Here is a 53,200-nt window from a genome sequence, read left to right on the forward strand (position 1 = left end):
TCGGCGCCGAAGACGTCGACGGCGAGCGCCCCGAGCTCGTCGGCCGGCATCGCCCGCGGCGAGCCGTTCTGGGTGACGACGAGCTCGGCGCAGATCTCCTCCAGCGCGGCGAGCATCCCGGCGACGTCCTTGCCCTGCACGCAGCCGACGACGCCGACGAGCCGGGTGAAGTCGAAGGACTCCCGGATCGCCTCGGCCGTCGCGCGCATGCCGGCCGGGTTGTGCGCCGCGTCGACCAGCACGGTGGGGCTGGTGCGCACCCGCTCCAGCCGGCCCGGCGACCGGACGGCGGCGAAGGCGGCGCGGACGGTCTCCTGCTCGATCGGCCCGGTCGCCGCGCCCGCGCCGAGGAACGCCTCGACCGCGGCCAGCGCCGTCACCGCGTTCTGCGCCTGGTGGGCGCCGAACAGCGGGAGGAAGACCTCCTCGTACTCCCCGCCCAGCCCCTGCAGCCGCACCTGCTGGCCGCCGACGGCGACGCGGCGCTCCAGCACGCCGAACTCGGTGCCCTCGCGGGCGACCACCGCCTCCACCTCGACGGCGCGGCGGACGAGGGCGTCCAGCGCCCCGGGCTGCTGGTGGGCGAGGACGGCGATCGCGTCGGCCTTGATGATCCCGGCCTTCTCCCCCGCGATCGTCGCGACGTCGGGGCCGAGGTACTCGGCGTGGTCCAGGTCGACCGGCGTGACGACGGCGACGCGGGCGTCGGCCACGCTGGTCGCGTCCCAGGTGCCGCCCATGCCGACCTCGATGACGGCGACGTCGACCGGCGCGTCGGCGAAGAGCGCGTACGCCATGCCGACCATGACCTCGAAGAAGCTCATCGGCGTCTCGCCGGCGGCGTCGACCATCTGCACGTAGGGCGCGATGTCCTGGTAGGTCTCGACGAAGCGCTCGGCGCTCACCGGCTCGCCGTCGAGCACGATGCGCTCCCGGATCGACTCCAGGTGCGGGCTGGTGAACCGGCCCACCCGCAGGCCGAAGCCGCGCAGCAGCTCGTCGATCATCCGGGCCGTCGTCGTCTTGCCGTTGGTGCCCGCCACCTGGACGACAGGCATCGCGCGGTGCGGGGACCCGAGCAGGTCGACCAGCGCCGAGATGCGGGTGAGGGAGGGCTCCAGCCGGCTCTCCGGCCAGCGGGCCAGCAGCTCCTTCTCGACCCGGGCCATGTCACCGGTGCTGCTACTCACCCGGTCAAGGATGCCAGCCGCTCAGTACGCCGCGGCGCGCCGCCGGGGTGCGCCGCCGACCACGCCGCCGCCCGCGTGCATCCAGTCCCTCGGCGGCGCCGTCTCCACCACGCGCTTGCCCAGCGGGAAGAGCCCGACGGCGGCGAGCTTGAACGAGGCGATCCCGAAGGGGATGCCGATGACCGTGAGGCAGAACCCGATGCCCGCGACGACGTGCAGGACCGCGAGCCACCAGCCGGCGACGAGGAACCACAGCAGGTTGCCCACAGCCGACGCCACCCCCGCGCCCGGCGCGCGCACCGTCGTGCGCCCGAACGGCCAGACGACGAAGCCGGCCAGCCGGAACGCGGCGATGCCGAACGGGATGGTGACGACCAGCAGGCAGGCGATGACCCCGGCCAGGAGGTAGGCGAGCGCGAGGATCCAGCCCTGGAGGAGCAGCCAGACGAGGTTCAGCAGGAGGCGAAGCGTGTCCACGTCATGTCCACGGACGACACCGGCGCAGCGTTCCCCGGCGGGGCGGAGCCTCGTTGCCCGCCCTTCCTAGGATGTGCGCATGGTTCCCGACATCGCGACCCCGGACACGACTGCCCCGGCTGCGACCGTCGGCGTACCCGACAAGCCGACCGTCGACGGCCTCGAGGACAAGTGGATCGCCCGCTGGGCGGCCGAGGACACCTACGGCTTCGACCGCGAGGCCGCGCTCGCCGCGCCGCGCGAGCGGATCTGGTCGATCGACACGCCCCCGCCGACCGCCAGCGGCTCGCTGCACGTGGGCCACGTCTTCAGCTACACCCACACCGACATCGTCGCCCGCTACCAGCGGATGCGCGGCAAGCACGTCTACTACCCGATGGGCTGGGACGACAACGGCCTGCCCACCGAGCGGCGGGTGCAGAACTACTACGGCGTGCGCTGCGACCCGGGGCTGCCCTACGACCCGTCGTTCGAGCCGCCCGCGAAGCCCGGCAAGGACCAGGTGCCGATCTCGCGGCGCAACTTCGTCGAGCTGTGCATGCAGCTGACCGAGGACGACGAGGCCGAGTTCGAGAAGCTCTGGCGCCGCGTCGGCCTGTCGGTCGACTGGTCGAACGTCTACCGGACGATCTCCGAGTCCTCCCGCGCCACGGCCCAGCGGATGTTCCTGCGCAACCTCGCCCGCGGTGAGGCCTACGCGCAGGAGGCGCCGACCCTCTGGGACGTCACCTTCCGCACCGCCGTCGCGCAGGCCGAGCTGGAGGACCGCGAGCGCCCCGGCGCCTACCACCGGATCGCGTTCCACTCCCCCGCCGGCCCCGTCTTCATCGAGACCACCCGGCCCGAGCTGATCCCGGCCTGCGTCGCCCTGGTCGCCCACCCCGACGACGAGCGCTACCAGCCGCTGTTCGGGACGACGGTGCGGACGCCGCTGTTCGACGTCGAGGTGCCCGTGGTGGCGCACCGCCTGGCCGAGCCGGACAAGGGCTCGGGCATCGCGATGATCTGCACCTTCGGCGACCTCAACGACGTCACCTGGTGGCGCGAGCTGCAGCTGCCCACGCGCGCGATCGTGGGCTGGGACGGCCGGATCCTGGCCGACCCGCCGGCCGACGTCCCCGCGGAGCCGTACGCCGAGCTGGCCGGCAAGACGGTGTTCAGCGCCCAGCAGCGGATCGTCGAGATGCTGCGCGAGTCCGGCGACCTCGACGGCGAGCCCAAGCCGATCACCCACCCGGTCAAGTTCTTCGAGAAGGGCGAGCGCCCGCTCGAGATCGTCACGACCCGCCAGTGGTACATCCGCAACGGCGGCCGCGACGCCGACCTGCGCGACGCCCTGGTCGCCCGCGGGCGGGAGATCCAGTGGGTGCCCGAGCACATGCGGCACCGCTACGACAACTGGGTCGAGGGCCTCAACGGCGACTGGCTGATCAGCCGCCAGCGGTTCTTCGGGGTCCCCTTCCCGGTCTGGTACCGCCTCGACGAGGCCGGCGAGCCCGACTTCGAGAGCCCGATCCTGGCCGCCGCGGAGTCGCTGCCGGTCGACCCGTCCTCCGACGTCCCGCCGGGCTTCGACGAGTCGCAGCGCGGCAAGCCGGGCGGGTTCATGGCCGACCCCGACGTCATGGACACCTGGGCGACGTCGTCGCTGTCGCCGCAGGTCGCCTCCGGCTGGGACACCGACCCCGAGCTGTTCGCCGCGGTCTTCCCGATGGACCAGCGGCCGCAGGCGCACGACATCATCCGCACCTGGCTGTTCTCGACGGTCGTCCGCGCGCACTTCGAGCACGGCACCGTGCCCTGGACGCACGCCACCATCTCCGGCTTCGTCGTCGACCCCGACCGCAAGAAGATGTCGAAGTCCAAGGGCAACGCGACGACGCCGATCGACGTGCTCGAGCGGTACGGCACCGACGCCGTCCGCTGGCGGGCCGCCGGTGCGCGTCCGGGTGCGGACTCGCCGTTCGACGAGGCGCAGATGAAGGTCGGCCGGCGGCTGGCCATGAAGATCCTCAACGTCGGCAAGTTCGTGCTCGGGCTGGGGGCCTCGGCCTCACTGACCGCCGAGCAGGTGACCCAGCCGATCGACCGGGCGCTGCTGACCGGGCTGGCCGCCGTCGTCGAGGAGGCCACGGCCGCACTGGAGTCCTACAACTACACGCGGGCGCTCGAGGTCGCCGAGGCGTTCTTCTGGTCGTTCTGCGACGACTACGTGGAGCTGGTGAAGTCCCGCGCGTACGGCTCCGGTGATGCCGCCACCTCCGCCCAGGCGGCGCTGGCGATCGCGCTGGACGTGCAGCTGCGGCTGTTCGCGCCGGTGCTGCCGTTCGTTACCGAGGAGGTCTGGTCCTGGTGGCAGACCGGCTCGGTGCACCGCGCCCCGTGGCCGGCCGCCGCGGAGCTGCCGGCCGACGGCGACCCGGCGGTCGTCGCGGTGACGGCGGCGGCGCTGGCCGGGGTGCGCAAGGCGAAGTCCGACGCCAAGCAGTCGATGCGTGCGGAGGTGGAGACGGCGACCGTCACGGCGGCGCCCGACCAGCTGCCCCTGGTCGAGGCCGGGCAGTCGGACCTCGTGGACGCCGGCCGGATCCGCACGCTCGTCGTGCGGCCGGGTGAGGGCGAGCTGACGGTCGACGTCGTCCTGGCCGAGGTCCTCGAGAGCTGACCTCGGGCTGACGGCCCGCGTCGTCGGCCGTCAGCCGGCGTCGGCCCACGCCGGGGCGGGGCCCATGCCGAGCCGCCAGCGCGCCGCCTCCTCCGACGGGCTGAACGGGCCGAGCGCCAGGCGCAGCGCCCGCAGCTGGGCGCGGGTGACGGCGAGCTGCGCCGCGCCGCCACGGCCCCGCCCGGGGACCCCGGCGCACCCGGCGATCGACGGGGACACCACGTACGCCGCCGCACCCGACAGCCCGCGGTAGACGACCCGTTCCGGGGCGCTCAGGCCGGGCGGGGCGGCGAGGAACGCGCGCAGGTGCCCGGGGACGGGCCGCAGCTCGGGGCCGTGCGCGGCGAGGGCCTCGGCCAGCTCGGCCCTCGTGAGCGGCAGGTCGGTGGCGCCCAGCTCCGCCGCGGCGCGGGCCCACTCCCCCACGTAGGTGTCGGGCCAGCCGCGGCCGAAGCGCCGGGTCAGGTCGCTGCCGACCGCCTGCTGGGCGGCGAGGAAGGCGTCGGTGAAGGCCAGGTGCACCCAGCGCAGCAACGCGGGGTCGGACGCCGAGTAGGCGGTGCCTCCGACCCGGCCGCGGACCCGCTCGTGCATGCCCCGGACCCGCGCCGCCTCGCGCTCGGCCAGCTCGACCGAGCCGAACGTGCTGACCACCAGCCAGCGGGCGGTCCCGGCCAGCCGCTTCCACGGGTCCTCGCGGTAGGCCGAGTGCCCCTGGACGCCGGCCAGCGCGAGCGGGTGCGCGCCCTGGCCCAGCAGCGCCGCGACGCCGCCGACCAGCGTGGAGAGGTCGCCGTGCACGCGCCAGACGACGCCGTCGGGCTCGAACCAGCCGGGGCCGGTGCCGACGAGGGCGATGTCGCGGACCCAGTCCGGCGCGCCGGTCGGGTCACCGGAGACGCGGGCCCGGAAGGCCTCCCGCGCCTGCTGCGGCAGGGAGGTCAGGGCGCGCACGCGTCCGAATGTGCCACGCGCCGCCGTGACGAGCCGCCGGGGCGTTCAGCGGGTGAGCTCGACCAGCTTGCGCACCGTGTTCCAGTTGCGGTTCGTGCCCGTGGCGCCGAGCAGCTGCGCCCAGGTCCGCTCGGTCCTGCGGTCGCTCCGCACGCCGTCGGGCAGCCAGACGTACACCTCCCGGCCCCTCGGCGCGTACTCCCACCCCTCGGCCGGCGGGAGCGCCGCGACGCGATCGAAGTCCAGCGGCTCGGCGTAGAAGGTGACCGAGTAGCGGGCGGGATTCGTGGCGACGTGGCCGAGCGGGTCGGCGGCCAGCACGTCGGCCAGCTCGTCCGCCGTCCGGACGACGACGGGCACGTCGAGGGCGAAGTGCTCGGCGATGGCCGCGGTGAGGTCGGCGGCGAGGTCGGCCTCCGGCAGCGGGCTGTCGAGCAGGACGTTGCCGCTCGCGAGGTGGGTGCGCACGGCGCCGTACCCGCGGTCGTCCAGCACCTCGCGCAGCCGCGGCATGGAGACCCGGCGGGTGGCGCCCAGGTTGACCGCCCGCAGCAGGGCCACGTACCGCGTCACCCCGTGGACGCTAGCGCCGGCTCGGCCGATCTCTGCACGTCGCTGTCGTCACGACCCGCGCGACCGCGCTCGGCACTCGCTCAGAGGTTGTCCCTCAGCGCGACATCCGGCCCACCGGAATGTCCGCCGCGGGGAGAACGCCGCGATGGGTTGTCCACAGCCTGAAGCGTTCTGGCGGGACGGAGGCCTGCCGCCCCTCACTCTGTGGCCGTGCACGACGTCCTGGAGCTGCTCGGACCCGCCCGTGCGTCGTCGACGGCGACCCTGTCGCAGTTCGTGGCACCACGCACCGTCGGGCGCTGGCTGGCCGCCGGCCGCCTCGTCCTGCTGCACCCCGGTTGGGTCACCGTCCCTGAGCTCGCCGACGACTGGACGGTGCGTGCTTACGCGGCCGCGTCCTACTGCGGCGGGCCGCTCAGCCACTGGAGCGCGCTGGCCGCCCACGGCCTCGGGGAGGAGTACACCCGGCTGGACGTCACGGTGCCGCCGGGATCGCGGGTGCGGTCGTCACGGTCTCTCAGCGTGCACCGGAGCCGGATGCCGTTCGGGCTGGCCACCGCGCGGGGGCTGGTGGCGACGCCTGTGAGCCGGGCGCTGGTGGACACGTGGGGCGACGCGCACCGCGCGACAGCTATGCGGGCCTCTCCCGGCCTGGCCCGAGCGGCGGTGCTGCGCGCGGTGCAGCGGCGGAGCGTGCAGCCGGACCAGGTAGCGGCCGAGCTGGACCGCCGTCCCAACCTGCCTGGGCGGGCCGCGCTGGACGAACTGCTGCGACTGATAGCCGGCGGGAGCCGCAGCGAGCTGGAGATCTTCGGCCTCCAGCAGATCCTGACCATCCCCGGGCTGCCGGAGTGCCGGCGTCAGCACCGGGTGTTCCTACCCGACGGGCCCGTCCTCCTCGATGCGGCGTGGCCCGACGTGCTGCTGGCGGTCGAACTGGACGGCGCTGCCTTCCACGGCTCGGAGGAGGCACGAGAACGGGATCTTCGCCGGGACGCCGCCCTCGCCGTCCTCGGCTGGCAGACGCTGCGCTTCAGCTACCGACGGGCGACCTCGGACCCGGCAGGCTGCCGCGCCCAGATCGCAGGGATCTACCGCCGTCGCCTGGGCAATGTCCCCCGGGCGGACATCCGATGAGCGAGGATGTCGCGTGCAGGGTCATCGCTCCGCCTGCACCGTGGGAGCGTCCGCCGAGAACGCGGCGAGCCCGCCCCCGAGGTCGGGGACGGGCTCGCCGTGGCCAGCTGCGCGTCGGGTCAGGCCGACTTCTCGCGGGGGGCGCGGGTGGGCTTGCGCGGCACGATCGTCGGGTTGACGTGCTCCAGCACGACCTCCTTGGTGATCACCACGGAGGCGACGTCCTCGCGGCTGGGGATGTCGTACATGACCGACTGGAGCACCTCCTCCATGATCGCCCGGAGCCCGCGGGCACCGGTGCCGCGGAGGATCGCCTGGTCGGCGACGGCCTCGAGCGCGTCCTCGGTGAACTCCAGCTCCACGCCGTCGAGCTCGAACAGCTTCCGGTACTGGCGCACCAGGGCGTTCTTCGGCTGGGTCAGGATGTTGATCAGCGCCTGGCGGTCCAGCTTGCGGACGCTGGTGATGACCGGGAGCCGGCCGATGAACTCGGGGATCATGCCGAACTTCAGCAGGTCCTCGGGCATGACCTCGGCGAAGGCGTTGGCGTCCTCGATCTCCTGCTTGCCGCGGATCTCGCCGGCGAAGCCGATGCCCTGCTTGCCCGCGCGGGCCTCGATGACCTGCTCCAGGCCGGCGAACGCCCCGCCCACGATGAACAGCACGTTCGTCGTGTCGATCTGGATGAACTCCTGGTGCGGGTGCTTGCGGCCACCCTGCGGCGGCACCGACGCCGTCGTCCCCTCGAGGATCTTCAGCAGCGCCTGCTGCACGCCCTCGCCGGAGACGTCGCGGGTGATCGACGGGTTCTCGCTCTTGCGGGCGATCTTGTCGACCTCGTCGATGTAGATGATGCCGGTCTCGGCGCGCTTGACGTCGTAGTCGGCGGCCTGGATCAGCTTCAGCAGGATGTTCTCGACGTCCTCACCGACGTAGCCGGCCTCGGTGAGTGCGGTGGCGTCGGCGATGGCGAACGGCACGTTGAGCATCCGCGCCAGGGTCTGCGCGAGGTGGGTCTTCCCGCAGCCGGTGGGGCCGATCAGCAGGATGTTGGACTTCGCCAGCTCGACGGCGTCTTCGCGGGAGGCGCGGTCACCGCCGGCCTGGATCCGCTTGTAGTGGTTGTAGACCGCGACCGAGAGCGTCTTCTTGGCCTTGTCCTGGCCGATGACGTACTGGTCGAGGAAGTCGTGGATCTCCTTGGGCTTGGGCAGCTCGTCGAACTTGAGGTCCGAGGACTCGGAGAGCTCTTCCTCGATGATCTCGTTGCAGAGGTCGATGCACTCGTCGCAGATGTAGACCCCGGGGCCAGCGATGAGCTTCTTGACCTGCTTCTGGCTCTTCCCGCAGAACGAGCACTTGAGCAGGTCACCGCTCTCACCGATTCGTGCCACCTGCTGACCTCCACCTCGACAGTCGCCGGTCCTGGTGCCAGGTACCCGCGGGTTGGACCCTGCTTGGTTGTCTTGCGCCCCTGCTCGGCTTCGCTGACAGGCTGCCCCGCGAAGCTCTCCTCCCGGCGATGCAGGCCGGGGATCGGGCGTTCGCCGAACGTACCCGCCGCCTCCGATGCGGTCGGGCAATGACGCACCCGGATCGCCGGAGGCCGTTCCACTTCTGTCCCGTCGTGCCCTCGGACCCCCGACGGTACGGGCCGAACACGCGTACCGCGCGTCCCCGGCCCGTACCGGATCACGGAGTCGGCAGGGCGTTGAGCTTGCGGCTCTGGATCACCTGGTCGACGATCCCGTAGTCCTTGGCCTCGGCGGCCGTGAGGATCTTGTCGCGGTCGATGTCCTTGCGGACCTGCTCCTGGCTGCGGCCGGTGTGCCGGGCCAGGATCTCCTCCATCTGCACCCGCACCCGCTCGATCTCGGCGGCGTGGATCTCCAGGTCGGAGACCTGACCGCCGGACTCGCCGGAGGGCTGGTGGATCAGCACGCGGGAGTACGGCAGCGCCAGGCGCTTGCCCGGCGTGCCGGCCGCGAGCAGGACGGCGGCGGCCGAGGCGGCCTGGCCCATGCAGACGGTCTGGATGTCGGGCCGGACGAACATCATCGTGTCGTAGATGGCCATCAGCGAGGTGAACGAGCCACCGGGCGAGTTGATGTAGATCGTGATGTCGCGGTCGGGGTCGGCGGACTCCAGCGTGATCAGCTGGGCCATCACATCGTTCGCCGACGCGTCGTCGACCTGGACCCCGAGGAAGATGATGCGTTCCTCGAAGAGCTTGTTGTACGGGTTCGACTCCTTCATGCCGTAGCTCGTGCGCTCCACGAAGGAGGGCAGGATGTACCGGCTGGAGGGCATCTGGAAGCTCATCTGTGTCTGTCCTCGGGAGCTCAGTTGTCGGAGACCGGGTTGGCGCTGTCGGTCATGGTCGCGCGGCTGACGACGTGGTCGACGAAGCCGTACTCCAGGGCCTCCTGCGCGGTGAACCAGCGGTCGCGGTCGGAGTCCTCGAGGATCCGCTCGACGGTCTGCCCGGTGAGCTGGGCCTGCAACTCCGACAGCTCCTGCTTGGTCCGCCGGAAGAGGTCGGCCTGGATGGCGATGTCGGAAGCCGTGCCGCCGACGCCGGCCGAGGGCTGGTGCATGAGGATCCGCGCGTGCGGCAGGGCGTAGCGCTTGCCCTTGGTGCCGGCGGTCAGCAGGAACTGGCCCATCGAGGCGGCCAGGCCCATGCCGTAGGTGGCGACGTCGCAGTCGATGAACTGCATCGTGTCGTAGATGGCCATGCCGGCGGTGACCGAGCCACCGGGCGAGTTGATGTAGAGGTGGATGTCCTGCTTCGGGTCCTCGGCCGAGAGCAGCAGCATCTGGGCGACGAGCTGGTTGGCGATGACGTCGTCGACCTGGGTGCCCAGGAAGATGATCCGCTCACGCAGCAGGCGCTCGTAGACCGAGTCGCCGAGGTTCATCCCCCCGCCGTTGGCGCGCAGCAGCGGCGCACTGGCCAGGTTCGGGTCGGTGGTGCTCACGGGTGCGGTGACCTCCGTAGGACGCGTGTCGTGGCAGTCGGTCTCGTGTGGTGCGGGGCCCGGAACGGCCCTCCGGGAGGGGCTACCCCCCGGTGATCGCCTGAGTCCTGTCGACCCTAACGCGGACCTGCGACGGGACACTCCCCGTCCGGCCGGTGTTCGCCGTCGGCGCAGCGAGCGCCCCGGAACGGCGACGACGCCGCCCCGCCCGGGTGGGCAGGACGGCGTCGCCGATGCTGTTCAAGCCCCGCCCAGGGCCCCGCGGCGAGCTCGCGAGTCGCGGGGAGGACGTGGGCTTCTCTCAGGCCTTGTTGACGTCCTCGGTGTCCTCGGTCGCCCCTTCGGCGGCCTCGGTGGCGACGGACTGGACGGCGATGTCGTCGCGCTCGGCCACGGCCTCCTCGGACTCCTCGGCGGGGGTCTCCTCGGCGGCCGCCTGCACCGTCTTGGGCCGCAGGGCGTCGAGGTCGACGGTGCGACCGGAGGCGTCGGTGATCGTCGTCTGCTCGAGCAGCTGGGCGAGCGTCTTGGTGCGGCGGACGTCGGCGACGAACTCCGCGATGTTGCCGCTCTGCTGCAGCTGCTGGGCGAACTGCTCCGGGCTCATCCGGTTGCGCTGGGCCTGCGCCATGATCTGCGCCGAGAGGTCGTCGTTGCCGACGGTGACCTCACGGGCGTCCGCGATGGCGTCCAGGATGAACTGGGTCTTGACCGCCTGCTCGACGTTCGTGCGCTGGTCGGCCTCGTACTCCTCGCGGCTGTCGACGCCCGACATCTGCAGGAAGGCGTCCCAGTCCATGCCGGCCTGGGCGAGCTCCCGCTCGAAGGCCTGGTTGCGCCACTGCACCTCGCGCTCGACCAGCGTCTCGGGGATCGGCACCTCGATGGTCTCGATGAGGTGCTCGACCAGCTTGTCGCGCGCCTGGGCGCCCTGCTGGATCACCTTGGTGCGGGCCAGCCGGGTGCGGGCGTCCTCGCGCAGCTCCTCGAGGGTGTCGAACTCGCTCGCGGTCTGGGCGAAGTCGTCGTCCAGCTCCGGCAGCTCCTTCTCCTTCACCGAGCGGACGGTGACGGTGACGTCGGCCACCTTGCCGGCGTCGGGGCCCGAGAGCAGGGCGGTCTGGAAGGTCTTCGACTCGTCGGCGGAGAGCCCGCGGACGGCGTCGTCGAGGCCCTCCATGAGGCTGCCGGAGCCGACCTCGTAGGACATGCCGGTGGTCGAGCCGTCCTCGAGGACCTCGCCGTCGAGCGTGGCCTCGAGGTCGATGGAGACGAAGTCGCCGTCCTGCGCGGCGCGCTCGACGCCGGTGAGCATGGAGAACCGCTCGCGCATGACCGAGATCTGCTGGTCGATCTCCTCGTCGGTGACCTCGACGTCGTCGACGGTCACGGCCAGGGAGTCCAGCTCCGGCAGCTCGAGCTGCGGAGCGACGTCGACCTCGGCGGTGAAGGCGAGGGTGTCGTTGTCGTCGAGGCGGGTCACCTCGATGTCGGGCTGGCCCAGGACGCGGACCTGGTTCTCGCGGATGACCTCGGAGTAGATCTCCGGGACGGCGTGCTGGACGACCTGCTCCAGGACGACGGGGCGGCCGAGGCGCTGGTCGAGCACGCGGTTGGGCACCTTGCCGGGACGGAACCCGGGAACGCGGACCTGCTTGCCCAGCTCCTTGTAGACCTCACCGAAGGCGTGGTCCAGGTCCCCCCACGGCACCTCGATCGCCATCCGGACCCGCGTGGGGCCCAGTTCCTCGATGGTGCTCTTCACAGCGGCAGTGCTCCTCGGTGAGACAGTGGATTGCAGGCGCCCGCTCGATCTCGGTACGCCGGGTCGACCCCCGAGTCTAGAGACGTCGGGGCACGGTCGGGGTGGCGGTGTCCTGGATCAGGACATACCGGACACATGTCTCAAGACATGGCGGACTGAAGTCTCAGGTCATCCCGGACAGCCGGTCGATGAACGACCATGTCCAAAGCCCGGCTGGTCATCACCGCGATCGAGGTCGAGGGCCGCTCACCGGCTGAGGTCATCGCCGCCTACGGCGTCTCCCGCTCCTGGCTGTATGAGCTGCTCGAGCGCTACCGAGCCGAGGGCGACGCCGCCTTCGAGCCGCGCTCGCGGCGGCCACACACCTCACCCCGGGCCACCCCGGCGGCCACGGTGGAACGGGTCCTGGTGCTGCGCAAGCAACTGGCCGAGTCAGGGCTGGACGCCGGCGCGGACACCATCGGGTGGCACCTGACCCAGCACCACCAGACCACCCTGTCCCGGGCCACGATCCACCGGATCCTGAGCGCTCAGGGCGCAGTCACCCCTGATCCGGCGAAGCGGCCGAAGTCCTCCTACATCCGCTTCGCCGCCGAGCAGCCCAACGAGACCTGGCAGTCGGACTTCACCCACTACCGGCTGACCACCGGCGCCGACACGGAGATCATCACCTGGCTCGACGACCACTCCCGGCTGGCCCTGCACGTCTCCGCCCACGCCCGGATCACCGGCCCGATCGTGCTCGCCACCTTCACCAACGCCGCAGCCCAGCACGGCTACCCGGCCTCCACGCTCACCGACAACGGCATGGTCTACACCACCCGCTTCGCCGGCGGCCGCGGCGGACGCAACCACCTCGAGACCGAGCTGCGCCGGCTAGGCATCACGCAGAAGAACTCCCGCCCCAACCACCCCACCACCTGCGGAAAGGTCGAACGCTTCCAGCAGACGCTCAAGAAATGGCTGCGCGCCCAACCCGCCCAACCAGCCACGACCGCTGACCTGCAGGCACTGCTCGACGTCTTCGTCGCCGCCTACAACTCCCACCGCCCGCACCGCTCGCTACCGCAGCGGGCCACCCCCGCGACCGCCTACAGCACCCGCCCCAAAGCCGGCCCCTCGGCCGACCGCAACACCGACACCCACCACCGGGTCCGCACCGACAAGATCGACCAAACCGGCTGCGTCACCCTCCGCCTGGCCGGCCGCCTGCACCACATCGGCGTCGGCCGAACCCACGCCCGAACCCACGTCCTGCTCCTCGTCCAGGACCTGCACGTCCGCGTCATCGACGCCGCCACCGGCGAACTGCTCCGGGAGCTCACCATCGACCCCACCCGCGACTACCAGCCCACCGGCCGACCACCCGGACCCACCCGCAAATGACGGACGCCCGAACCCACGATCCGTGGGTTCGGGCGTCCGGGATGTCCTGAGACATCACACGGTCGGGGTGGCGGGATTTGAACCCACGGCCCCCCGCTCCCAAAGCGGGTGCGCTACCAAGCTGCGCCACACCCCGTGGCCGCCCGAGTCTAGGCGGACCGGCCGGAGGCCGGGTGGGCGCGGTCGGGCGGTCACCCGTCATCGACGACCAGGTCGGGGTCGACCAGCCGCAGGTCCACCCCGACGAGGTCCCACGGCGTGACGGCGGCCGTGCACGCGCCGGAGGTCACCAGCGGGTCCGCCGCGACGACGTCGCGCGCCTCGTCCAGGGAGGCGCAGCGGAGGACGTAGGCGGCGTCCCCCTCCCCGAGCGGGCCACCGAGCAGCACCAGCTGCCGGTCGACGAGCGAGTCGACGAACGCCTCGTGGTCGGGCAGCGGCGCCTCCCCGCCCGGTGCCGCGGTCAGCAGCACCAGGAAGTACGGGCCGCTCACGCCGACACCGGCGGACGGCGGTCCGCCCACGGTGCGGCCTCCTCGAGGGCCGCGGCCACGCGGACCAGCAGGTCTTCCCGGCCGACGGCGGCGACGAGTTGGACTCCCACGGGCAGCCCCTCCGCCGTCCGGTGCAGCGGCAGGCTGACCGCCGGCTGGCCGGTGACGTTGAACTGCGCGGTGTAGGGCATGAGGCTGTTGATCCGCCGCCCCTCCTCCCTGGGCCCGGCCGCGGTCATCCAGCCGAGCTCCGGCGGCGGCGCCGCGATGGTGGGCGTGACCAGCAGGTCGTAGCCCTGACCACCCAGCTCGGCCGGAGCCCACCACCCCGCCATGCGGCCGCTCCACGACCCGAGCCACGTGCGGGCGCCGACGTACTCCTCGGCCGACAGCTTCCGCCCCACGGCGCGGTAGAAGACGTTGCGCGGCTCCAGTTCCCCGTCCTCGATCGGCCGGCCCAGCGACCGCTCGAAGGCAGAGAGGGTCAGCGCCACGTCCGCCGCGATGGTGGTCGTGAACCGGCGCGGGAACTCGGGCTCGAACATCGCGGCCGGCGTCCCGGGCCCGACGTCGCAGCCGAGGTCGGCGAGCAGCCGCCCGGTGCGCTCCACCGCCTCCCGGCACGCGGGGTCGTCGAGGTACTGCTCCCCCGGCTCGGCGTCCAGCAGGCCGACGCGGAGCCGGCCCACCGGCGCCCCGACCTCCTCGGCGAGCGGACGAGCCAGCGGCGGGGCGGCGTACGGGTCGCCGGGCATCGGACCGGCGATGCAGTCGAGGACGGCGGCGGTGTCGCGGACGGTGCGGGTGACGACGCCGTCGATGGTCGCGCCGGCCCAGCTCTCGCCCACCTCGGGGCCCTGGCTGACCCGTGCCCGGGTGGGCTTGAGCCCGACGAGGCCGCACTCCGCCGCCGGGATCCGGATCGAGCCGCCGCCGTCGTTGGCGTGGGCCACCGGGACCAGGCCGGCGGCGACCGCGGCCGCCGATCCTCCGCTGGAGCCACCCGCCGACCGGTTGGTGTCGTACGGGTTGCGGGCCGGCGGGTGCGCGGCCGGTTCCGTGGTGATCGTGGTGCCGAACTCCGGCACGTTGGTGCGGCCGAGGACGACGAAGCCCGCCGCGCGGAACCGCTGCGCGAGGTGGCTGTCGACGGACCAGCGCATGTCGGCGTCCCGCAGGAAGGAGGTGCCGTAGTGCGTCGCCTCCCCGGCGACGTGGCAGCCGAGGTCCTTGAGCAGGATCGGGACGCCGCGGAACGGCCCGGCCGGCAGGTCGCCGGCGGCCTCGGCGCGGGCGGCCTCGAACCGCTCGCGGATCACCGCGTCCAGCCGCGGGTTCACGCGCTCGATCCGCTCGATCGCGGCGTCGACGAGCTCGGCGGGCGTGGCCTGGCCGGTGCGGACCAGCTCGGCCTGCGCGGTGGCGTCCTTCCAGGTGGTCTCGATCACATCGGGCACCGTAGCGGCGGGGGCCGCTAGCCTGCCGGGGAGCCGGCCGGGCCCGCGCACCCGCGGCCCCGACGTACCACCGGCCCGACAGGGAGGCCCCGCTGTGGCGACCGACGACGGCCTCGGCCCGGCCACTCCCCCTCCGCCGCCCCGGTTCGGCCTGCTGCCCGCGACCACGGCGCTGCTCCGCCTGCCGCTCGACCTGGCGGTCCTGGTCGGTTACACGGTGCGCGAGCTCCCGTTGCTGGTGCAGGACGTGCGCAGCACGGTCAACGACGTGGCCCGGCTGGTGCACCACGGTGAACGGGGAGGCGCGCTGCAGGAGCTCCTCGACTCGCTCGCCCGCGCAGCCCGGGCGGACAGCGCGGGGGCGCTCGCCCATGCGCTGCGCTCGGCCGGCGACCTGGCCGCCGTGCGGGCCCAGGTCGAGCGGCAACGCCTCCTGACCGTCGACCTCGACCCCGCGGAGGACCGCGGACCCGGCTGACCGCGCGCCCGGGACCGTCCGACGGCCGGCGGAGGACCCGTCCCTCGTACGGACGCTCGGCTCAGGGCGGCGCGGCGTCCACGGGCTCCCAGTCGACGACGCGGGCGCTCACGGCCTCCAGGAGCGGCCGGTCGTGGGAGACGGCGAGCAGCCCGATCCCGGCCGCCCGGCAGTGCCCGAGCAGGAGGTCCCAGACGCCCACCTGCGTGACGGCGTCCAGGCTGGCGGTGATCTCGTCGGCGACCAGGTAGCGCGGCCGGGCCAGCAGCGCCCGGGCCAGGTTGACCCGCTGCAGCTCGCCGCCGCTGATCTCGTGCGGGTGGCGGTCCAGCCAGCCGGGGGCGACCAGCCGCCGGTCCAGCGCGGCGATGTCGTCGCCGGAGGCGCCGGTGGCGGCGAGCACCTGGCGCACCGTCCAGCGGGGGTCCATCGCGCGCTCGGGGTGCTGGAGCACCAGCTGCACCGGGTGCGGCCCGCGCCCGGCCCTCGGCAGCTGCCCGTCCACGGTGACCCGGCCGCGGACCGGCTCGGCAAAGCCGGCGAGCACCCGGGCGAGGGTGCTCTTGCCCCCGCCGCTCGGCCCGCACAGCCCCACCACCTCACCGGCCCCGACGCGGAGGTCCACCCCGACCAGGACCCATGGCTGCCCGGTGCCGTAGCGGAACCAGACGTCGTCGGCGTGCAGCATCAGGCCTCCACCGCCGCGGGCGACCGGAAGCCGTTGACCGGCAGCGCCTGCCAGAGCGCGCGGGTGTACGGGTGCTGGAGCTGGGAGCCGTCACCGGTGAAGGCCTGCGGGTCGGCGACGTCGACGGTGCGCCCGTCGCGGCAGATGACCACCCGGTCGGCCACCTCCAGGGCGGCCAGCAGCTCGTGGGTGACCAGCACGACCGCGCCGCCGTCGTCGGCCATCGCGCGGAACTCAGCGAGGGTGGACCGGACGGTCGCGGCCGGCAGGCCGCTGGTCGGCTCGTCGGCCAGCAGGAGCCGGGGGCGGCCCATCGTGGCCATGGCGACCAGCACGCGCCGCGCCATGCCGCCGGAGAGCTCGTGCGGGTACCGGCGCAGCACCTCCGGCCCCAGGCCGCGCCGGGCCAGCGCCTCCTCGGCGGCCCGGCGCGCGTCCGGACGGCCGGCCAGCCGTGCCGAGCGCCGCACCTGCCGGCCGACCCGGCTCAGCGGGTCGAGGAAGCTCACCGACTGCGGCAGCAGCGCGATCTCCCGCCCGGCCAGCTCCCTGCGCCCGGCCGGGTCTACCTCCACGCCGTCGTAGGTCACCGTCCCGCGCTCCACCGCGTTCTGCGGCAGCAGGCCGAGGACGGCGTGCGCCAGCAGCGACTTGCCGGCGCCGCTGGCCCCCACCAGCGCGACGACCTCGCCCGGAGCCGCGGTCAGGTCCATGCCGGCCAGCGCGGTCACCGTGCGGCGACGCAGGCCACGCTCGTACTGGACGAAGTCCACCTCGAGGCCGCGCACCTCCAGCAACGTGCTCACAGGTGCGCGCTCCGCGGGTCCAGCAGCGCCCGGGTGTTCTCGCCGATCGTGTCGACGAGCTTGACCACGACCAGCAGGCACAGGCCCGGCAGCACCGCCAGCCACCAGGCGCCGGCGCTGAGGTAACGCATCGCCTCGGCCAGCAGCACGCCGATCGAGGGCTCGCCGGGGTCGACGCCGAGCCCGAGGAAGGAGAGCGCCGCCTCGTGCAGGATTGCGTGCGGGAAGAGCAGGACGGCGCCGACGAGGAAGTGGCCCGTGAGGTGCCCGGCCAGGTGGTGGCGGGCGATCCAGCCGCGGCCGCGCCCGAGCTGCCGGGAGACGGCGACGTAGTCCGACGAGACGATCTCCCGCGCCCGGCCGCGCAGCACCCGGGTGAGCGTCGGCCAGTGGGTGAGGGCGATGGCGAGGACGGCGGCCTCGGTGCCGCCACCGAACACGAACGCCAGCAGGATGAGCAGGACCAGGTGCGGCAGCGCGAGGAAGAGGTCGACCAGCCAGCTCACCGCCCGGTCGACGACGCCGCCGAACACCGCCGCGGCCGAGGCCAGCACCAGCGCGATGACGGCGGAGATCAGCGCCGCCGTCGTCCCGACCACGAGGCTGAGCCGCAACCCCGTCAGGACGCGCGCCAGCAGGTCGCGGCCCAGCGGATCGGTGCCGAACAGGTGCGCCGTCGAGGGGCCGAGGTTGCGGTCCGCCAGCGCCGTGGTGGAGGCGGCGTCGCCCGCGAGGCCGCCGGCGACGAAGACGCCGAGCACGACCAGCGACGAGACCGCGACCCAGGCGAGGGTCCGGCGGCGGCGGTCCCCCAGGAACCGGGGCCGGGCGGCGGGGTCGGCGACGACGGCGCTCATCGCACCCCCTGCCCGACGACGGCGGGCTCGGACGAAGCAGCCGGCCGGAGGTCCCCGACCTCCGGCGGCCCGTACGGCGCGGCCTTGGCACGCCGACCCCGCCGGGCGGCGGCGAGGTCCGTGGTGACCCGCGGGTCGAGCCGGGCGTGGACGAGGTCGCCGAGCTGGTTGCCGACGAAGACGAAGACGGTGGTGAACAGGACGATGCCCAGGAGCAGCGGCACGTCCTGGCCGAGTGCGGCAGCGGTGGTGGCGGCGCCGAGCCCGGGATAGGAGAAGACCTGCTCGGCGAGGACCGCGCCGCCGAAGAGCTCGCCGAGCGAGCTGAACTGCAGCAGCACGGCCGGGGCGGCGGCGTTGCGCAGCACCCGGTGGAGGACGACCCCGGGCACCGACTCCCCCTGCGCGCGGGAGAAGGCGACGTAGTCGCTGGCCAGCGCCTCGACCACGGCGTACCGGGTGTGCAGCACGACCGGGGCGACGCCCACGATCGACAGCGTCAGCGCCGGGAGGACCAGGTGGTGCAGCCGGTCGAGGAGGGTGACGTCCTCGGCGAGCGTGCCGACCGGGACCGCGCAGCACACCGGTGTCCAGCCCAGCTGCACGGAGAAGACGTAGAGCAGCAGCAGGCCCACCCAGAACGTGGGCGCGGAGGCCAGCGTGTAGGCCCACCAGCAGATCGCCCGGTCGGTGAACCGCCCCTGGCGGACGCCGGCGAGCACGCCGAGCGCGAAGCCGAACAGCCCGGAGAGCAGCCACGCGGTCGCCATCAGCGCCAGGCTGGCGAGGAAACGCTCGCCGATGACCTCCGCGACCGGCTGGTTGAAGGTGAGCGAGCGGCCCAGGTCGCCCTGCACGAGGTTGCCCAGCCAGGCTCCGAACCGCTCCAGGGGCGACTCGTCCAGCCCCCAGCGCTCGGCGATGAGCGCGCGCTGCTCGGGGCCGACGGCGGCGATGTCCCCGCCGACGTAGGCGTCCACGGGGTCGACCGGCGAGTTGACCACCAGCGCGAACGAGGCGGTGGCGACCGCGGCGAGCAGCAGGGCCAGCCGCACCAGCCGGCCGGCCACCCCGCGCACGGCCCGGCTCAGCAGCTCCACTGCCAGTCCGCGATCCCCGCGGTGATCGGCCAGCCGTGCCCGTGCGGCTCGATCCGCGGGGTGCCCAGGTCGAGGCACTCGTCGACGAAGTAGGTGTGGTCGAGGTTGACCAGCCATGCCCAGGCGGCGTCCCCGGTCGGCCCGGAACCGGCGCCCTCGCCGTCGTACTGGGCGGCCTTCCAGTGCGAGATCGCGGCGTCCTGGTCGGGCGCGGTCATCGCCGCCTCGAGGTCCGCGTCGACCTCGGGGTTGGCGTAGTAGCCCGGGTTCCAGTACTCGACGCCGGCCTGCGTCGACGAGTAGAGGTTGTACATCTCGGTCGGGTCGAGGCTGCCCCACCCGAAGAGGACGGCGTCGGCGTGCAGCCGCTGGTCGATGACGTCCCAGCTGGCGCCGTCGGCGGTGACGTCGATACCGACCGGGGCGAGCATGTCGACGACGGCGAGGGCGAGCGCCTGCCGCAGCGTGTCGCCGGCCGGGTAGAGCAGGGTGAACGCGGCCGGGACGCCGTCGCGCTCGCGGACGCCGTCGCCGTCGCCGTCCACCCAGCCGGCCTCCTCGAGCAGCTGCGCGGCGCGCGCCGGGTCGGCGTCGGTGATCGCCGCCGCGGGCTCATCCCAGGGCAGCCCGTCCACCGGTCCGGTCGCCGGCGAGCCGTAGCCCTCCAGCACGCCGTCGACGAGGGCCGCCCGGTCGACCGCGTAGTTGATGGCCTGGCGCACGGCCCGGTCGGAGGTGACGTCGTTGCCGATCGGCCGGCCGTCGTCGGTGGTCCGGCCCTCGTCGGGCGGAAACGGGAACATGATGCCGCGGTTGTCGACCGACTGGACGGCGATCAGCTCCATGCCGGGGACCTGGGTGGTGGCCAGCTGCGCGGGGACGGCGGCCATGTCGACCTGGCCCGCGGTCGCGGCGGCCAGCGAGGTGTCCTCGCCGGTGAACTGGAAGACGAGGCGCTCGAAGGCCGGCTGCTCCCCGTAGTAGTCGTCGTTGCGCTCGACGATGAGCTGCTGGCCCTCGTCCCACTGCACGAGGGTGTAGGGGCCCGAGCCGACCGGGTTGCGCGCGTAGTCCGGGCCGTGCGCGTGCTCGGGCACGATGCCCAGCGAGACCAGCCGGTTGACGAAGGTGCTCTGCGGCCGCTCCAGGCGGAGCTCGACGGTGTCCTCGTCCACGGCGACGGCCTCGGCCAGCGCGGTGACGTCGGTCAGGCCGCCGCTCTCGCTCGCGGTGGTGAAGGTGTAGGCGACGTCGTCGGCGGTGACGGGCTCGCCGTCGGTGAAGCGGGCGTCCGTGCGGAGGTCGACGGTCCACACCAGGCCGTCGCCGCTCACCGACCAGCCGGTGGCCAGGTCGGGGACGACGTCGAGGTCCGCGTCGCGGGTCAGCAGCGTGGAGTGGAACAGCGGCGAGCCGTACCGGCCCCAGCCGAGCGTGGGGTCGTAGCCGTCGTCGGGCTCCCCGCCGATCGCCAGCCGGAGTTCGGTGGGCGCATCCTGGCTGCCGGCCGCGCCCTGACCGCCGCCGGCAGCGCCGCCGCAGCCGGCGAGCAGCATCGCTGATGCGCCGACGGCCACCGCGTTCCGGACCGCTCCCCGCCGTGCGCGCACGCGACGTCCTCCCGCTCCGACGGCGAGCCGCGCCGGGTGCGCGTCCTGCCGCAGCCGAGGTTATTGCAAACTGCTCGCAAGAGGCCATCCAGGGTTGCGGACCGCAACGGATGGCTGAGCTGGGGCCGCTTGCCGACGGCGGAGCGAGGCGGCGTACCGGAAGCCGCCAGGCTCCATCAGGCCGGAGCAGCGGCGGCTCCGGAGCCGAGCGGACTGCCGACCTCTTCGGCTGGCGTGCATCGCGGGCCGCCGCGACGGCTCCGGGGATGGGCGCGCTACGCTTGTCACAGCTCGGAAGCCCGGTGGATCTCGATCCCCGCGGTTCCGATGTCGAGGGAGCAACTCCCCTCGCGCCACCACGCGGGTGGACTGTGTGAGAGAACGACGGCCGCCCAGGTGAGCGAGGCGTTCTCTCACACGCGCAGAACGCGAAGCGCCCCAAGCCGGAACGCGTAAGGCCTCTGAGCCGGTCGAGCGTCGAACGCGTAGCGCCACCACGGTCATGCGGCGGCTCCTGTCGGTGCGTTCGACTACAACTGAAGTCGTCGTCGAGCACGTGCACGGGGCGGACGCTCCTCGGCAGTACACGGCCGCTTGAGCAACGGGCGACGGAGGTAGGCGATGGGGCTGCGACCGACGCACCTCGGCTACGCCTACCAGGACCTGCTCACGGCGCTCTGTCTCGTCGACCTGATGCTTGGCCAGGCGACGACGGTGGTTGTGGACACGAAGGCGTTCAAGGGCGATCTGTTCGACGACGTCACGTCGGAACGGGGGTCCGGAGGCCGCCAGCGCCTCCAGATCAAGCACACCACCCATGAGCGTCAGCTGACGTCCGGCAGCTTCACGGGCGACCGCCGCGGCCTGCAGTTGGACGAGATCGTCACCTCGATCGACAAGGATCTGCAGGACCACCCCGGTACGTCCTACCGAATCGTGCTGCGCGACAAGGAGCCGCAGGAGCCGGACCTGACCGCGGTGCTCATGCGGGTGGACCCGGGCGCCGACCCAGGCCCGGTCCTGTACGGCCTGACCAGCACCCGCATGCGGTTCGATGCGGAAGCCCTGCTGGCAACAGACCCGTGGCGATCCACCCTCGCCGACATCGACCACGACGTCCTGCGACGCGCCTGCGACGCGCTGGTCGTCGACGTCGGACTGCCCCCCTGCTCGCTCGACATCCGCAACCCAGGCCCGGCAGAACAGGCACTGCTCCGCCGGGTCGCGGACGAGCTTGGGGCCGGTCGTCCGCCCAACCGGCACCGGACGCCGGAGGACGTGGTGCTCTCTCTCATCGAGGCGGCGAAGGCGGCGCGCAGCATCAACGGCACGGTTATCGCGCGCGACCTAGCTCCGCGGCTTGACCTGGCAGTGGACTTCGGCGCCGTCCACGAGGGCCACCCGGTGGACAGGACCGTCGCCATCGCCCGGCCGTCTGTACTCGACATGGTGGTCGCGTACGTCGACGAGGTGGCGAAGGAGGGTGGGTTCGTCGTCGTCACCGGCGCCCCCGGCGCCGGGAAGTCGTGGCTGTGCGAGCAGCTCGCCGACCGGCTCGGCGATGAGGAATGGCTCGTCGCCCGACACCACTGCTGGCTCGGCGCGGCCGACGCGCAGCGCGGCCAGCGAGTCCTGACCGACGTCGTGATCGGCAGCCTGATCCACCAGCTCGAGACACTGGCACCGGCCGCAGTCGCAGAGGTGCGCCCCCGCTTCGCCGCGACTCGGGAGACGCTCGCCGCCGCCGTCGCCGCAGTACGACATACCTCTCCGGAACGCCCAGTCGTCTTGATGGTGGACGGGCTAGACCACGTCACGCGTGTCCTCGGCCGCACCGACGGGGCAGCCTTCCGAACCCCAGAAGATCCGGCGCGCCTGCTGGTGCACGAACTGGCGGAGCTCGAACTCCCCGCCGGTGCCGTGCTGCTGCTCGCCAGCCAGCCGGGTGAGCACCTCACCCCAATCAAGGGCACACCCCTGACCGTCCCCCCGCTGAACCACAGTGAGACGCGATCCCTCGCGGAGCGGCTCGGCCTCCTGGCGGCCTTCGGCCCGGCCTCGGTTGGACGTGAGGACGTCGGTCGCAGGGACGCTGCCGTCGACCTGATCTACGCCCGCTCCAGGGGAAACGCCCTGTACGCCACCTACCTGTGCCGCCAGGCCATGGGGCCGGCCCCCGGCCTCGACGGCGGAGCGCCGCAGGCAGCCTCGACCGTCGACCCGCTGGACCGGCTGCGGGAGGTGCCAGCCACCGCGGACCATCTCGATGACTACTACCGATACCTCGTGCGGGGGCTCACCGACGGTCAGCGCGCCGCCGTCAGCCTGCTAGCCGTCTGCGACTTCGCTGTCACGCCGGACGAAATGCGGGAGATCTTCCCTCAGTTCGCGCTGGTCCCATCGGCTCTGTCGACCGTTGCGCCCATCGTCACCCAGCAGCCCGGCGTCGGCGGTCTGCGCATCCACCACGAGAGCTTCAGCCGCTTCCTCCGAGCGGAGGCCGATGCGGCCGGTGTCGCCGAGGTCCGCGCGGCGGCTGCCGCCTGGCTCATGGGCCGCGGGTTCTTCGTGGACGCCCGGGCGTTCCGCCATCTACCCGAGCTCCTCGTCGAACTCGACCGCGACGACGACCTGATGGCCCTGATCGGACCGGACTTTCTGTCCCGCGCGATCGCCGGACTGCAGCCGCCCACGGCCATCACGCATGTCCTCGACCTCGCGGCGCGGCGCAGCGCAGCCCGCCGCGACTGGCCGGCCCTGGTCCGTCTCGTCGAGCTCCGAGGCGCCGCCGACACCTACGAGGCCGACGGGATCCCCGAAACCATCGTCGACTACGCCGATGTACTCGTCGCGCTCCTGGGCCCCGAGACCGTGGCCGCCAGGCTGCTCTACGAGGGCGTCCCGACCGTGCCTGCTCGGTGGGGCCTGCAGCTGTGCGCCGCGGTTGACGCCGCCGGCGCCGCTGCCCCGTGGGACACGTACCTGACCGCCTGGGAGGAGACCCAGGACCACGACAACGTCCACTACGGCCGCGACAGCGACCATGACCTGCACCTGGCGGTGCAGCGGGGCCGACTGCGGCTCCCCGGACGCACGGACGACGAGCAAGACACCCACGATGCCGACGAGGTCAGGCCGGAGGGCATCGCGGGGCGCCTCGCGAACCACCTGGCCCAGGACAACCTGCCGCCCCTGCCGCGCCTGCTCGACGTCCTCATCGACGGCCTCGGTACGGCAGCGCTGTTGGACGCCGCCCGGCTCATCGACGACTCGACGCGACGCGCCGAGGTACTTCTCCACCTCGCCGACGTCGCGGCCGCTGGCCAGCACGACCTCCCGTCTCCACGGGCACTCGCCACCGAGGCATGGGACTGCTCCCCCGGCACGGACCCTCTCCGGATGCTGTGGCACGGCGTGCCCGCCCCCGACCTCGCCCCAACCGTCCTCGGATCCGACATTGACGCGACGCTGCGTGACGGCACGGCCGAAGTGTTGCGCGAGAGCAGCGTTGACCGGCCGGCCGTCGTCCGACGATGGCTCACGCAGGTCAGGCTCGCCCGTGAGGTCGACCCGCAGGCGCCCACGCGGCTGCTGCCGGACCTGGAAGGTGTCGGGTTCTACCGCGCGTGGCTGCGCTTCACCGTGAGTACCGTTGGCCTCCGGCGCGATCTGGACGCTGGCACGATCCGTCCGGACGCCGCGTCTGCGGCCGTGCGGGTCGCCCTCGACCGGCTCTCCGAGTCAGCACAACCTTTCACAGGTCGCCCCCGCGCCTCCGACCTGTGGTCCATCCACGGGCCGATGCACGAGGTCCTCGAGGAGGCCGTCGCGCTCCTGGCTGAAGCGGACCTGGAGCCGGCACTCGTGTCGCTGACCGCGATCAGCGACGGCACCACCACGACCACGAACCTGGGAACGAACCCCTCCGGCCCGCTCATCACCACCGACCTGCTCGCGATGCTCAGCCGCACGGTCGACCGGACGGGCGCCGCCGTCGTCCACCGGCTCACGGACCAGATGCGCCGCACCGAGTTATCAGGAGGCACGTACTACCCGCAGCTCGCCGCGTTCGAGCTGGAGATGGCCCGCATCAGTCTGACCGCGGGCGACCGCGATGAAGCACTCCAGTGCTGGCAGCGGGCCTCGCACTACATGGCCTGCTACGGCAGTCACAAGGACGGCACGATCTACGAGCTGCTGAATCCGTTGTCCGACCTCACCGCCGCCGACCCTGAACAGGGGCGCCGCAGGCTGGCCCGCGTACGCCGCCTCACCTACCTGGTCCGGCACCACACCAACGGGCGCGGCACCTCACAGACGCCCATGGACTGGTGGCGTCAACTAGCCGACCTCGATCCCGAGGCCGCGGCGGCGCTCGCCGCGGAGGCTCTCCTCTCCGAACCGGGCCTGGAGGATGCCCGAGCCGACGCCGCACACCGGCAACTGGTGTACAGCCAGGCTGCTGACGCCGATCCGGTCATCCTGGCCGCTCTACGAGTTGCCGCCGGCCCCGGCGGTCGTGACGTCGACGGCGATGTAGCGCTTCTCCACCGGCTCCATGCGCTCCCCACCGACGACCCGGCCCGGGCCGTCGGCGTTCTCCCGCTCCTGGCGAACGCGATCACCGCCACATACGACGACCAGCCGCTGATCCACGCCTCCGAGGCAGAAGGTCCCGAACCCACAGCAGCCCTCCGCGACGCGGCTCACCGGCTGGGCGGTGATGGGCCGTCGCCGGAACCCCGCATGGCCGGGACTACGCGTCGCTCCCCCTGGGACAGCCCTGTCCGCCCCAGCCTCTCCCAGGTCCTGCAGGCCGTCCAACGCCCGCTGCTACCGCCGGGCGCTACGGGCGCGGTTGACGCCATCCGTGATCGCGCGACGAAGCCGTACAACGACGATTCCGCGGCTCCACGCTGGGCGGCCGACGCAGTGGTCAACGCAGTGGGCTGGCGGCTGCTGGAAGTGGCCGCCGACGACGGCCAAGAGGCCGCCATCCGGCTGCTCCACCGGATCACGGAGGAGTTCGGCCCTCTGGCTGACACCAGCGTGCTCGCCGAGATCGCTGCTGGGCTCGATCTGCGGCGCGACCTCACGTCAGATCCGCTCGACCGCCTGGCCAGCGCCGCCTGCTCGCTGGCCTTCACCAAGATCCGGGGTGGCGGCGGTTGGCTCACGTTCGCCGGCCGCGACCGTCCGGATCTCTGGCGGCGCGCCGTCGAGCTGGACGCCGACATGGCGGCCACCATCCTGGCCGACCAGGTCCTCTCCGCCATCGAGGGCAGTCGTTATGGAACCCGAGGCATCACCCAGGCACTCGTCGCGGCGTTCGCCGCCCAGTCCCCCGATCCAGCCAGCCCCGGCCCGCGCAGCGCTTTCGCCTGCTGGGACACCGCCTTCCAGGTCATCGCCCACCGGCTCCCAGGCAGCACCCCCTACGACGACGCCGAGACGTATGAGCCCGCGACGGCTTCTGTCTCCCGATCGACCACGGACGTTGCGCTGGCCCGCCTCGCCCTAGCGATCGTCGCCATGCCGACCCGCGCCGACCGTCGCCGGGCCCTGGTAGCCGCGACCGTGCTGCTCGCCGCCCGCCCGGCCGAGGCACAGGCCGCGACTGCACGCGTCCTCGGCGCTGACCTCGGGGCCGGTCCCCTTACATGGCTGCTCGCCGTCGTCCGCGAGGGTCTTCGAGACGCACCCCTGACCCACGACCTCGCCGCGCAACTGACCGTCCTTGCCGGCGGCGACCAGCTGTCCGTACGGGCACTGGCCGCTGAGATCTTGGCGCGGGCAGGTCGGCCGGTCCCCGCCCCTCCGGCCACGGAGGCTCACCCGACTCTTCGACGGGCGATCGCCGACTCCCTCACCGACAGGCCCCGATGATCGACCACGCGAAGGCCATCGCCGAACAACTCCTGGACGAAATCCTCAGTGACCGGCTCACTACGGCTGGTGCTGCCCCTGGACTGCGTGAGGCTGCCATTGCCTTAGCGGTGGCGGCGCTCGAGACCGACGACTTCGAGCAGTTGATCCGCGAGCAGCTCCAGCAACTTCGCCATCCGAGCAGCACGGCCATCCCAGACGCGTACCTGGCGGACGAGGCCGTCGTCGAGAATGCTCTGCAGCGCGCTGCCGCGGGGATCCGGCTGGCCATGGCACAGGGCGGGCGGATTGTCGATGCCCCGGCGTTCGAGCGCCGCGCCGCCCGCCGCCTAGCCGACGACCCCAGACTGGCCGTCCGCGCCGAGCTCGCCCGGATCCCGCGACCACTGACCAGACCGGAACCGCTGCGGTGGTCGCTTCCCCCCGCGCCGTGGGCGGCCAACGATCGCGACGACACGATGTGGCCACCGCCTGGTTCCGAGGCGGCCGTCGGCCTGCGCCGCCTCCCGGGAGGATCCGCCGCGCTCGCACGCGTCGACGGGGGGCCCCATGCCGGGTGGACCCAGATCGCCCTCATCGAGCGTCACAGCACGCCACCACATCGGTACCCGGACCGACCCGCTCGCACCATGGTGATCATGGCGGGACTGGAAGTAACCGACACGGAGCCGCCTGAAGGCTCGCTGCCGTTCTCGTCGATGCCGTGGCGGTTCTGGACCGTGCCGATTCAGCGCGACGCCAGGATGGACGCAGGCAGGGCGGCCGCGGCTCTTAGGACCGAGGACTGGCCCGTAGCGGCCCTCAGCGAGGAGCCTCGGCGAACGATCGGCCTTGGCGAGCCGCCGTTCCTGTTCGTGCCCGCCCTACCCCTCATCGTGACGCTGGATTTGGAACCGACGCCGGGCATCTGCGGGTTCAGCCTCAGCGATCGTGCCGGTCCGGCCCTCGTCGGCCGCCTGTGGCGCGGGCACCTTGTCCACGACGGCAGCTACCAGCCGGCCTTTCCCGCCGTGGAGGGATCCGACCTGCTCCTGCGCGGGGACCTCTTCGAGCAACTGCGCGACATCGTGGCGGAGACCCGAATGCGAGCCGGCGTGTCGGTCAGCTACCACACCGGACGCGGAGCCACCGACGTCACGGACTAACGCCAGTTCGCAGGCCTCCGCGCCCCGCGAGCCCGCACTGGAAGCGCGCTACCGCAGGTCGTCAACCAGTGATGTCAGCAGCATCTCCTCGTGGACGGCGATCCGCTCGCGACTCATCGCCAGGGCCAGTTGCTCGTCCCACGGGGTCGGCGCAGGCGCCCCGGTCAGCGTCAGTCGCCCGTCGGCCGGCAGGTCGGCGACCGCCGCCCTGTAGTCACCGGCGCACATGCGCCACAGGGCCACACCACGGCGGGCCAGCCGGGCGGCGATTCGGATCCCGGCCCAGTCGAAGTCACCGTGGTAGGTCACGTCCGCGCCTGCGTCGACGAGCTGGGCGAGCAGCAACAGCCCGGCCGAGGCGGGATTGCCGGAGAAGCAGACCAGCGGGCCGGTGGCTCCGGCGCGCGCCGCCGCCTGTAAGACCTGCGGATTCTCGCAGGCGAACACCCGCTCCCCCGCCGTCGCCGGCGCCTCGACGGCCGCGCGCAGCTCGTAGAGGGTCAGATGGGTGGGCAGTCCCTGGTCGGCGCGCTCCCGCATCATCGCCGCCCACCGGCCCGGGCCGGGTGGCTGCAGGCCCCACACGAGCACGGTGCCCGACACCTGGTCGGTGGTGACCCCAACGCGCTCCCACAGCGCGCGGCGCTCCGCCGGGGTGGACGGTGCCGGCTCCCCGGTCGCGGCGGCCACCGCTCGCAGCAGCAGCGCGGCGGCCAGGTGGCCGTCGTCTAGACCGTGCGCGTCTCCGGTGGTCCGGCCGGCGAGCTCGGCCAGTTCCCATCGCGGCTCGACCAGCTCGGCCGCCCCGGTCAGTGGCGTGTCCTCGGCGAGCTCGGCCAGCGTCGCGGTCGCCACGCCGACGGCGGAACGGGCCGCGCCAGCCCCAGCACGGGTGAGCAGCCCGGACCGGCGCACCCCCTCGGTGAACGTCGGCGCCCACCCTGCGGTGATCAGTCCGGCGGCGGCCAGCCCGGCGTCAAGTTCTGCCCACACCGCCGACCAGGCTGCATCGCGCTCCTCGCGCGCCGCCGTCCGGTCGATCAACGGCCCCCCGAGCGCGGAGGCGATGGCGACCAGCCCGGCCGCGGCGGCCGAGGACCGCAGGGCGCCGTCGAGGGTCTCCAACCGGATCCGGACGACACCCGGCGTCACCCGTCGACCGAGCAGCCGCTCCAGTCGACCGGCGCCGTCCGCATCGAGTTCGACGGCGACCGTGCCGGACACGGCCAGCCGGTTGCGCTCCAGCCGGTCCCGGACCCGCTCCCACAGCGGCGCCAGCGCCGGGTGTGCCAGCCAGCTCTGGGTTCGCTCCGGCAGCACCGGCGCCCCCGCGGGCGGCAGAGTCATCGCGCCACCCGCAGGTGCTTTGTGTGCCCGTCCCAGAACACGTGCGTGGTCACCGCCGCGCCGCCCTCCCGGCGGCGGACCTCGTAGATGTCCAGCTCCGGCACCTGCCGGTAGGTGCCCCACAGGTTGTGCCCGGTCATCGCGAAGTCGATGTCGAGGCGGACCAGCAGCCCCATCAGCACCCCGATGGTGCGGTTGTCGACCTTCGCGAACGCGTCGTCGAGCACGATCAGCCGCAGCGCCCGGGAGATGTCGGGCAGTCCGGACAGGTACGCGTCGACCGCGGCAAACAGGGTGATGTAGGAGACGAACCGGGTCTCGCCCTGCGACAGCTTGCTGCGCTTGCTGATGCCGCGGTCCTGCCCCGGGCCCGGGCCGAGGATGCGCACGTCCACCTCGTACCAGGAGCGGTAGTCCAGCGCCGCCTTCAGGTGCGCGGCGTACCCGGCGGTCGCGTCCAGGGTCAGCTGCTCCTCCACCCGGGCGGTGATCAGCGCGATCAGCTCCCCGTCCTGCTCCGGAGTGCGCATCTCCCCGGGCAGCCCGACCAGCTCCCGGATGCGGGCCAGCGGCGACCCGTCGGGCACCGCCAGCGACCAGTTCACCCGCACGCTGATCCCGTGCGACGTGCGGATCGTCGACAGGCTGGCGTTCATCGCGTCGACCAGCTCCTGCGCCTGCTTGATCCGCCGCTGCAGCTCCTCGGCGACCCCGCCGAGCACGAACCGGGTGAACACCTCCCGCTCCCGCTCGGTCAGCGCCGTGCGGCCCTCGGCGACCCGCGCGGTCAGCGTGTCGTGCGCCGCGGCGACCGACCGCGGCCCCGAGGCGTCCACCAGCTCCACCAGTAGCACCCCGTCGGCGACCGTGGTTAGCACGTCGAAGGTGCCGGTCAGGTCCGACTGCAGGGCCTGCACCGCGCGCCCGGCGGCGGTCTGATCGACCGCTCCGCCGCGCCCGACCGCCGCCGCGGTCAGCACGGCCCGCGCCGCGGCCTCCACCGCGGTCGGCTGCACGGCCACCGGATCGGCGGCCGGTAGCTCGGGCAGCTGCACCTCGCCGGGCAGCGCCGCGGCGACCAGGCCGGGCAGGTCGGCGACCCGCCGCAGCCGTAGCAGAGCCGCGGCCAGCGCGGTGCGGACGTCGGCGGCCCGCTGCTCGGCGGCCGACGCCCGGGCCGTGGCCTCCCCGGCCTTGCCGCCCAGGTCACCCTCGGCGTCACGCGCCTTGCCCAGCTTCAGGCGCACCCGGCCCCGCTCGGCTTCGGCGTCGGCCAGCTGCTCGCGGATGGCCGCGACGTCCTCCCCGACGCTGGCCCGCAGCGCGACCAGCTCCGCATCGGCGGTGTGCCAGTTCAGCCAGTCCGCAGCCGCGATCTCCTCCGCCTCGGCGCGGCCGGCCGCGTCCGCGGCCGCCACTTCCAGCGCGGCGGCGTGCCGGGCCAGCTGCGCGGCCAGCTCGGTGAACCGGCCGGCCAGCAGGTCACAGCCGGCCGCGACGTCCCGGGCCTGTCCGGCCACCACGGCCAGCGCGTCGGCGTCGGTCGGCAGCCCGAACGCCCGGCACGCCTCGACGTGCCGCACCGACGCGGCACGCCACTCCGTGCGCAGCCGGTCGGCCTCGGCGCGGGCGGTCCGTGCGGTGCGGTCGGCCCGCTCGGCCTGGCGTGCCGCGACGGCCGCCTGCACCCGGGCCCGGGCCAGCGCCGCGGTCCGCGGCGCGGTCCGCAGCTGCGCGACCAGCCCGGCCGTGGCCGCGGTCAGCGCCTCGGCCTCAGCGGCGCGGACGACGTCCTCGGCATCGAGCTGCTCCAGCCGGGTGGCGATCTCGGCCAGCCGCTGCGCGCGGGCCGCGGCGCGGGCCTGCGCACCGATGTGCCGGGCGACGGGCGCGGTGTGCTTGCCGTGCAGCGGGCCGTTGCCCCAGGCGCCGTCGCGGCCCACCCACACCGGATGTGCCGGGTCGTCCAGGCCGATCCGGGCCAGCACGTCGTTGAGCACGGCCGGGTCCAGCGGGCTCGCCGGGTCGGCGGCCAGCGCGGCAGTCAGCGGCCGGTCCGCCGTTGGGCCGGCCGCGGACAGCAGCACGTGCCCGTCGGTGGCGGTGAGCGTTCCGTCCGGGGTCAAGTGTGCGGTCAGCAGCCCGGCGGCCAGCAGCGCGGCCTCCAGCCCGGCCTTCTCCGTCGCCGGGGCGTCGTCGGCGGCGAGCGGCCCGGTGAACTCCACCGCGTGCCACAGCGGCACGCCACCGGCCGGGGCGGCCGTCTGCCACGGCGGCGCCGCCGGCGCCGGATCCCGCTCGCCGCGCAGCTCCCGGGCCTCGGTGCCAAGCTCCTCCCGTTCGGCGTCGGCGGCCTCCTGCCGGGCGCGCAGTTCGGCCCGGTCGTCAGCGATCCGCTGCCGGGCGGCGGCCGCGGCGTCGTCGGCGGCCCGGTCCAGCTCGGCCAGCTGCTCCTCGTCGTCGGCCTCGCCGGTCAGCGCGCCGGCGTCGGCGAGCAGCGGCCCGACCGCGGTGACCGGCCAGTCCACCGGGCCGAGCGCCGCGGTCGTCGCCGGCGCGCCCACCCAGGTCCGCCAGTCGGCGGCGAGCGCGGTCGCGGCGTCGTCGCGGGCGTCGGCGGCGTCGACCGCGTCGGCCTCGGCGGTCTCGGCCGCGGCCCCGGCTCGCTCGGCGGTCTCCTCGGCGCCCTCCACGCGGCGCAGCTGGCCGGCCAGGCTGCGCGCCGCGGTCAGCCGGTTGCCGGCCTGATCGGCGCGGGTGCGCGCGGCGGCGGCGACGTTGCGCACCGATCGGGACACCTCGGCCGGGTCGGCCGGGGTGACCGTCAGCGTCTGCGGCTGCGGGCGGGGCACCGGGCCGGGATCGGCGTCCGCGGTGGTGCGCACCGTATCGGTCCGCGGCGGCGGCTCGGCGCGGCCGGCGGTGACCGCGGCCGGCAGCACGTCGGCGGACATGCCCGCCTGCGCCATCAGCGCGCCCAGGTCGGCCAGCTGCCGGGCGGTGCCCTCGGCGTAGCCGGCCACCTCCTCGGCCCGGCCGTCGGCGGCGACGACGCTGCGCGCCTCGGCCCGCCGCGCGGTCTCCGCCGCGCCCAGGGACCGTTCGGCGGTGCCGCGGACCGCGGCGACCCGGCCGGCGACCTCGTCGAGCTCGGCGGCGTCGGCGTAGGCCTGCGAGCCGCGGATGCCGGCGATGGTCCCGTCCAGAGCCCGCTCGGTGTCCTCGAGCTCTTCGCGGGCGGTGCGCGCCTCGGCGTGCCGGCGGGTCAGGTCCTCCCGGCGCTGCACCGCGTCCCGGACGTCGCCGTCCCGCTCGCGGACCACCCCGGCCGCGGCGCGGGCGGCCTCCGCGGCGTCGCCGAGCACGCCGGCGGCGTAGCGCCGGTAGGTGCCCAGGAACGTGGCCACGTGCGCCGCGTCGGCCTCCAGCTCCCGCTGCGCGTCGCGGGTCTCCGACAGCCCGTCCAGCTGCTCACCGGCCGCGCCGAGGGCCGCCTCGGCCAGCGGCGGCAGCGAGTCGGAGACGATCGAGGGCAGCAGCCCGGCCTCGATCTTGTTGCCGACGTCGGGGTTGCGCAGCACGTGCAGCAGCCGCAGCAGCCCGGTGAAGCGCTCCTTGCCCAGCTCGCCGGGCAGCCCGAACACCTGCGCGCGGACCCGCTCCCGGTGCTTCTCCGGCGCCTCGGTCAGCGCGTCGGCGCCGATCAGCGCCGACAGCTGGTCGCGGGACAGCGAGTGCCGATTCTGGTCGATCAGCGGCAGGCCGTCCCCGACCCGGCGGTCGGTGAGGAAGTACCAGGCCTTCGCCTCGGCGCTGGCCTTCGAATAGCGGATGAACACCCCGACGGTGAGGTACTCGTCGCCGCCGCCGTCGGCCTCGCCCTTCAGCTCCAGCCAGAGGTAGCCGACCCGGTTGGTGCCCTCCTCCCGGAAGCCGGCGCTCATCAGCTCCTCGAGGCGGACCTTGCCCTGGCCAGTGGCGTCGATGCCGCGGCGGTCGGCGTCGAAGACGAACGGCAGCAGCATCTCCAGGGCTCGGCTCTTCCCGGCGCCGTTCGTGCCGCGCCAGATGACCCGGCCGCCGGAGAAGGTGAACTCCTCGTCGTAGTAGAACCAAACGTTGACGATGCCGCCGCGGTGCAGCCGCCAGCGGCTGGGGAACCGCTTCGGCGGGGTCTGCTCGAGGTCGTCGTACTCGTCGGCAGGTGCGGTCAGCGGCAGGGTCATGACTCGGTCGTCCCGTCGGTGTCGATGTCGGTCTCGGTGCTGTCGTCGGTGCTGTCGGTGCCGTCGGTGCCGTCGGTGCTGTCGGTGAACAGGTCGGGGTTCGGGCCGGCGCCGAGGTCCGAGCCGTCCCGGCCGTCCGGGCCGAGCCGGGTCTGCGCGCGGGTGCGCGCCGGCGGGGTCTCCACCACCGCCCGGTAGCGGGCCGCGGCCGGGTGCAGCACTAGCCCGTCGGGGGTGCCGGTGGCCAGGCTCAGCCCGGCCAGCACGCCGACCGCCTCGGCGCGCAGCCGGTCGGGGTGGGTCACGTACTCCGCGCCCCACGCCCTGCGGTGCCGGCCGGCCAGCGCGGTGACGACCTCGTCGACCTCGTCCCAGTCGCACAGCAGCCCGGGCACGCTCCGCCCGGCCACCTCGGCGGTCCGGCCGCCGGTCGGCGCGTGTACGCGCAGCAGCTCGTCGACCAGCAGCAGGGCGGCCTGCTTCACCGTGCCCGGGCCGGGGAACTCCGTGTCGGTGACCTGCCGGTCGGGGTCGTAGAGCAGCGCGCCCTCGGCGCGGACCTCCAGCAGCAGCCCGAAGTTGTCCTCCAGCAGCCGGGTCAGCTCGGTCCGTTCCCGGCTCAGCGCGTCCCGTTCGGCCTCGGTGAGGTCCTCGCGGCGCACCAGCGGGTTCTCCACCAGCTTGCGGCGCAGGCTGCGCCGGGGCTGCTCGACGAGGTCCGGGCCGGCTGTGAGCAGGTCGGCGGGGCCGGCCAGCGGCGCGAGGCTGCGGGCCAGCAGGTGCGGCAGCAGCTGCCGGTGCACGGTCAGCAGCGCCTCGTCGTGCCGGTCGCCCCACGCGGCGACCGACCCCTCGGTTTCCTCGAGCACGCCCCAGGCGATCAGCTGCCGGAACGCGGCGACCAGGTGCCGCTGGTCGGTGTAGCTGTCCTCCAGCGTCACCCCGGCCCGCGCGGCGTCGGCGCGCAACTGCTCCACCAGCCCGCTGATGAGCACCTGCTCGCCGATGCCCGGCGCGAGCAGCGCCGCGCACAGCAGCGCCACGTGCGCGTACGTGCGGGCGGTGAACTCCCCGCCGGAGGCCCGCCGGGCCGGGCGGGCCGGGGCGTCGTCGGTCAGCGGCGCCTTGATCAGCCGGGCGAAGCTGGCCTCAACGACCAGCGGATAGCCGAGCAGGGTCGCGAAGGTGCTCTTCAGCGCGGTCGCGTGCCGGCGGACCAGGGCGAGGGTCTCCGGGGCGTCGGCGGCGGTGAGGAACGGGGAGCGCAGCAGCGCCCGGGCGGCGTCGCGCCGTTCGGCGTCCACGCCGGCGGTCATCGGGCTGCTCATCGGCTCAGCCCTCCGATCCGGTGCCGCGGGACGCGGCGAGGGGGACGACGGTCAGGGTCAGGCCGTGCACGTGCAGCTCCCCGTCGGGCGCGGCGATGACGGTGGCCTTCCCCGGCGTCGGCTCGGCGCGCAGCACGAACCCCAGGTCGTCGTCGGTCCAGGTCAGCGCCTCGGTGACGTCCTGCCCGGCGGCGAACATCTCCCCGAGCCGGTCCAGGACCAGGTCCCGGGCGGCCGGGGTGAGCTGGGCGCCGACGAGCCGCCCGGCAGCGACCAGCTCGGCGGCCGCGGCGCGGTCCCGGGCGGCGTCGGCTTCGGCCTCGGCGCGCAGCAGCTCCCGCTCCGCGCTGGGATCGGGCACCCGGGAGGTGCGGCCGCGGGCGGCGCGGTCGCCGCGCTCGCGCAGCGACACCGGCACCGGCACCGGGTCGGCGTCGAACCAGGAGGTGGTGGCCTCGCCGGCGCCGCGGCCGGTGATCTCCTCCGGGCCCAGGACGACGTGCCGGGCCGGGTAGGCGCCGAACGCGGCAGCGAACAGCCGGTGCGCCTCCTCCGGGCCGGCCTCGGCGAACCAGCCGGCCAGCCGCAGCAGATCGGTGCGCCGGGAGACACCGGTGCCGGCCGCGGCAAGCATCCGCTTGGCGTTGGCCAGCAGCTGCGCGAGCGCCTGCTCGGCGGCGGTGCGCAGCTGCGCCGGACCGGACCGGCCGGCGTGCCCGGTGTACCAGGCGGCGAACTCCTCCCAGTCGCTGCTCACCCGGCCCGGGGACCGCTCGGCGGCCGACCCGTCGGGATTGGTCATCGTCGGCAGGCTGTCCAGGACGGTCAGCAGGGTGTCCAGGTGTCGCTCGAGCAGCGCGAGCCGGGCGGTGACCACCGGGGCATGCCGGGCGACGTCGGCGGTGATCAGGTCGACGTAGGTCAGCAGCAGGTCCTTGAACCCGGCGTACTCCTCCCCGGCCAGGTCGTAGCGGGACAGTACCTGGTTGAGGTAGGCGTAGAAGTCGGTGACGCTGTCCTTGAACAGCTGCTGGCTGGTGAACACCGAGGTGACGTCGGCGGCGATCGCGTCGGCGTCGGGCCCCACCTCCGACGCGTCGGTGATCTTGTCCAGGATGCGGTCGAGACGCTCCACCATGTCACCGAGCAGCTCCCGGGCGACATCGCGGACGCCGCTGGTCGCGCGCAGCAGGTCGTCGACCTGCCGGTGCACCCGGCCGCCGAGCTTGGACGCCTGGTAGCGGGACCGGGACCGCAGGAAGTCCGCGACCGTAGCGACACGGCTGTCGCGCACCGAGCGGACCAGGTTCCCCCACTCCTCCAGCTGCCCGCAGCGGACCGCGACCTCCTCGGCTCCGACCGGCAGCCCGCGGGCGGTGAGCTGGTCGGCGACCTCGGCCGCGGCCAGGTCGGCCAGCAGCGTCTCGGTGAACAGCCGCATGATCGCCAGGTACTGCTCGCGGACCCGCGGATCATCCGCTGTCGCGTACCGGTACAGATCCAGGCGATCGAGCTGGACCGCGCCACCGAGGACGTCGGCGCCCTGGTCCTCGTTCGTGGTGTCGGTGCCTTCGGTCATCGCTCCTCCGGGTCCAGGACGTGCTGGTTGGACGGCCGGAGCAGTGAAGCACCAGGTGGAGACAGTCCTGGGCGGTCAGACGACGGCATCGAGCCGGTCGACGGCATCGAGTCGCCCTCGGAGGCGCCGCCGGCGCCCTCCCGGCGCGTACGGCGGGGGCACGGGTGAAGTACTCCCCGGTCCCGGGGACATCCGGAGCGTCACCTGGTCGGGTGGGGATGTTGCCGGCGTTGGCCGGGCAACATCGGTGATCTTGATGCGTGCGCCACGGCGCGCGGGCTGCGATCGGGTTCCGCCGCTGAACGACAGCGGCCGACCCGAGAGGACGAACGCAGTGACCGAGGACAACCAGCACCCGCAGGAGAACGACCTCGGCAACGGGGAGACCGGCACCACCGCAGCACCGACGGAAGTCGGCGAGCAGGAGCCTGACGCGATCGGCAGCGAGGATGGCCGGGACGCCGTGGACACGGAAGCACCGGCGAGCCCGAGCTACGACGAGCCCGCCGCTGCGCCGGCGCCGCCAGCTCCTACCGCGCCGCCGTCCCCCACCGCGGCCGGTGAGCCCGGTCAGCGGCGCATCACCCGGCACACCACCACGTCCACCACGCGCACGGAGACGACCGACGAGACGGTGGTGGAGACAATCGCCATCGCCCCGCCGGTGTACGCCGCACCCTCCGGCGAGCACCCGCGGCCGGTGGGCTGATGACCGCCCCGGCGACGACCAGCACAACCGCGCCGTGGTGGCTGGCCTACCCCGACGTTTGGGCGGCGGAGCAGGCCGCGCTCAGCGCGGCGGGCGCCAGCTGGTCTCGGGAGGCCACGCAAGACGCCGTGGATCCCGACGATGGACCCGGCGCTCCCCCGCTGATGGTGCTGAACCTGGACTGGCCGCACCCTGCGGCACAGCCCGGTGACCCGGCCACCCTTCGGCTGAGAGTCGACTACCCGGTGGCGTTCCCGTGGTTCGCCCCGCAGGTCGTGCTACCCGAACCGCTGCCCGGGCTCTCCCGGCACCGCAACCCGGTCACCGGCCAGCTCTGCCTGCTGGCCGACCCCGCCGACTGGCAGGCCGGCAGCACCCTGGCCGCGCTGCTGACCGTCCAGCTGCCGCGGCTGCTGACGGCCGGCCGCGACCCCGGCGCCGCGCCGGCGACGCTGGCGTTGGAGGCCGGCGCGGAAGCGGCCTGGACCCGGGTGCGTCTGTCGCTGGGGGCGCTCCTAGTCGACACCAACTGCATGCCGGCACCGGACGTGCCCGGCGGCTGGGCGGACGTGGTCACGGTGAGCAGGACCGTCGCCCCGGTCTCCGCCCTGATCAGTCTCCTGGACGCCGATCAGAGAGTGCTCTGGGCGGGCGACGTCTTCACCGGGCGCGGCGCCCGCCGCATTCGCTGGGTCCGCCTGCCCGACGCCCCCGAGGAGGGTCTCGACGGCGCCGAGCTGTGGGGGCGGGCGGCCGAGCGGCTGACCGAGCTCCCCGGGGATGACGGCGGCGGAGAGGAGCCGAACGCCGTCGCGGTGCTGGTCGCGAGTGAGGGCCCGGACCGGCGGCCGCGCGAGGAGTGGTTGCTGCTCACCCGCGGCGTGCCCAAGCAGCGGAGCCTGGAGGCGCTGTTCGAGCCGGCCGAACCGTCCACCGACGACGTGCCGCCGACTGAGCTCGGTGGTGGGCAGCTGTCTCTGTTCGACGGCGACGGGGCCACGCTGCCGGCCACCGAGGCGCCGGCGAACACACCGCCGCGCTCGCCCCGGGTCCGGGTGCGGCGCAGGTACGCGATCGACCGGGACGCGATCACCGCCCGGCTGCCCGGTGACACCAGCCGCCTCGCCGATGCCGCGGTGACCGTGGTCGGCGTCGGCGCCCTCGGCGGCCCCGTCGCCCTCGAGCTGGCCCGCGCCGGCGTCGGACGACTCAGGCTCGTCGACGGGGATCGGCACGACCCGGCCACCGGCGCCAGACAGCTCCTGACGCTGCGGGACGCCGGCAGCCCCAAGGCGCTGGCCCTCGCGCTGTCCCTCATCGACGTCAACCCCCATCTGCACCTCACCACGGGGCTGGGCCATCTCGGCGCCGACGACGGTCGGGAGCTGCCCGGGCTGGCCGCCAGCACCCTGGTGATCGACTGCACCGCCAACCCCGCCGCCAACCGCTACCTCGCCGCCCACCTGGGCGTCACCGGAACCCCGCTGCTGATCGCCTCGGCCACCGCCGGCGCCTGGGGAGGCGCGATCACCGCGCTGCCCGCCGCCGGCGGCGGCTGCTGGGAGTGCCTGCAACTGCACCGCGATGCCCGCACCGTGCCGTGGCCACCCGCCCGCCCCGACGCCCAGCTCACCCCCGTCGGATGCTCGCACCCGACCTACGAGGGAGCCTGGACCGACAGCCTCGGCCACGTCGCGCTGCAGACCGCTCGCACCGCCATGGCGCTGCTCACCTCGCCCGCCGGCACAACCCCGGCGTCCGGGAACCCCTACGGGGACCTGCAGGTGGTCACCCTCTACCGGCGCGGTCGCCCGGTGCATCCCCGCTGGCAGACACGCCAGCTGACGGCTCATCCGGCCTGTCCGCTGCACCAGTCCCGTCCCCGCCGGGAATCGCAGTGACCGACCGGGCGGCCGAGCTGTGCGACGTCCTGCAGCTCTGCCTGACCTTCGCCAACTCCGGATCCCCGGAGCGGCATGCAGCGGTCATCCGTGACGGACGGGCCGCCCTCGAGGAACTCCGGCAGCTGCTCGCCTCCCGGCAGTGGCCGCGGGTCGTCCGCGGCGGCCTGCCGCCCGGTCCGCACTTCCTGCAACTCGATGACCGAGCGCTCACCGGCCTGCTCGCCGACATCCAGGACGCGCACGGGGAACTTCAGGAACGCCTGCACACCGCCGAGGCACGCCTGCGGGACTGCCAGGACCGACTGCAGGCCGCACTCTCCGCATCGTCGAACGACACCGACCGGCCCGGGGACAACCCGTGACCGAGCCACCCCGCGACCGGTCCGGACACGGGCGGTCGCACGACGACGGCCAAGCCAGGGAGCCGCAGGTGGTCATCCGGCTCCCCATCCCCGGCCCGGTGACACGGACGGCGCCCCTACCCGGTGCGACCACCATGCGAGTGGTGACCGAAGGCGCCGTCTACCAGCTCGACGCGCGATCGATGACCGCAGTACGGCTCCGCCGCGACGGCAGTCACCTCCGCCGGGACGGTGAACCCCTGGTTCTACTCAGCTGGCCGGAACCGGTCGTCGGGCGCGGCATGGAGCTGCAGCTCCTCGTGCGAGAGGACGGCCTCCCGACAACCAGGTTCACCAGCATCGTGAGACGGGTCGAGCGGTGACCGTGCCCGCGCCGAGCGAGATCACCCGCCGAGGACACGGACGCGGCAGCGAGGCAGGCCCGGAGCCCTGCACCGGACAGTCTGGTTGTCGGTGTCGGGTTGCACGATGCGCGCCGTGGGCAGCGCACCGGAGGCGCGGATGACCGCCGGTGGTCACCGGTGGCGCTGGCAGAAGCGGCCCCACGGTGCCATCGAGTGGGTCGCACCTGCACCGGGACAGTTGGGCGCCGACGGCGGCACGGTCACAGTGAGTCCGCCCAGCCCCTATCCGGGCCGCTGCCCGTCGTGCGGTCGGCGTGCCCACCTCCGGGTCCCTTCCTCGCGCTACCCGTGTGCACGCCGTTCAGCCCGGTGGGAAAGGGCTGCTGCCGACCCCATGCGACCCAGACCATCGCGGCGAGGTGGTCGAGCTGGGCCGACGTCGCCGCCGCACACGCCGACGCGGCCGGCGAGCTCCGCGAGCGGCCGGACAGGACGGAGTGGGACGAGCGGACCGCTGCCTACATCGAACATCGCGGCCAGTACGCCGGCTTCCTGGCCGCCGCACCCAGCGACTCCGCACGCCGCCTCGCACTCCAACTGTGGAGCGGCGACCCGCCCCGTCTCAGCGTTGCCGACACCGCAACGATCGTCGCCGCCGTCCTGACCGAACCACCACCGCAGACCAGCCAACTGCGCTGACCTCAGCCGGCTCTTGCCCGCCGTACGGCCAGCGCCGGGGACCACGGTGAATCCGGCGCAGCCTCGCGTCGGCGCCCCGTGAGCAGTTGCACGGATTTGGCACGGAAGTTGCTCCTGCCGATTGTTGCGTCGCTGCCAACCGTTGCGTGAGCTGCCAGGAGTTGCTCGTGCCAATCGGCAGCGGGCGGTTGATGGCCAGCTGAACACCGGGGAGCGTCGGCGGGCGTCGGTACCGTCATCCAACAGGCGAACAACCCATGGGTGGAGGCGGATGTGGCAGCGGCTGACGTGGGCCGATCGCGGATGAGCACGCCCATCGAGCCGGGGGAGCTCGGCCGGCTCCGCGACGACGGCCTGGCCGCCGCCGGCGAGTACACCGCGCTGGCCGCCGTGGCTTCCCGCCAGGGCGGGGACCGCGCACTGCAGCTGATCGCGGAACGCGCCGACGACGCGACGGCGTTCACCTGGTGGTGGGCCCTCGTGAGCCAGGCCCCTGAGCGGTTCACCAGCGCGCGGCAGCTGGCACCACAGCTGGCAGTGCCGGACGCCCTCACCGGCGCGGTCACCGCACATGTCCTCGAGAAGCTGACGCAGCGCGACCGCCAGCAACCCTCGGGCGCCGCCGTCAGCCGCGCGGAGATCCTGCGCCGCCTCGACGTCACGGCACCCTGGGTGGTGTCCCTGGCGCATGAGGTGGTGCGGGATCCCGCGGATCGCGCTGCCGAGGTGGTCGACGCTGCCCTCGACATCCTCGGCGCGTCACGGCGCCCGGAGGACCGCGTCGCGGTCTTCGACCTCGCGAACCTGCAGCACTACTCCAAGCGTGGCGCGGTCCTCGCCCGGCTCAGAGACCCGGTCGACGCCGAGGAAGCCCGCAAGGTCGTCGAAGCCGTCGCGGACATGCGGGGGCGCGGTGCCGATCGCACCGACTGGGAGCCGGTTGCGGCGCTGCTGAGCCGGCTCCCGGTCCAGATCACGACGGAGTTCCTCGCCGAGCCCTTCCCGCATGGGACGGGCCGACGGACGCTGCTCGAGGCCGGGCTGGTCACCAGGCTCGGCGCCGCACGGCTGCGCGAGGTGCTGACGGGACTCGATCAGCCGGCCGTCGTCGAGGAGCTCCTCCAGCACGCCGCAGGCGAGCTGCCGCAGGCTGATGTCGCCGCCTTCTCGGCATGGGCCCACGACCGCTACCCCGCCGCGGTGTGCGCGGGCTTCCGGCGGCGGCTCGCACAAGGCCTGCAGAGCGCCCACATCCGCGGCGAGGAGCGCCGCCGCCAGGCGCTGGACGGGCTCTGGGCGAGCGCGCTCGCTGGCCAGGACGCCGCCGCCGTCGCCGACGAGCTCGTCGCTGCCACCGAGCCGGCTGACCTTGCGGTTCGTGCTGCTGACGTGGAGACGGAGCGTGCCGCCCGTCAGCTCGGTGCCGCCGCCGCCAAGATGCTCGCCGTGGACCTGCCCCGGCCCGCCGATGAGACGCGCGTCGGTGAGCTCGTCGCTGCCGCGGCGCGCGCAGCCCGCGCGTTGAGGCCCCACCTCGCCCCGGACTTCTTCGCCGGACTCATGCGGGCCGCCACGGACACGCCGGCGATGGCCATGCTGCGTGGCGATCTGCTGGACGCGGTGCTCGAGGACCGGGACGCCATCGCCGCCTTCGCCGCTGAGGGAGGGCTGGCCGTGCTCACCGCTCACGCGGCGCGCACCCCCGACCATGCCGCGGCAGTGCTGCTCGCGGCACGGGCGCACCTCACCGCCCAGGACGCCAGCGCACTGCTCGGCGCTCAGCCCGGCCGGCGGGAGCGGCGGCGCCCGTCGGACCCGCCCGTGGAGACGCCACCGGCGGGCGTCGACTGGACCACAGCAGACCCCGAGACGTTCCTGCAGATCCTCGACGTGGTCAACGCCTGGCCCGAGGCCGTGTTCGGCGTCCTCTCGCGGGCGCTGGCAGCGCTCGACGAGCCGGAGGCGCGACACCCCTCCGCCGTGGTCCTGCGCGCGCTCCTCGGGCACGCGGAGGGTCACGGGCTCGCCGACCAGCTGGGCGAGGACACGACCGAGCACATTCGCCGACTGCTCACAAAGCAGCGCGACATCGAGGTGCTGCGCGCGGCCTGCCGGTGGATTCGCCGGCTGGACCTGGACGCCGACGGCGCGGACCTCGACCGGGCGCAGCTGGTCCTCGCCGCCGACAGCAGCCGCGCCGGCCGTCAGCCCGACCTCCGCGCTCTGCGCGGGGAGCTGGCGGAGCGGCACGCGCAGCTGGCGCAGAACCAGGGGCTCGACACCGAGCAGCGGATCGCGCACCTGCGCACTGCGGCCGACCTCGTCGCGGCCAGTGCTCGCGCAGCCGCCGTGCTCCTGGCGGCGTCCCCGACCACCGACATCCGCCTGGCGGCGGCTCGCGTCCTCGCCGAGACCCCCGGCTCCCCGGAGGAGCACGGAGTCCTGGCCGACCTCACCGCCGCGGAGGACCACGCTGAGGTCGCCGAGCTGCTGCAGGTGGCGCTGCACCGGCTCACCTCCGGCGACGCCGGCGAGGCCCTCCGCAACCTCGCCGAGCTGCTCGACCTGTCAACCACCGGCCTCGACCCGGACGTGCTCATCCCCGACCCGAGGCACCGGGACCGGTTCGCGGAGTGGGTCGACAAGGCGCGGGCACGCTCAGCCAACAGCCATGACCCTGGCGCCTTCATCGAGGCGGCCATCAACGTCGCCGACCAGATGGTCGACCTCGCAGTCATCGCTGGTCACGACGCCGGGCACAACGTCGCTCTCAGGGCTGAGCAGGTCGACGCCCTGCGCTCCAACGCGGCGAACCGCCCCGATGCCGGTGCCCTGGTCACCCAGCAGCAGCGCATCCAGCTGTTCCGGTGGTTCCCGACCGTGGCCGCGCTGCGCGAGAAGCGTGCCGCGCATCCGTCCCGCCTCGGGACCACCGCCCCACCCCGCTTCGTGCCCGACGACCTGGTCGTCGCCCGAGGGCTGCTCCGCGACATCACGGGGGGATGGATCAGGGACATGCACGACAGCGCCCAGCGAGGGGCGGCCTCCGCCAAACCTGCGTAGCGCGCGAGCGGCGATCAAACCCACGCAGCGGACCCGACTAGCTCGCCGTTGCGGAGTGGCGCGACACCGCGGCGCCGGAGCTCCGGCGGCGGACATGGCGTCGGTCGAGGATCTTGCGGACGGCGCTGAAGCTGCGGTCGGTCAGCTCGGCCAGCTCGGCCAGCTGGCGCCGGCTCCGCCCGGCCGCGTACTGCTCGACGATGAATGCCTCAAGGCGCGCCTGCACCGCCGGGTCCGGCCGGAAGCTGGCGGTGCCGGCGAACTCCGGCAGCGGTCGCAGCTGCGGGCGACGGGTAGGGCATCGCCGCACGGTAGCCAGGTCGACCGGTCATCCGCGTCCCCCGGCGAGGTGACCGATCCCCGGGCCTGGTGTCGTGGTACCTACGCGGCGGGCTCGCCGCGCACGCCCGCCGGCCAGCTGGAAAGGCTCTGGTAGTACTGCTCGGCCTCGGGTGTGGCCGCGTACTCCAGAAGGTTGCCGACCTTCTCGGCGAGCACGTCCCGCACCTCCTCCGGCGTGGCGAAGAAGAACTCCCGCCGGGGGTTGGCGTGGTTGAGCCGGCGGGCCGCGAACGCGTTGTGCAGCTCGTTCTCGAGGGTCACCGCGTCGTCGGAGAAGTACAGCGCGTGGATGTCGAACGGGAACGGGACCGATGCGTCGCCCAGCTCGCGGATGCGGTCCAACGGCTCCAGCCGCCGAGTCATGCCGATCTTCACCACCGTCTTCCCGAACGCGCCGATGTTGCTGATCACGTACACGTAGCCGGCGCGGATGTTGGCCGCGCGGTAATCGTTGAGCTCGATCGCGGCATCGATCTCGGCCAGCCGGTTCTCGATGTCGGCGACGTCGGCCACGCCACCCTGCGCGCGCAGGGTGGCGAGGGTGTTCAGGTAGTGCGCGCGCTCCTTGTCCAGCTTCTCCCGCTGGGCGGCCAGCTCCTGCTCGGCCTTGCGCTCCTCGCGGAGGCGCTCGCGTTCCTCGCGGGCGGCCTCGCGCTCCTCCTGCTGCTTGAACAGGCAGTCCGCGGTCAGCTCCAGCTCGGTGATGCGCAGCGCGTGGTACTCCGGCGAGACGCGCATCTCCATCATCTTGCCGAGCCGGGCGATGGTGGCTGCCGCCGTCTCCAGCCGCTTCGTGGCCGCGGGCAGGGCCCCGGCGCGCAGGGAGCGGACGCAGTTGTCCGCCTCGGCGTTGTATGCCCGGAGCATGAGCTTGGAGAAGTCGGCGGTCATCCGCCGGCCGGCGGCCAGGGAGTTGTTGTAGGAGAAGCGGTCGGAGGCCTCGATGGCCTTGCCCGCCTTGACGAGGTCCTTGATCTGCTCGCGCAGCTCGGTGAGTCGCTCCCGGTACAGCTCCGCGTTCTCCAGCGGGTGGTGGTAGTGGTAGATGCCCACCTGCTGCAGCAGCCGGGCGTCGTCGAGCTCGACGAAGTCGTCATCGCCGGCCGGGCGCTCCTGGGCCGCCCGGCTGTTCGCCTCGGCCAGCTGCCGGCGAAGCACCTCCAGCTCGGCCTCGAGCTCGCGCACCCGGGCGTCCCGGGCCGGCGGCAGCGGCGCGGTGGCGGGCGCTGGCTCGCCGACCGGCTCGGCAGTGTCGCTCGCCGGGGACGGTGAGGGGGTGGCGGGCTCAGCCAGCTTCGCAGTCGAAGGGGCAACGGCGGCCGCGGCGGGCGCGACCACGTGCTCTGGCTCCGGCGGCGCGGCGACCGCCGCAGGGTCGACAGGCGGCGACGGCGCCTCGTCGGGCACCCAGAACGCCCATCCCGGGGGCGCCGGGGGCCAGCTGGGCTCGGGGGTCCAGCCCTCGGGCGGGACCCAGCCCGGCGGCGGCGTGGGCCACCCCGGCGGGGCGTTGAAGCGGAATCCGTGCATGGTGAGGCCCTCGCTCCGTGGGTCGGTCAGTGCGCCCGGACGCCGGGGGCGAGCTTGATCGGCGTGAGCGCGTGCGGGTTCTTCGACACCACCGCGCCCAGGTGGCGCAGGGTCTCGGCCGGAGCGACCCTGCGCAGGTCGATTTCCTCGAACGTGGCCCGGTCGACGGCGACGGCGACCAGCGGCGTCATCGTGTCCTTGCCCGTGGCCGGATCGACATGGGCGACCGAGCCGACCAGGGAGATGCTGGTGACGTTGCCGCCGCGGTCGGCCTCCCACACCTCGTGCAGGGTCCGCAGGGTCATGTTGTTGACCAGGGCGGCGTAGCGCTCCTTCTGCTCCTTCTGCGTCTGCGAGCTGGATGTGATCTCGTCGCTGGCGCGGACGTACTTGTAGGCACGCACGGTCGGCAGGTCTGTCGGCGCGGGGAACTGCAGCTGGATCGACAGCTCCTGGGTGTCGGCGTCGTAGCTGTACTCCGGCGGCCACGGCCACTCGGCCGGGTAGATGGAGTTGCCGAACACGATGCCGAGGTACTCCTCGACCGCCGCCGGCGTGCCCTGCGCGAGGTCGCGGATGAGCTCGTCGAGCTCGGCGTTGGACTCGTCGACCTCCCGCTGGCGCTGGGCGCACTCGTCCTCGTACCGGGCCCGGTCGGCGGCCAGGTTCGCCTGGCGGGCGTCCTCGGCCTGCTTGTGCTCCGACAGCTGGGTGAGCTGCTGCATCGGGACCGCGGCCGCGGCCTGCTGCCACTGCTGGTACGCCTGGGCGTGTGCGGCTTGCGCGGCGGCAACGGCCTCGGCGTGCTTCTTCTTGCCGCCGAAGACTGCACCGACACCGCGGGGCGGCTCGGGCTCGACGTACACCGGCTCCGGCGGGACCTGGGTCGGCGCCGGCGGCGGGATGGGGGTGCTGTGCCGGGACTCGAACGGCGGGTGCTCGGCGACCTTGCGGAGCTTCTCGAGGTCAACGTAGTCGTCGACCTCGAGGGTGGCGGTCAGGATGTTGTCGATGTCGGCCAGCTGCAGCGCGAGTTCGCCGTTGAGCCGCTCGACCTCGGCCTCCTGGGCCTTCTTGTGAAGCAGCTGCCGCTCGAACTCGGCCACCTTCGCCTCGTGGTCTGACTGCGCACGCAGCGCCTGTTCAACGTGCCGCTGCGCCCTCTCGGCCTCCCGCTGTAGCAGGGCCTGGGCACGCACGGCGGCAGCCTGATCGCGCTGCCGTTTCTTCTCGGCCACCGCTGCCTGGTGGGCCATTTCGGCGAAGAAACCGCGCCTGCGTGCCATGAACTACCTCCGACGATCCCCGTGTCGATGTGCAGTACTCGGCAGGGCAAAACGCCCACGTGCCGGAACTGCCCCGCAGCGTAGGCGACGACTACGACGGTCTGTAGCCGCACGACGACATCGCGCACCAAGTAGTCGCACCGTTCCTTGCTCCTACCCGGTGCCGTCCTCCACCCGCGCCTTTCGGCCAGGTGCCGACAGCCGCCGCGGTACGGGTTTCCGGGCCTTCGGCCGGGCCGGTCCCGGTGGACGTCGACCAACCGGCGGCTCGCCGGCCCGCACCAGCACCTCAACTGCGCTCGCAGCCGCGCGGCCCTGGTGTGGGTAGGCAGCACGGTCTCGGGGCTCCCGGAGGGCGCGACGACAGGGTGGCCGCTGATGGGCGGCCGAACACCCCGCAGAGGCCCGGGCTTCCAGCGGGTCGACTCCGGTCGGTCAAGGCGGCGCGACGCCCCACGGCGCTGAGCCCCCGTTCGCGAACGGCCCGGTGAACTTGCCCCTCCCGCGCACAAACCGGACGCGGGCACCGGCGTCAGTGATGTGGGTGGTGAACCACCGGTGGTCACGCTGGCGGGCACCGGGCCGATCACTGGGCTGCCTGCGCCGCCGTCGCAGCCGTCTTGGCCAGCATGCCGGACAGCAGTGGGATGGGCAGGTAGGACGGGGTGCGGTACGTCCATCCGGAGGGGCCCCGGCGCCGGGCTCACTCCAGCCAGGTCGCAGTCCGGTGCAAGACGGCGGCCATGACGGTCTCTCCCAGCCACCGCTCCCCCAACACGCTGCGGCTCCAGGTCGACGGGGAGACGCCGAAGGCACGGGCGTCCTGGCTGCCGGAACCGGCAGGCCGGGCGGACCGCCACGCCAGCACGAGCGCGTGTTGCACTCTGGCGATCTCCGCGGAGATGCGGTCACCACCGGGGGGCACGAGGACCTGCGCTTGGGGATCTCGGCCGAAGCCGTGCGGGTTCATCAGGTACTCGCGCGGGGTGAGCTTCCGCCGACGGTCGACGTGGTTGCCTCCGGGTCTGATCACGGCACCGGAGGTGCCGGTACGTCGACGCCCGGCATTCGACCATCCCTGTCACTCGGTCAGGTCCAGTGCAGTCGTCGTTGCCCAGCAACGGCTGGGCAAGATCGTTGATCTTGATCTCCTGCCCAGCAGACCGAGGTGCGATCTCCGTTGACCCGCTGAATCGCAGCGGCCGACTGAGAGGACCTCGACGTGCCTGACGGCGTCCCGGCCACCCAGGCCGGCATCACGCCGTTGACCCCACCTGACTGGTGCAAGGCGACGCTCGTCCCGTACGCACGCCGTCCTGGCGCCTGCTTGACAAGCCGCGCGCTGTGGCGACTGCCCAACCCGATCACCCCCGAACGGTCCGCGCCGTCAACAGGACGGCAACACCGGGGTGGACGAGATGGACAAGCAGTCGGACACGGCGATCGCGCGCCGGGCCAGTGGTCGCGCGGCGGCTGTAGAGGCCGAGCTGCGACGGATGCGCAACCAGGAGCGCAGCCGGGAGTGCGGCTATCACGCTCACGGCGATTGCCCGGCACAGCGGCCCCGCACCGACTGTGGATGCGAGCACGCGCCCCGCAACCGACTCGGGCGCCGCACAGGTCCCGGGCCGCTCGACCCGAACTGCCAGCACCCCCGCGCCGTCACCTCCGAACTGGTCACCGGTTCCTGCCCGGCGGAGATCGGAGCGCGAGTCGTCCACGCCGGCTACTACGACTGGGCCTGGGAGCAGTGGCCGCACCTCGAAGCGAACGAGGTGTTCGTCTGGCGGGCGATCGTGGCTGACCCGACGCTCGAGGAGGGTCTGGCGCTCGTCACCAGCCAGTGGCGCCGGCTCAGCGAGCTGCGCGACCTCAGTGAGCTAACCCTTGCCAAGCTCGCCGGCAACGCCGCCCAGTTCATCGCCTACTCCCGCGCCACCGGCTGCCACACGCTGCGCGAGGCTGACGACGCCGAACTGGCGCGCGACTGGATCTACGCCGACATCCGCACGGCCGACGGATACGGCCCTCCGCAGCTGCCCACCCTGCACAACCGCCGCGCCGCCCTTCGGCAGCTTTATCGCACCGCCCGCAGCCTCGACCTGGCGGACGGAGAGCCGACTCTGGACCTCGAGCTGCCCAAGCGTGAGTACAACGGTCTGCGAGCACTCCTGGACGAGGAGATCGCCGACTGCCGGTCAGCGTCGATCGAGACCCCCTGGGAGACCGCGCAGCCGGCTGCATGGGCGTTGGCCGAACTCGGCGCGCCGACCGCCGAGATCGCCGCCTTCCGCCCCTGCGACCTGCGCACGGGACGACGCGTCCACCTGCACGGCGGCCCGCACACCCGCCCACGGACCCTCGGGACGTCCGAATGGCAGTGGGAGCAGCTGACCGGTCGTCTCAACGCCCTCCGCCAGCGGGCCGACTTCGACCCGACCCGGCCGCTCGTCTACGGCGGCGACCGCGACGGGCGCACCGACACCAGCCCGGTCTCCGCCGTCGGCCAGCTGCTGCGCGCCGTCCTCGACCGCGCCGGCCTGACCAAGACCGACGGCTGCACGCAGCGCTCGATCACCGCCTGGGTCGGCCGCCGCGCCTATGAGCAGCACGGTCGCATCGAGCACGCGGCCAACTACCTCGGCCTGTCCAGCCTCGACCGCGCTGCCCAGCTCATCGGCCACGACTGGATCGCGGACGCCGAGCCGACCGGGGACGACGCCACGGAGCCCACGCCGTGACCACCCGACACGCCGCGGTCGTGAAGCGGTCGCGCAAGCCCCGCGGCCTGCTGGAGTACTCCGACCTCGAGGCGATGGACGCTGCCCTGACCGCTCCTCATGCCGTGGCCATGTTCGCCCGGTTGCCCGGCGCCAAGGACACCGGCCGCAGCCGCGACTACCCCGAACCCGTCTACCTGGGCTTCGAGCTGGTCAAGGCTGTCTTCAGAAGCGCGCGGCGCACCGAGCACAACCTAGGCGACGAGCAGATCTGGCACCGGTTCCTCGACGCGCTCATCAAGGCCGTGCCCAGCGACCGACGGCTAAAAGCGCTCCGGAACTCCGAGCAGGAACCCATCCGCGCCTTCCACTACCGCTACGCGGCCAGAACCTGGCTCAAGGAGGTGCTGGAGGACCTCAAGGAGGCGTTCCGCGACGCAGCAGCCGAGCTCGCCCAGCAGCTCGGACAGTGCACCGTGGATGGGCCCAGCACGCCGAACCGGCCGCAGCTGTGCGGAGCGACGAAGTGGGACGGGCACGTGATGAAGCCGCTGCACACCCGCCGCAAGCTCGTCGATAAGGAGACCGGCGAGGTCACCGACGTCAAGGGCGACGCCGACGCCGACGACTTCAAGACCGGCACCGGGTGGAAGCACGGCCTCGAGTTCGTCTACGGCCTCACCGGCGGCAACGGCAACGAGTGGAGCCAGGTCGTCGTCGACCTCGACTGGGTCCGCAAGCACGGCCTGGAGGTCAAGACCGCCGAGGAGCGGATGGTGGCCGTCAAGGAGCGGCTGCCTGGGATGGACGCCGTCCTCTACGACGCCGCCATGTCCGGCGAGGTCATCGGCCGGCTGTCCGGCGACCACGGGCTGGCCGTCGTCTCTCCTGTCTCGGCGGCGGCGGCGGCGACCGACGACAAGCCGCGAGTGGAGAAGTCCAAGTTCATCCGCACCTACACCCACCAGCACAACGGCCGAGACTGCCGACACTCCCTGTACTACTACGGCGGCCGCATCGTTGAGACCGGCAAACGAGCCGGCGACGGCAGCCTCCCGGTGCGCGAGCTCCGCTACCTCGGCGCCCGCCGCAAGACCAACCAGGCCGAGCTCGACCGTCGCGAGGCCGAGAAGAACGGCACCCCGTCCACCCGGCGCGCTCGCCGCGGCGGCCGGGACGTTCCGGCCTACCAGTGGTACGCCGAGTACGAGCTGCGGTGCGGCGACCACGTCGACGTCATCCGCGAGCGCACCCTGACGGACCTGAGTGCCGACAAGATCAACCGCAGCGAGAACGTCCGCCAGGTCCCGCCCAGCACCTGCCTGTACAAGGAGCTGTACCCGCACCGATCGAGCATCGAGGGCTTCAACAGCTGGGTCGACGGCCGCTTCTGGCTGCGCCGTGCCCGCTGCAAGGGCGCCGACCGCCAGCAGCTCGAGCAGCTCGGCATGGTCAGTCTGTACAACGCGCTCGTCTGGCGGGCCAACCAACACCAGCTCGCGCCACCGGACGAGCTGCCGACCGCCGCGTAGCGGCCCTCAGCCCCGGCACCAGCCCCACCACCTCGCCCAGCCGCCCCGGCACCGTGCCCGGCGGCGAGCCAGCCTGCCCTGCAGCAGGACCATCGGCGTTCACCGGGCCGCCGAGCCCCCGACCGAGCACGATCACGCACCCCCACGGCCGCCGGACCCACCGCGCGCTACCCTCTACACGGACTGGGAACCCGGTTGATCTTGGCTGGCTTTGATCAACTCGGTTTTGTCACAGTGGCCAGACGGGTTTTGTGACACGTTTTGGCACACAGTCACGCGGGTGTAGCTCAATGGTAGAGCCCCAGCCTTCCAAGCTGGCCATGCCGGTTCGATCCCGGTCACCCGCTCCACGTCTTGACCAGCCCGGATGCCTGTTCGTGCAGCTCAGCCGGGGCGGCACAGCGCCTTCCGTGCCTTAGCGGTGCTGCCCCCTGTTGACCGTTGACCACCGGCTTTGGCCGGTGCTTAAGGCACGGATAAGGCACGGCCTCAGCGGCCCGCCGGCTTCTCCTGGGACACCACCCACACCTTCCCGCAAGACCGTTGCCACCCTCATGGACCACCCGGCCTGTCCTCCCGCACGCCGCCACCGACCAACTCGACCACGCCAACACCCCAATAGCCACCGACGTCTACTTCGGCCGCAGGCTTGCAGCCACGGGCGCCGCCACCGTCCTCGAGGCCCTCGCCACCTAGCTTTCGCCCTTGAGGTCAAGGGGGCCTGGCGGGCGTGCGGCATCGGACCGGGCTCCGCGGAGGATGTCCGGCCTGGCGGGCAGCGCGGTGGTCGGTCCGGCGGTGGGGCCTGGTCGGCAGGCTGATGAGACGCCGTCGGGCGGCAGGCTTTCGTGTGCGCCGTGGGCGGCCCCAGGGCGAGCGGGCGGCAAGCTAGGTTGCGCCGTCGTGCGGCATAGCTGACGCAGCCGTCACCGCTCGCTCTGGTGCCGGGCTCGACGGTAGCGCTGTTCGTCGAAGGGTTGTTGGGTCTTGATCAGGGTGTAGGCCAGGCGGCAGGCATGGCGGGCCAGGGCGATGCGCGCCGGAATGGGTCGCAGGCCGCGGGCGCGCAGCTCGCGGTGGCGGTCGATGAAGGGCCCGCAGTGCTGGGAGAGACCCCAGGCCAGGTTCATCAGCGCGTCGCGGTGTTCGGGCAGTCCTTGGCGGGAGATGGGAGTGCGCCGGTTGATCGTCGAGGACTGGTAGCTGCCCGGGGCCAGGCCGGTGGCGGAGTAGAGGTGCTCGGCGTCGGGGAACCTGTCGATCGGGAGGCTGAAGGCGGCGAAGGCCGCCGCTCGGTTGGTGGCCACCCCGGGCAGGGTGGTCAGCACCTGGCCGTCGGTGCCGGCCAACAGCGCGGCGATCTCGCCGTCGACGGCGGCGATGTCGGCGGTCAACGCGCGCCAGCGGGCCATGCTGCGCCGCAGCCGGGCGGCTCGCGCTGGCGCGTCGGCCGGTGGTTTCAGGCAGGTCCGCCAGCGTTCGATCCAGAACGTCGCCTCGCTGGCGAGGACCCGGCCGTGGGCTCGAGCGCGTAGTGATCGCAGTGAGGGGGGTCGGCCGGCGAAGGCGGCGGCGCAGTCCAGCACTGCCTGGCCGATCACGCTGTCGACCTTCAGTGCCCGGCCGTGTCCATCGGGGGCGGCCAACCCGGGGCAGAGCGAGTGCAACTGGTCGTGCAGGCGCTGCTGTGTCCCGCGCCGGGTTCAGTGGAGGCTCTGAACTGACGCTCCGGCGGGTGTCGGGGCGGGGTTGTGACGGTAGTAGGTGCCCTCGTACTCGGCGGACGGGATCAGGCCGATCTCGCCGTGCAGTCGTCGATGGTTGAACCAGTCGATGTACTCGGCGACGGCGATCTCGAGGTCGTCGATGTTCTTCCACGGCCCCTTGTTCCGCACCAACTCGGCCTTGAACAGCGAGTTGAAGGCCTCGGCCAGGGCGTTGTCGTAGGAGTCGCCACGCGAACCCACCGAGGCGACCGCGCCGGCCTCAGCCAATCGCTGGGTGTACCGGATGGCGACATATTGAACGCCGCGGTCCGAGTGATGAATCAGGCCGTCGACCGCCTGGCCGGCGTGCTGCCGAGACCAGATGCCCATCTCCAGGGCGTCGAGAGCCAGGTCGGTGCGGAGGCTCTTCGACAGCTGCCAGCCCACGACTCGGCGGGAGTGCACGTCGATGACGAAGGCGGCGTACACCCAGCCGGCGAAGGTCCGGCAGTAGGTGATGTCGGCAACCCACAACTGGTTCGGTGCAGTGGCGGTGAACGCCCGATCGACCAGGTCCGGGCGGGTGTCCGGATCGGTCGCCGGCACCGTCGTCCGCGGCCCCTTCGCCCGGCTGATCCCGCGCAGCCCCGCGGCGCGCATCAACCGCTGCACCGTGCAGCGGGCCACCGGATGCCCCTGGCGGTGCAGCTCGGCGTGCACCTTGCGGGCCCCGTAGACGCCGAAGTTGTCCGCGTGCACCTTCTCGATCAGCGTCGTGGTCGCAGCGTCACTGACCGACCGGGCCGAGGGCGGCCGGGTCTTCGCGGCGTAGTAGGTGCTCGGGGCGATCTTGGTGCCGGCGTCGGTCAGGACC

The 53,200-nt window shown here is 73.2% G+C and carries 40 protein-coding genes and 2 tRNA genes (1 of these 42 only partly in view); 16 read left to right on the plus strand and 26 right to left on the minus strand.

Going from position 1 to position 53,200, the window contains the following annotated elements; translation table 11 throughout:
* Positions 1-1,190, minus strand: the 5' portion of a protein-coding gene (locus tag ACI79P_RS14185) for a bifunctional folylpolyglutamate synthase/dihydrofolate synthase (RefSeq protein WP_456581700.1). 163 nt of this gene lie to the left of the window's left edge; 1,190 of the gene's 1,353 nt are visible here — the first part of the coding sequence; it begins with the start codon at positions 1,188-1,190; its stop codon lies beyond the left edge, outside the window.
* A gap of 21 nt (positions 1,191-1,211) precedes the next feature.
* Positions 1,212-1,667, minus strand: coding sequence for a YccF domain-containing protein (locus ACI79P_RS14190; RefSeq protein WP_456581701.1), 456 nt, complete (start codon positions 1,665-1,667; stop codon positions 1,212-1,214).
* A gap of 79 nt (positions 1,668-1,746) precedes the next feature.
* On the opposite strand from ACI79P_RS14190, the gene valS reads away from it, so the two are divergent.
* Positions 1,747-4,332 (plus strand): valine--tRNA ligase, encoded by a 2,586-nt coding sequence (valS, locus tag ACI79P_RS14195; RefSeq protein ID WP_456581702.1) that lies wholly within the window; start codon positions 1,747-1,749, stop codon positions 4,330-4,332.
* 30 nt (positions 4,333-4,362) lie between these two features.
* On the opposite strand, the gene ACI79P_RS14200 is transcribed toward valS, so the two are convergent.
* The gene (locus tag ACI79P_RS14200; RefSeq protein WP_456581703.1) at positions 4,363-5,286 is read right to left on the minus strand and encodes an oxygenase MpaB family protein; all 924 of its coding nucleotides are present in this window, start codon (positions 5,284-5,286) and stop codon (positions 4,363-4,365) included.
* A 45-nt stretch (positions 5,287-5,331) separates the two neighbouring features.
* Complete coding sequence (locus ACI79P_RS14205) at positions 5,332-5,859, minus strand: DUF1697 domain-containing protein (protein WP_456581704.1); 528 nt, start codon at positions 5,857-5,859, stop codon at positions 5,332-5,334.
* 210 nt (positions 5,860-6,069) lie between these two features.
* Here ACI79P_RS14205 and ACI79P_RS14210 point away from each other — a divergent pair, with 210 nt between their 5' ends.
* Positions 6,070-6,996 carry a DUF559 domain-containing protein gene (locus ACI79P_RS14210; RefSeq protein WP_456581705.1) on the plus strand — a complete coding sequence of 309 codons (927 nt, stop codon included), beginning with the start codon at positions 6,070-6,072 and terminating at the stop codon, positions 6,994-6,996.
* Between the two features lie 119 nt (positions 6,997-7,115).
* Here the strand turns inward: ACI79P_RS14210 and clpX are convergent, their stop codons facing one another.
* The 4 genes from clpX to tig form a co-directional block, all read right to left on the minus strand.
* Entirely contained in the window at positions 7,116-8,390 is a 1,275-nt protein-coding gene (gene clpX, locus ACI79P_RS14215; protein ID WP_456581706.1) for an ATP-dependent Clp protease ATP-binding subunit ClpX, read from the minus strand.
* Positions 8,391-8,688: 298 nt separating this feature from the next.
* On the minus strand, positions 8,689-9,318 hold the full coding sequence (locus ACI79P_RS14220; protein ID WP_456581707.1) for an ATP-dependent Clp protease proteolytic subunit: 630 nt from the start codon (positions 9,316-9,318) through the stop codon (positions 8,689-8,691).
* 20 nt (positions 9,319-9,338) lie between these two features.
* Positions 9,339-9,977 carry an ATP-dependent Clp protease proteolytic subunit gene (locus ACI79P_RS14225; RefSeq protein WP_456581708.1) on the minus strand — a complete coding sequence of 213 codons (639 nt, stop codon included), beginning with the start codon at positions 9,975-9,977 and terminating at the stop codon, positions 9,339-9,341.
* A gap of 301 nt (positions 9,978-10,278) precedes the next feature.
* Positions 10,279-11,742: a trigger factor gene (gene tig, locus ACI79P_RS14230; protein WP_456581709.1), complete on the minus strand. Its 1,464-nt coding sequence runs from the start codon at positions 11,740-11,742 to the stop codon at positions 10,279-10,281.
* Positions 11,743-11,940: 198 nt separating this feature from the next.
* On the opposite strand from tig, the gene ACI79P_RS14235 reads away from it, so the two are divergent.
* The gene (locus ACI79P_RS14235) at positions 11,941-13,128 is read left to right on the plus strand and encodes an IS481 family transposase (RefSeq protein WP_456581710.1); all 1,188 of its coding nucleotides are present in this window, start codon (positions 11,941-11,943) and stop codon (positions 13,126-13,128) included.
* 62 nt (positions 13,129-13,190) lie between these two features.
* Here ACI79P_RS14235 and ACI79P_RS14240 read toward each other — a convergent pair.
* From ACI79P_RS14240 to ACI79P_RS14250, 3 genes are all read right to left on the minus strand, one after another.
* Positions 13,191-13,264, minus strand: a tRNA-Pro gene (locus ACI79P_RS14240).
* A gap of 55 nt (positions 13,265-13,319) precedes the next feature.
* Entirely contained in the window at positions 13,320-13,622 is a 303-nt protein-coding gene (locus tag ACI79P_RS14245; RefSeq protein ID WP_456581711.1) for a YciI family protein, read from the minus strand.
* Positions 13,619-15,070 (minus strand): amidase, encoded by a 1,452-nt coding sequence (locus ACI79P_RS14250; protein ID WP_456581712.1) that lies wholly within the window; start codon positions 15,068-15,070, stop codon positions 13,619-13,621. The genes ACI79P_RS14245 and ACI79P_RS14250 overlap by 4 nt, the downstream gene beginning before the upstream one ends.
* Positions 15,071-15,173: 103 nt before the next feature.
* Here ACI79P_RS14250 and ACI79P_RS14255 point away from each other — a divergent pair, with 103 nt between their 5' ends.
* Positions 15,174-15,557: a hypothetical protein gene (locus tag ACI79P_RS14255; RefSeq protein WP_456581713.1), complete on the plus strand. Its 384-nt coding sequence runs from the start codon at positions 15,174-15,176 to the stop codon at positions 15,555-15,557.
* 61 nt (positions 15,558-15,618) lie between these two features.
* Here ACI79P_RS14255 and ACI79P_RS14260 read toward each other — a convergent pair whose 3' ends face one another.
* From ACI79P_RS14260 to ACI79P_RS14280, 5 genes are read right to left on the minus strand one after another with little or no spacing between them, the layout of a single operon-like run.
* Complete coding sequence (locus ACI79P_RS14260) at positions 15,619-16,245, minus strand: ABC transporter ATP-binding protein (RefSeq protein ID WP_456581714.1); 627 nt, start codon at positions 16,243-16,245, stop codon at positions 15,619-15,621.
* Positions 16,245-17,051, minus strand: coding sequence for an ATP-binding cassette domain-containing protein (locus ACI79P_RS14265; RefSeq protein WP_456581715.1), 807 nt, complete (start codon positions 17,049-17,051; stop codon positions 16,245-16,247). The genes ACI79P_RS14260 and ACI79P_RS14265 overlap by 1 nt, the downstream gene beginning before the upstream one ends.
* Positions 17,048-17,908, minus strand: coding sequence for an ABC transporter permease (locus tag ACI79P_RS14270; RefSeq protein ID WP_456581716.1), 861 nt, complete (start codon positions 17,906-17,908; stop codon positions 17,048-17,050). Before ACI79P_RS14270 ends, ACI79P_RS14265 begins: the two co-directional genes overlap by 4 nt.
* Positions 17,905-19,008: an ABC transporter permease gene (locus tag ACI79P_RS14275; RefSeq protein WP_456581717.1), complete on the minus strand. Its 1,104-nt coding sequence runs from the start codon at positions 19,006-19,008 to the stop codon at positions 17,905-17,907. Before ACI79P_RS14275 ends, ACI79P_RS14270 begins: the two co-directional genes overlap by 4 nt.
* Complete coding sequence (locus ACI79P_RS14280; RefSeq protein ID WP_456581718.1) at positions 18,996-20,618, minus strand: ABC transporter substrate-binding protein; 1,623 nt, start codon at positions 20,616-20,618, stop codon at positions 18,996-18,998. Before ACI79P_RS14280 ends, ACI79P_RS14275 begins: the two co-directional genes overlap by 13 nt.
* A 621-nt stretch (positions 20,619-21,239) precedes the next feature.
* On the opposite strand from ACI79P_RS14280, the gene ACI79P_RS14285 reads away from it, so the two are divergent.
* Both ACI79P_RS14285 and ACI79P_RS14290 read left to right on the plus strand, forming a co-directional pair.
* Positions 21,240-26,504: an AAA family ATPase gene (locus ACI79P_RS14285; protein ID WP_456581719.1), complete on the plus strand. Its 5,265-nt coding sequence runs from the start codon at positions 21,240-21,242 to the stop codon at positions 26,502-26,504.
* Positions 26,501-27,649 (plus strand): hypothetical protein, encoded by a 1,149-nt coding sequence (locus tag ACI79P_RS14290; protein ID WP_456581720.1) that lies wholly within the window; start codon positions 26,501-26,503, stop codon positions 27,647-27,649. The genes ACI79P_RS14285 and ACI79P_RS14290 overlap by 4 nt, the downstream gene beginning before the upstream one ends.
* A 48-nt stretch (positions 27,650-27,697) precedes the next feature.
* Here the strand turns inward: ACI79P_RS14290 and ACI79P_RS14295 are convergent, their stop codons facing one another.
* From ACI79P_RS14295 to ACI79P_RS14310, 4 genes are read right to left on the minus strand one after another with little or no spacing between them, the layout of a single operon-like run.
* Positions 27,698-28,996 carry a TIGR02679 family protein gene (locus tag ACI79P_RS14295; RefSeq protein ID WP_456581721.1) on the minus strand — a complete coding sequence of 433 codons (1,299 nt, stop codon included), beginning with the start codon at positions 28,994-28,996 and terminating at the stop codon, positions 27,698-27,700.
* A complete protein-coding gene (locus ACI79P_RS14300; protein ID WP_456581722.1) occupies positions 28,993-33,222 on the minus strand; it encodes a TIGR02680 family protein in 4,230 nt (1,409 codons plus the stop codon). The genes ACI79P_RS14295 and ACI79P_RS14300 overlap by 4 nt, the downstream gene beginning before the upstream one ends.
* A complete protein-coding gene (locus tag ACI79P_RS14305) occupies positions 33,219-34,550 on the minus strand; it encodes a TIGR02678 family protein (RefSeq protein ID WP_456581723.1) in 1,332 nt (443 codons plus the stop codon). Before ACI79P_RS14305 ends, ACI79P_RS14300 begins: the two co-directional genes overlap by 4 nt.
* Before the next feature lie 4 nt (positions 34,551-34,554).
* Positions 34,555-36,129 (minus strand): TIGR02677 family protein, encoded by a 1,575-nt coding sequence (locus ACI79P_RS14310; protein ID WP_456581724.1) that lies wholly within the window; start codon positions 36,127-36,129, stop codon positions 34,555-34,557.
* A 334-nt stretch (positions 36,130-36,463) separates the two neighbouring features.
* On the opposite strand from ACI79P_RS14310, the gene ACI79P_RS14315 reads away from it, so the two are divergent.
* From ACI79P_RS14315 to ACI79P_RS14340, 6 genes are all read left to right on the plus strand, one after another.
* Complete coding sequence (locus tag ACI79P_RS14315) at positions 36,464-36,838, plus strand: hypothetical protein (RefSeq protein ID WP_456581725.1); 375 nt, start codon at positions 36,464-36,466, stop codon at positions 36,836-36,838.
* Entirely contained in the window at positions 36,838-38,739 is a 1,902-nt protein-coding gene (locus ACI79P_RS14320; RefSeq protein WP_456581726.1) for a HesA/MoeB/ThiF family protein, read from the plus strand. The genes ACI79P_RS14315 and ACI79P_RS14320 overlap by 1 nt, the downstream gene beginning before the upstream one ends.
* Complete coding sequence (locus tag ACI79P_RS14325; protein ID WP_456581727.1) at positions 38,736-39,104, plus strand: hypothetical protein; 369 nt, start codon at positions 38,736-38,738, stop codon at positions 39,102-39,104. The genes ACI79P_RS14320 and ACI79P_RS14325 overlap by 4 nt, the downstream gene beginning before the upstream one ends.
* 143 nt (positions 39,105-39,247) lie before the next feature.
* Positions 39,248-39,466 carry a hypothetical protein gene (locus ACI79P_RS14330; protein ID WP_456581728.1) on the plus strand — a complete coding sequence of 73 codons (219 nt, stop codon included), beginning with the start codon at positions 39,248-39,250 and terminating at the stop codon, positions 39,464-39,466.
* Between the two features lie 330 nt (positions 39,467-39,796).
* Positions 39,797-40,147 carry a hypothetical protein gene (locus ACI79P_RS14335; RefSeq protein ID WP_456581729.1) on the plus strand — a complete coding sequence of 117 codons (351 nt, stop codon included), beginning with the start codon at positions 39,797-39,799 and terminating at the stop codon, positions 40,145-40,147.
* A gap of 303 nt (positions 40,148-40,450) precedes the next feature.
* Complete coding sequence (locus ACI79P_RS14340; RefSeq protein WP_456581730.1) at positions 40,451-43,210, plus strand: hypothetical protein; 2,760 nt, start codon at positions 40,451-40,453, stop codon at positions 43,208-43,210.
* 37 nt (positions 43,211-43,247) lie between these two features.
* On the opposite strand, the gene ACI79P_RS14345 is transcribed toward ACI79P_RS14340, so the two are convergent.
* The 4 genes from ACI79P_RS14345 to ACI79P_RS14360 form a co-directional block, all read right to left on the minus strand.
* Positions 43,248-43,436, minus strand: coding sequence for a helix-turn-helix domain-containing protein (locus tag ACI79P_RS14345; protein ID WP_456581731.1), 189 nt, complete (start codon positions 43,434-43,436; stop codon positions 43,248-43,250).
* Positions 43,437-43,591: 155 nt separating this feature from the next.
* Positions 43,592-44,737: a DUF4041 domain-containing protein gene (locus ACI79P_RS14350; RefSeq protein WP_456581732.1), complete on the minus strand. Its 1,146-nt coding sequence runs from the start codon at positions 44,735-44,737 to the stop codon at positions 43,592-43,594.
* 371 nt (positions 44,738-45,108) lie between these two features.
* Entirely contained in the window at positions 45,109-46,368 is a 1,260-nt protein-coding gene (locus ACI79P_RS14355) for a hypothetical protein (protein ID WP_456581733.1), read from the minus strand.
* A 703-nt stretch (positions 46,369-47,071) separates the two neighbouring features.
* Complete coding sequence (locus ACI79P_RS14360) at positions 47,072-47,401, minus strand: hypothetical protein (protein WP_456581734.1); 330 nt, start codon at positions 47,399-47,401, stop codon at positions 47,072-47,074.
* Between the two features lie 385 nt (positions 47,402-47,786).
* On the opposite strand from ACI79P_RS14360, the gene ACI79P_RS14365 reads away from it, so the two are divergent.
* From ACI79P_RS14365 to ACI79P_RS14380, 4 genes are all read left to right on the plus strand, one after another.
* Positions 47,787-49,109 carry a hypothetical protein gene (locus ACI79P_RS14365; protein WP_456581735.1) on the plus strand — a complete coding sequence of 441 codons (1,323 nt, stop codon included), beginning with the start codon at positions 47,787-47,789 and terminating at the stop codon, positions 49,107-49,109.
* Positions 49,106-50,620, plus strand: coding sequence for a hypothetical protein (locus ACI79P_RS14370; RefSeq protein WP_456581736.1), 1,515 nt, complete (start codon positions 49,106-49,108; stop codon positions 50,618-50,620). The genes ACI79P_RS14365 and ACI79P_RS14370 overlap by 4 nt, the downstream gene beginning before the upstream one ends.
* A gap of 276 nt (positions 50,621-50,896) precedes the next feature.
* A tRNA-Gly gene (locus ACI79P_RS14375) sits at positions 50,897-50,970 on the plus strand.
* Positions 50,971-51,163: 193 nt separating this feature from the next.
* Positions 51,164-51,316, plus strand: a complete 153-nt coding sequence (locus tag ACI79P_RS14380; RefSeq protein ID WP_456581737.1) for a hypothetical protein — start codon at positions 51,164-51,166, stop codon at positions 51,314-51,316.
* Positions 51,317-51,546: 230 nt separating this feature from the next.
* On the opposite strand, the gene ACI79P_RS14385 is transcribed toward ACI79P_RS14380, so the two are convergent.
* Positions 51,547-52,221, minus strand: coding sequence for a transposase (locus ACI79P_RS14385; RefSeq protein ID WP_456581738.1), 675 nt, complete (start codon positions 52,219-52,221; stop codon positions 51,547-51,549).
* 102 nt (positions 52,222-52,323) lie between these two features.
* Positions 52,324-53,200: IS3 family transposase (locus ACI79P_RS14390; protein ID WP_456581739.1), on the minus strand; the 877-nt coding region annotated here is incomplete at its 5' end.

Source organism: Blastococcus sp. SYSU DS0510, from assembly GCF_054050835.1.

Bases quoted from the DNA above. Each gene is read 5' to 3' on its own strand.
- ACI79P_RS14320 (WP_456581726.1), top strand. From the start codon at position 36,838: ATGACCGCCCCGGCGACGACCAGCACAACCGCGCCGTGGTGGCTGGCC.
- ACI79P_RS14260 (WP_456581714.1), bottom strand. From the start codon at position 16,245: ATGCTGCACGCCGACGACGTCTGGTTCCGCTACGGCACCGGGCAGCCA.
- valS (WP_456581702.1), top strand. From the start codon at position 1,747: ATGGTTCCCGACATCGCGACCCCGGACACGACTGCCCCGGCTGCGACC.
- ACI79P_RS14305 (WP_456581723.1), bottom strand. From the start codon at position 34,550: ATGAGCAGCCCGATGACCGCCGGCGTGGACGCCGAACGGCGCGACGCC.
- ACI79P_RS14300 (WP_456581722.1), bottom strand. From the start codon at position 33,222: ATGACCCTGCCGCTGACCGCACCTGCCGACGAGTACGACGACCTCGAG.
- ACI79P_RS14310 (WP_456581724.1), bottom strand. From the start codon at position 36,129: ATGACCGAAGGCACCGACACCACGAACGAGGACCAGGGCGCCGACGTC.
- ACI79P_RS14365 (WP_456581735.1), top strand. From the start codon at position 47,787: ATGGACAAGCAGTCGGACACGGCGATCGCGCGCCGGGCCAGTGGTCGC.
- ACI79P_RS14290 (WP_456581720.1), top strand. From the start codon at position 26,501: ATGATCGACCACGCGAAGGCCATCGCCGAACAACTCCTGGACGAAATC.
- ACI79P_RS14355 (WP_456581733.1), bottom strand. From the start codon at position 46,368: ATGGCACGCAGGCGCGGTTTCTTCGCCGAAATGGCCCACCAGGCAGCG.
- ACI79P_RS14295 (WP_456581721.1), bottom strand. From the start codon at position 28,996: ATGACTCTGCCGCCCGCGGGGGCGCCGGTGCTGCCGGAGCGAACCCAG.
- ACI79P_RS14220 (WP_456581707.1), bottom strand. From the start codon at position 9,318: ATGAGCTTCCAGATGCCCTCCAGCCGGTACATCCTGCCCTCCTTCGTG.
- ACI79P_RS14235 (WP_456581710.1), top strand. From the start codon at position 11,941: ATGTCCAAAGCCCGGCTGGTCATCACCGCGATCGAGGTCGAGGGCCGC.
- ACI79P_RS14340 (WP_456581730.1), top strand. From the start codon at position 40,451: ATGAGCACGCCCATCGAGCCGGGGGAGCTCGGCCGGCTCCGCGACGAC.
- ACI79P_RS14270 (WP_456581716.1), bottom strand. From the start codon at position 17,908: ATGAGCGCCGTCGTCGCCGACCCCGCCGCCCGGCCCCGGTTCCTGGGG.
- ACI79P_RS14285 (WP_456581719.1), top strand. From the start codon at position 21,240: ATGGGGCTGCGACCGACGCACCTCGGCTACGCCTACCAGGACCTGCTC.